Origin of the sequence: Burkholderia sp. RF2-non_BP3 (genome assembly GCF_001522185.1) — a bacterium.
GTDB classification, from domain to species: Bacteria; Pseudomonadota; Gammaproteobacteria; order Burkholderiales; family Burkholderiaceae; genus Burkholderia; species Burkholderia diffusa.
Genome location: NZ_LOSU01000005.1, coordinates 1 through 57671 on the forward strand (window position 1 = coordinate 1; position 57671 = coordinate 57671).

The following is a 57671-nucleotide window of genomic DNA, read 5'->3' on the forward strand; positions in this document are numbered from 1 at the left end:
AACTGCGTGCACTGCAAGACCTGCGACATCAAGGACCCGACGCAGAACATCGTGTGGGTCACGCCGGAAGGCGGCGGCGGGCCGAATTACCCGAACATGTAACCTGCCGGAAAACGCCGCCTTGCGCGGCGTTTTTTTCGTCCCGTCGGCATTCGACGCCGCCCTGCCCGCCATCGGGCGCGCGATTGCCGCACCGAACCGCGCCCCGAACCGGCGGCGCTAGCGCGCCGCAATCCGCCGACGGAAATGCTCCGTGCCGGACACGATCTTGTCGAGCACCGCGTCGAGTGCCCAGAACCGCTCGCGCACGTCGTAGTCGATCGCGCGGCAGCGAATCGATCCGAACGTGCCGATCCGTTGATGGTAGATCTTCGCGAGCGCCGGGTAGCCAAGCGCTTCCGACACCGCCGAGAGCACCAGGAACGTCGACAACTCGTCGGCAAGCGCCGGATCAGAGTCGCCCTGCGTGCGCAGCCACCGATACAGATCGGGATGGAAGTTGGTGAACACGCCGTTGAAACCGGCGGAGCCCGCCTTCATCGCATCCCATGCGATCGCGGCGTTCGCATTCAGGATCTTCATCGGCGAGCCCGCGGCCAGCGCAACGCGCCGCTTCACCGTCTCCAGGTCGCAGCTCACGTCCTTCAACATCACGAAGCGGCCCGTGTCGATGCACGCGCGCAGTTCGTCATCGGACAGCAATCGCCGATAAGGCGCCGGACATTCATACAAGCCAAGCGGCAGATCCGTCGGCAATCGGGCGAGCAACTTGTGAAGATGATCGAGAAACGCGGCGCTGCCCTTGCGCTGTGGATCGAGGCGGTTGGTCACGAGCACGACGCCCTGCGCACCCGATTCCGCCGCGGCACACAGCTCGGCGACCTGCGCGTCCAGATCTTCGCTGACGTGCCCGGACGCGACGACAGGCACACGCCCCGCCACCCGCTCGACCACGAAACGCGCAAGTTCCGCACGTTCCGCGAGACTCAGGAATTGCATCTCGCTCGATTGCGCGACCGCGAACAGCGCATCCGAGCCGTGCGCCAGATACCATTCGATGAGTCGCTCGAGGCCCGCGTAGTCGATCGTGCCGGCATCGTCGAACGGCGTCAGCATCACCGGCACGATCCCTTCGATGGTCGTGCTCGCCTGCTGATGTGATTGCATCTGTTTCTCCTTCCTTCAGTGAATACAGGGGGTAGCCGGCCGCCTCAGGCCGGCAGCGCTCCGCGCGCGGCACTCGCGGACTGCTCGGGAATCGGCTTGCGCACCAGCAGCAGGTAAGCCATCGCGCCGGCGAAGGCGATTGCCGCCGCCGTCAGCAGCGCCGGCACGAACGACCACTTCTGCGCGATGACACCCGTCAGGATCGGCGCGAGCGCACCGCCGATGAAGCCGCCGAAATTCTGGATCGCGCCGAGCGATGCGACACGGCTCGGCGGTGCGGCCGCCGTCGCGAGCGCCCACGAACATGCCGATGCCGCATTGGCGAGAAAGATCACGACCGAAATGCATGCGAGCGCGACCGTATTGCTCTGCACGAGCGCAGCCGGAATCGTGAACGCGACCATCCCGAGCATCGCGACGACCACCGCATTGCGCCGGCTCACGACCGGCGAGCGGCTGCGGCGCGTCACCAGATCCGACAGCCAGCCGGCAACGAGCGAACCGACGAACCCGCACAGGAACGGCACCGATGCCGCAAACCCGGTGCGAATGAGGCTCATGTGACGCTCCATCGTCAGATATCCCGGCAGCCAGGTCAGGTAGACCCAGTTCAGATACACCGAACCGAAGAAGCCGATCAGCATGCCCCAGGTCGTGCCGTGCGAAAACAGGCTGCGCCAGTCGGCGAAGGTCAGCTTGGGGGCCGCGACGGTCGTCTGCGCATCGGCATCGAGATACCCTCGTTCCGCCGCGGTCAATTGCGCACGCGCCGGATCGCGATACGACGCAAACCAGACGACGGCGACCACGAGACCAAGTGCCCCCGTGATGAAGAACGCCCAGCGCCAGTTGAACGACGCGACGAGCACCGACAGCAGCAACGGCGCGAGCGCGGTACCGAGCGGCGATGCCGCGTTGAAGATCCCGGTCGGCGTACCGCGTGCGCGCAACGGAAACCAGTTGCTCACCACCCGCGCCGCCGACGGGAACTGCGGCGCCTCGCCGATGCCGAGCACGATGCGCGCGACGATGAACCAGCCGAAGGTGGACACGAGGCCGCCCGCCATCTGCGCGAACGACCAGACGATCAGCCCGATGCCGAGCAGCCGGCGCGGCCCGATGCGATCGACGAGCCCGCCGACCGGAAACTGGCACAGCGCATAGCTCCACGAGAACGCCGACAGCAGCAACCCCATCTGCGAGAGCGACAGCCCGAGATCGTTCCGGATTGCCGAACTCGCGACGGCCAGCGTGCCGCGATCGAGATAGTTGACGATTCCGCTCGCCATCAGCAGCGCGAGCGCGATACGTTGTCCGCGCCGGATACGTGGCGGCGCAGTCGGAACAGCCTGGTCTTCGTTCATTTCGATTGTCTCCATGTCATAGGCGGGTGTCTGCCCGCGCCTTCCGTCGTCGCGGAATCTATACCGTCATGCGCTCCACTTCCTCGCGTGTCGGAATCGACGTCTGCGCGCCATGGCGCGTGACGCTGATCGCGGCAGCACGCTGGCCGAACGCGATCGCGTCGTCCATCGACGCACCGCTCGCCCGGGCGGCCGCGAATCCGCCGACGAAGGTGTCGCCGGCCGCCGTCGTATCGACGGCGACCACCGCCATGGCCCGATGGCGGCCATTCCCCGCGCTGCCGCGCCAGCAGACGCCGCGCGCGCCCAGCGTGACCAGCACGTTGCCGACGCCTTTCGCGCGCAGCGCCTCGGCGGCGCGCACCGCCGAGGCGTCGTCGCCGACGGCGATGCCGGTCAGCGACTCCGCTTCCGTTTCGTTGACGACGAGGTAGTCGATCCGCGCCAGCAATGCGTCGAACAGCGGCCGTGCAGGCGCCGGATTGAGCAGCACCGGCGTGCGATGCGCGATCGCACTGCCGATCGCGCGCGCGACGGTCTCGATCGGCACCTCGAGCTGGCACACCATCAGCGCCGCACCGGCGATCGCGTCGCGCGCTTCGTCGATCAATTCGGCATCGAGGCGCGCGTTCGCACCGGGCACGACCACGATGCTGTTCGCCCCGTGCGCATCGACCGTGATCGTCGCGACGCCGCTTGCCTCGCCGTCGATCCGGTGCAGGTGCGTCACGTCGATGCGTTCGGCCGCCAGCGCGTCGTGCAGGCGCGCCCCGAACGCGTCGTCGCCGACGCAGCCGATCATCGCGACCGATGCCCCCAGACGGGCCGCTGCCACCGCCTGGTTCGCCCCCTTGCCGCCGTGAACGGTCCGGAACGTCGTGCCGAGCAGCGTTTCGCCCGGCACGGGCAGCCGTGGCGCATGCGTGACGAGGTCGACGTTGATGCTGCCGACGACCGCGATTCGAGGGGACTTTGCGTGGCTCTTCATTAAATGTAACCGCTTACATTCGCGACAAACAAAATAGCCGGAGCGGCCATCGTCGACGAAAATTTCACAATGCGGATGCAATCTGTGTCTGACATAATACGGAGTGGCATCAAGATAGCGCTTACATTCGCACAGGCGTCGCCGGGAATGCAAGCGGGACCACGATGAATCGAGGGTAAACGATGGCGTTTTTGACCACGCGCGGCGTCTGCGACGCAGCCGCGCCCGAGGATGACCGATGAGTATGCCCCCATCCAGCGGCGGCACGGCTCGCGCACGCCGCGGCAGCGGCCGATCGGTGCTCGGGGATGTCGCGAAACTCGCCGGCGTGTCGACCGCGACCGTTTCGCGTGTCTACAACGACCCCGGCAAGGTCTCGGCCGACGTGCAGCAGCGCGTGCGCGACGCGGCACGCGCACTGAACTGGATTCCCAACGCGGCCGGCCGCGCACTCGCCTCCACGCGCACCCACATCACGGGTGCGATCATCCCGACGCTCGACGACCAGGTGTTCGCGTCGCAGGTAGCGGGCATGCAGGCGGTCATGGCCGAGCACGGCATCACGCTGTTCCTGGGCTGCTCGAATTACGACCCGGCCCAGGCGCTCGCGCAGGTGCGCGCGATGCTGTCGCGCGGCGTCGAAGCCGTGTCGCTGGTCGGCGAAGCCTATCCGCCGGAAGTGTTCGAACTGCTCGATCTGCATCGGGTGCCGTATGTCGTCACCTATGCTTACCGCGACGACAGCCCGCACTGCTGCATCGGCTTCGACAACCGTGCGGCATTCGCGCGACTGACCACGCACCTGCTCGACCTCGGGCATCGCGATTTCGCGATCATCATGCAGCCTTCGGCGGACAACGACCGTGTGCAGGCCCGCCTGCGCGGCATCCACGACACGCTCGCCGCGCGCGGGCTCGCGGTCCGTCCGATCCACCAGCATGAGGGCCCGGCCACGATCGCGTTCGGGCGCGCGAGCCTGCGCGCGATCGCCGACAGCGGGGCGACGCGCCCGACGGCCGTGATCTGCGGCAACGACGCACTCGCGCTCGGCGCCCTGCTGGAAGCGCAGGCCATCGGCCTCGACGTGCCGTCGCAATTGTCGATCACCGGCTTCGACGATGTCGCGCTGGCTCGCGAAATCCGGCCTGCGCTGACGACGATGTGGGTCGACACCGATGCGATCGGCCGCAAGGCCGCCCGCGCGTTGCTCGATGCACTCGAGCACGGCGAAACCGGGCCCGGTTACGCGATACTGCCGGAGCTGCGGGTGCGCGAATCGGCCGCGCCGCCGAATTCGGCGGCTCAATGAAAACGGGGCGCCTCAGGCGCCCCGTTTCGCATCGAATCGATCGAGCCGGCGCATGCCGGCCCCGCTGCCTCAGGTCGCGCTGCCCGCGATCTTCGGCGTCGGCGTCTCGACGTCGCCGCACTGCGCGCGATGGCGCAGCGCATGGTCGATCAGCACCAGCGCGAGCATCGACTCGGCGATCGGCGTCGCGCGAATGCCGACGCACGGGTCGTGGCGACCGAAGGTTTCGACCGTCGCCTCTTCGCCGGACTTCGTGATCGAACGGCGCGGCGTGCGGATGCTCGACGTCGGCTTGATCGCGATCGACACGGTGATGTCCTGTCCCGTCGAGATCCCGCCGAGCACGCCGCCCGCATGGTTGCCGACGAAGCCGGCCGGCGTCAGTTCGTCGCCGTGCACCGAGCCGCGCTGCGCGACGCTGTCGAAGCCCGCGCCGATCTCGACGCCCTTCACCGCGTTGATGCTCATCATCGCCTTCGCGATGTCCGCGTCGAGCCGGTCGAATACCGGCTCGCCCCAGCCGACCGGCACGCCGGACGCAACGACGTCGATGCGCGCGCCGATCGAATCGCCGTCCTTGCGCAGCGCGTCCATGTAGGCTTCCAGCTCCGGAACGACCGCCGCGTTCGGCGAAAAGAACGGGTTCTCGCGAACGTGCGACCAGTCGACGAACGGCACGTCGATCTCGCCGAGACCGCTCATGTAGCCGCGCACCTCGACGCCGAAACGCTCGCGCAGCCATTTCTTAGCGACCGCGCCCGCGCCGACGATCGGCGCGGTCAGGCGCGCGGACGATCGGCCGCCGCCGCGGTAGTCGCGGATGCCGTATTTCTGCCAGTAGGTGTAGTCGGCATGGCCGGGTCGGAACGTCTCGACGATGTTGCCGTAGTCCTTGCTGCGCTGGTCGGTGTTGCGGATCAGCAGCGCGATCGGCGTGCCGGTCGTCACGCCTTCGAACACGCCGGACAGGATCTCGACCTCGTCGGCCTCCTGGCGCTGCGTCACGTGCCGCGACGTGCCGGGCTTGCGGCGATCGAGTTCGATCTGGATGTCGGCTTCGGTCAGCCCCATTCCCGGCGGGCAGCCGTCGATCACGCAGCCGATCGCGGGACCGTGCGATTCGCCGAAGGTCGTGACAGTGAAAAGCGTGCCGAGGGTATTGCCGGACATGATGGAACCGCCCAAAGAGAATTGGACAAACCGATGCGCTGCCTGGACCGCTGGCAGGCCGATCGTTTGCCGGTCGAGAAAAAGAAGTAAACCGCTATTATGCCAGCCGTCCCGTGCCCGCGGGCCGCGTGAACCGTTCAGACCACACGGGCCGGCCGCGCGGGCGGCCCGGCGCGATGCCGCCCCGACCCGCCCCTGCTCACTTTCGCGCGCCGCGCAACTCGGTCACCGCGGCTTGCAACGCCTCGGGCGTCGCGACCGAGGCCGGGATCGGCTCGCCGACCGCGAGCGTCAGCCGGCTCATCACGCCGCGCTTGATGGGTCGCGGCATACGCGCATCGGTATGACGAGAGAAATAGCTGCCCCACAGCCCGCGCAACGCCATCGGAATCACGGGCGCCGGCGTACGGCTCAGGATTTCGGTGATGCCGTGGTGGAACGTGTTGATGTCGCCCGTCTTGGTCAGCTTGCCTTCCGGGAAGATGCACACGAGTTCTCCATCCTTCAGCGCGGCCTCGCACGCGTCGTACGCACGTGCCAGCATGTCGGGATCCTCGTGGCGCGGCGCGATCGGAATCGCCTTTGCATGCCGGAACACCCAGCTCGCGAAGCGTGTCTTGAAGATCCGGTGATCCATCACGAACCGGATCGGCCGCGGGCTCGCGGCCGCCAGCACGAGCGCATCGACGTAGCTCACGTGGTTGCATACGAGCACGGCCGCACCCTCTTCCGGGATCCGCTCCGCATGCACGAGGCGAATCCGGTAGAACGTGTGCACCAGCACCCACGCGACGAAGCGCAGCAGGAACTCCGGAACGAGCAGGTAGATGTACGTCGCGACCACGACGTTCAACAGCGCGGTGACGAGGAACAGGCCCGGGATGTCGACGCCGGCCTTGGTCAGCCCCATCGCCATCAGGGCCGACAGGATCATGAACAGCGCATTCAGGATGTTGTTCGCGGCGATGATCCGCGCACGATGGGTCGGCGCGCTGCGACTCTGGATCAGCGCATACAGCGGCACGCTGTAAAAGCCGCCGAACATCGCGAGCAGGAACAGGTCGGCCAGGATGCGCCAGTGGCGCGCGCCGGCCAGGAATTCCCCGACCGACAGCAGATGCCCGGGCGACGGCAGCGCGCGGCTCGCGAAATACAACTCGATCGCGAACACGCTGATGCCGATCGAGCCGAGCGGCACGAGGCCGATCTCGACGCGCCGCTGCGACAGCCGCTCGCACAGCAGCGAGCCGAGGCCGATCCCGACCGAGAACGTCGCGAGCAGGACCGTGACGACGTCGGGGCTCGCGGACAGCACGTCCTTCGCGAAATTGAAGAACGACGTGAGGAACGTCGCACCGACGAACCACAGCCACGAGATGCCGAGCAGGCTCAGGAACACGGTGCGATTCTGTCGCGCGAGCCCGAGGTTGCGCCACGTCTCGCTGAACGGGTTCCAGTTGATCACGAGATCGGGCTGCGGCGCCGGCGTCGGTGGCACGCGCTGCGCGACGAGCCGTCCCGCGAGCGCGATGACGACGACGCTGACGGCCAGCACACGTTCACCGTTGCCTTCGATGCTCGCGGCCGCGCCGCCGATGATCGTGCCGATCAGGATCGCGATGAACGTGCCCATCTCGACGAGGCCGTTGCCGCCGACCAGTTCGTGGTCGCCGAGATGCTGCGGCAGATACGAATACTTGACGGGGCCGAACAGCGTCGAGTGCATCCCCATCATGAACGTGCACAGATACAGCAGCGTCGCGCTGTGCGTGACGAAGCCGGCCGCGCCGACCAGCATCAGCACGATCTCGAAGGTCTTCACGAAGCGCGTGAGCGTCGCCTTGTCGTATTTGTCGGCGATCTGGCCGGAGGTGGCCGAGAACAGCACGAACGGCAGAATGAAGATCGCGGAAATCAGGAACGCGGCCGTCTTCGCGTCGACGCCGGAGAAACGCGCGGTGTGATAGGTGACGAGCGAGGTGAATCCGATCTTGAACACGTTGTCGTTCAGCGCCCCGAGGAACTGGGTCGTGAAGAACGGTGCGAAACGGCGCTGACGCAACAGGTCGAACTGCGACGCGTGGGCGCGCCGTACGCCGCGCGACGCGGAAGAGACTTGCGTGTGATCGCTCATGCGGAATACGCGCGCATCGTCTGGGCGAAGCTGCGCGGGCCTTGTGTTGTTGTCGAAAAAACGGCGGCGCAGGCTGAACCTGCGCCGCCGTGCGCCGAGTGGCAGCGCCCGCGCGTCATGGCACCGGGCGCGACATGTTTCACGGCTTCTGCGCTTCGGCTTCCGATTCGGATTCCGGCCAGTCGCGGATGTATGCCTTCAGCATCCGGTTCTCGAAGCTTTGCGCCTCGACGACCGTCTTCGCGACGTCGTAGAACGAGATGACGCCCATCAGCACCTTCTTGTCGAGCACCGGCATGTAGCGCGCGTGGCGCTCGAGCATCATCCGGCGCACTTCGTTGACGTCGGTTTCCGGCGTGCACGTGAGCGGCTCGTCCATCACCTTGCGCACCTGCACGTCGCCGATCGCGCCGCCGTTCACGTGGAGGCGCAGGATGATCTCGCGGAACGTCAGCATCCCGACGAGATCGCCGTACTCCATCACGACGAGCGAACCGATATCGTGTTCGGCCATCGTATCGACCGCTTCGCGCAGCGGCTTATCGGGCGTCACCGTAAACAGCGTGTTGCCCTTCACTTTCAGAATATCGCTGACGCGCATCGTAGTCCCCTCATGCTTGAATGCAAATCCGCTTTCGATCCTATCGGAAAGCCTGTCAAAAGGAAAGCGCGGGCCCGCGCGGCGCGGCCGCCCCCGCTTGCGGACGCGAGCCGCCCGCCGCACAATGACCCCATCGACAGCGGCCCGAGGAGACGGCCATGGCGCATACGCATACGGACCAATTCGCCAGCTTCGCTGACTTCTACCCGTATTACCTGAACGAACATCAGAACCTCACGTCGCGGCGGCTGCACTTCATCGGCTCGCTCGGCGTGATCGGCTGCGTCGCGATGGCGATCGCGACGGGCCACTGGCCATGGCTGCCGGCGGCGGTCGTGTGCGGCTACGGATTCGCGTGGGTCGGACACTTCTTCTTCGAGAAGAACCGCCCCGCCACGTTCCGGCACCCGATCTACAGCCTGATGGGCGACTGGGTGATGTTCAAGGACATCTGCACCGGGAAGATCCCGCTGTAACGTCCGCCCGGCGGCGCGTCACGCCGTTTTCGGCGGCCGCGCGTGCGGGTCGGGCGCCCCGCCGGGCACAGGCCCCGGCACGGTCTCCGCCGGCGGCACGCCGGTGAGCCGGTGCTCGGCGATCAGCGACGCAAGCGATACGTCGAACCGGTCGTTCGACAGCACCTCGAGCAATGCCGCCCCTTCGACGTGGCTGCGGCGGCGCTGGAGCTGGTAGGTCAGTTCCGTGCGGTCGATCACCAGCACGTCGAACAGCTGAGCCAGCGTCAGGTGCTCCGGATTCGCCAGCAGGATGTAGGTCGGCGCGAGTTCGCCGCTTTCCAGCCGCGCGATCCATTCCCGCTCCTCCATCGTCAGCAGCAGCCGCTGCGCGGTTTCCATGTCGCAGCGCAACATGGTCGCGAGCCGCATCGCCGTATAGCCCGCCTTGCCGACCGCACGCGCCTCGGCCAGTCTCGCCAGCAGTTCGAGCGCGTCGAGCAGGTCGCTGCCCGGATAGTGGATGCGATGGAACTGGCCGACGCGAATCGCCGGCAGCGCGGACGCCACCATCGCGCCGAGCAGCGCGATGAACCAGCTCAGGTACACCCACAACAGGAACACCGGCAGCGCCGCGAACGCGCCATATACGGCCGTATAAGTCGGAATGCGCCGCACGTAATAACCGAAGCCGCGCTTCGCGAGCTCGAACGCGATGGCCGCGAACAGCCCGCCGATCACCGCGTCGCGCCATGCGACCGTGCAGTTCGGCAAGTACACGTACAGCAACGTGAACGCGAGCACGGTCAGCGGCAGCGACACGAATGCGAGCAGCCATTCGACGATCGACGTCGACGGCGCGGCGCCGGTGAACGCCAGCGACTGCGTAAACAGGTACGACGAGATCGACAGGCTCACGCCGAACAGCAAGGGCCCGAGCGTGATCAGCGCCCAGTACGCGAGCACGCGCTGCGCGAACGGCCGCGGCTTACGCACCCGCCAGATCAGGTTGAACGCGGACTCGATCGTCATCATCGTCATCACCGACGTGACGACGAGCGCGATCAGGCCGGCCGTCGTCAGCCCCTTGGCCTTCGACGCGAACTGGTTCAGGTACTTGAAGATCTGGACGTTGAACTGCGCGGGCATCAGGTGATCCGCGAGGAACCCCTGCAGCGAGATCTGGAACGATGCGAACATCGGGAACGCGGTGAACAGCGCGAACGCGACCGTCACGAGCGGCACGAGTGCCAGCATCGTCGTGAACGTGAGGCTGCCCGCCACTTGCGGGATGCGATCCTCGGCGCTGCGCCGGGCCGCGAACTGCGCGAGGCGCTTGAGGGTGTCGAGATCGACGCTCAACTTCGGCAAACGGCTTCTCCTTCTCGATGGCGCGCGCGATGGCGCGCCGCCGCCGCGCTGCGCGACGACTTCAGCCCCTATAATAGCCGCTCGATCCAGCAGGGGCCGACTGCACCGGGCATGCGCGCGGCCGCACGCGGCTCCGTCGCCCATGAAAGACATTCTCGTCCTCTATTACAGCCGTCACGGCGCCACGCGCGATCTCGCGCTCGCGATCGCGAACGGCATCGACAGCGTGCCCGGCATGCAGGCCCGCATCCGCACGGTGCCGCCTGTCTCGACGGTCTGCGAAGCCACCGCCCCGGACATCCCCGACGACGGCCCGCCCTACGCGGAACTCCGCGACCTCGAGGAATGCGCGGGCCTCGCGCTCGGCTCGCCGACCCGCTTCGGCAACATGGCGGCCTCGCTCAAGTATTTCCTCGACGGCACGACCCCGCAATGGCTGTCTGGCGCGCTGACCGGCAAGCCGGCCTGCGTGTTCACGTCGACCGGCAGCCTGCACGGCGGCCAGGAATCGACGCTGCTGTCGATGATGCTGCCGCTGCTGCATCACGGGATGATGATCGTCGGGATCCCGTACACGGAGTCCGCGCTCAGCACGACGCGCACTGGCGGCACGCCTTACGGCGCATCGCACGTGTCGCAGCACGATCGCAGCGCGACCGACGGGCTGTCGGCCGACGAAAAGGCGCTCGCGGCCGCGCTCGGCGTGCGGCTCGCCCGCGCCGCGGCGGCCCTGTCCGCCGCGCAGGCCACCGAAGCCGCATGAACATGCCCGCCCGCCCCGCCGTCGCCGCCCGGCCGCGCTACGCGCTGGCCGCGGCCACGTGCCTCGTCGCGCTGATCGCGCTGTCGCTCGCGTGGGAACTGTGGCTCGCGCCGCTGCGCCCGGGCGGCTCGGCGCTGATGCTCAAGGCCGTGCCGCTCGCGCTCGCGCTGCCCGGCGTGTGGCGGCGTAACATCTATACGATGCAGTGGGCGAGCATGCTGATCCTCGTCTATTTCGCCGAAGGCATCGTGCGCGGCATGTCCGACCGCGGGTTGTCCGCAACGCTCGGCTGGTGCGAGACCGCCCTCGCCGTCGGCTTCTTCGTGGCAGCGCTTGCGTACGTCGCGCCGTTCAAGCGCGCGGCGAAGCGGCAGCGCGCCGCGTCCTGACCCTTACGCGACCGAACGTGATGATTTCTTCCGATGCCTTCGTATCCGCCTGCCGCGACGCGATCGGCGCCACCTACGTGCTGACCGATCCGCACGACACCGAGCCGTTCCTGACCGACTGGCGCCGCCGCTACAAAGGCAGCGCGTGCGCGGTGCTCAAACCGGCCGATACGGCCGAAGTCGCCGCGCTCGTCCGGCTCGCGAACACGCATGGCGTCGCGCTCGTGCCGCAGGGCGGCAACACGGGCCTCGCCGGCGGTGCGACGCCTGACGCGAGCGGCGACCAGGCCGTGCTGAGCCTCGCGCGCCTGAACCGCGTGCGCGCGCTCGATCCGCACAACAACACCATCACGGTCGAAGCCGGCGTGATCCTCGCCGACGTGCAGGCACGCGCCCGCGAAGGCGGCCGGCTGTTCGCGCTGAGCCTCGCCGCCGAAGGCAGCTGCACGATCGGCGGCAACCTGTCGACCAACGCGGGCGGCACCGCGGTGCTGCGCTACGGCAACGCGCGCGAGCTGTGCCTCGGGCTCGAGGTCGTGACGGCGCAGGGCGAGATCTGGGACGGCCTGCGCGGCCTGCGCAAGGACAACACGGGCTACGACCTGCGCGACCTGTTCATCGGCGCCGAGGGCACGCTCGGCATCATCACGGCCGCGGTGATGAAGCTGCATCCGCTGCCGGCCGCGCAGGTCACCGCGCTGGCCGCGCTCGAGTCGCCGCACGCGGCGCTCGACTTCCTCGCGCTCGCGCAGCGCGCGGCCGGCCCGCTGCTGACCGGCTTCGAGCTGATGTCCGATTTCTGCATGCAGCTCGTCGGCAAGCACTATCCGCAACTGCGCTATCCGTTCGACCGCACGCATGCGCAGACGGTGCTGCTCGAACTGTCGGACAACGAGAGCGAAACGCATGCGCGCGCGCTGTTCGAAAAACTGATGGAAGAAGCATTCGAGGCCGGGCTCGTGGTCGACGCGGTGGTCGCGGAAAATCTCGCGCAGTCGCGCGCGTTCTGGGACCTGCGCGAACACATCCCGCTCGCGCAGGCCGACGAGGGACTGAACATCAAGCACGACATCGCGGTGCCGATTTCGTCGATCGCGTGCTTCATCGACGAAACCGACGCGGCGATCCAGCAGGCTGCGCCCGGCGCGCGGATGGTCACGTTCGGCCACCTCGGCGACGGCAACCTGCACTACAACGTGCAGACGCCCGAAGGCGGCGACCCGAAGGCGTTCCTCGCGGAATTCCAGAAACCGATCAATCGCATCGTCTACGACAACGTGCACCGCCACCACGGCACGATCAGCGCGGAGCACGGGATCGGCCAGTTGAAGATCGACGACGCCCAGCGCTACAAGTCGCCGGTCGAAACGGCGCTCATGCGCACGCTGAAGACCGCGCTCGACCCGCGCGGGCTGATGAATCCCGGCAAGGTCCTGCGCTGAAGCCCCCCACCCCGGAGCGATGTCCATGAGAGTTCGCGTCCTGTCCGACCTGCATCTCGAAAGCAACCAGCCCGACACGATCCCGCACGCCGACGCGGATCTCGTCGTGCTGGCCGGCGACATCCATAATCACGCGGAAGGCCTGCGCTGGGCCGCCGAAACATTCGCCCCCGACGTGCCGGTGATCTACGTACCGGGCAACCACGAGTACTACGACGGGGAATTCGGCGCGCTCGAAAACGCGATGCGCGACGCCGCGCAGGCGATCGACAACGTGCATTACCTGAACAACGGCGTGTACGTCGATCCGGCACAGCGCTTTCGTGTGCTGGGGACGACGCTATGGTCCGATTTCTCGCTGTTCGGCGCCGACGAGGCAAGCGTCGCACGCGCGATCGACGCCGGCATGCGTGTGATGCTCGATTTCAAGGGCTTGATCCAGGTGACGTGGCCGCACGATGCGGCACTGCACGCGGCGGAGGCGCCGGAGCGGGATTTCACGCCGGCCGACGCGATCGCGCTGCACCGGCAAGGCCGCGCGTGGCTGGAAGCACGGCTCGCGACGCCGTTCGACGGCCGCACGATCGTCGTCACGCATCATGCGCCGCACCTGCGCTCGCTCGCCGAGCGTTACGCGGAAGACCTGGCGTCGGCGGGATTCGTCACGGACATGGCGGAACTCGTGCGGCCGCCCGTGGACCTGTGGATCCACGGCCACACGCATACTTCATTCGATTACGTGACCGACAGCGGCACGCGCGTGGTGTGCAACCCGCGCGGCTATATTCACCGGCGCACCGGCGAACTGGAAAATCCCGCGTTTGCGTGGGACAGAGTGGTCGAGCTCGGCTGAGCGCCGGGCCATCCGGCCGCGTGATGCGGCCCTTCCCGATCGAAAGGCCGCCCGATCAGCGATCGGCGCGGCGCGATCCGTTCGCCGACGGGCGTACCCGCACCGGCGCCGGCTTCATCCGTGCCTTCATCGCGCGCAGCAGATCGCGCGTCGCCGCGGCGGCGGCAGCCGCACCAAGCAGAACTCCAAGGCCGATCATCAGTTGCGTATCCATTGCGACTCCGGGTATGGGCAGATCCAAATCTCTCTGATTTGAACAGTATCAAACTGTCCGCCGTCCGAGGGTAAAAAAATGTTGCGCGAAGGACAAATCTCGTCAGATCGGGCTCGACCGCGCGCTCATGTCGCAGCCGTGAACTGCGCGAGCGCGGCTTCGTCGGCTTCGAGCGTGGCCGGCAACTCATCGCGCAGAAAATCGACCCAGGTGCGGATTTTCGCGTCGAGATACTGGCGCGACGGATACAGCGCGTAGATGTTCATCACGTGCGACCGGTATTCGGGCATCACGCGCACGATGTGTCCGCTGCGCAGCCCGCCGATCGCCGAATAGAGCGGCAACCCGCCGATCCCCATCCCTTCCCGCACGGCCACCGCGAGCGCCTCGGCGACGTTCACGCGGAACGGCGGCGCCGTGATCGGAATCACCTCGTCGCCGTGCGGCCCCGACAGCGACCACTCGTCGAAGTGAAAGCCCGGCGCGACCATCCCGAGACAGACGTGGTGCTCGAGATCCGCGGGCGTCCGCGGCACGCCGTGCGTGTCGACATAGCCCGGCGACGCGCACACGACGCTGTAGCTCTCGCCGAGCCGCTGCGACACCAGCCCCGAATCGGGCAGGTCGCGGCCGACGACGATCGCGACGTCGTACCCCTCGTCGAGCAGGTCGGGCATCCGCTGCGCGAGCGTCAGTTCGACGTGCACGTCCGGATAGCGCTGCCGATAGCGGGCGATGGCCGGCACCAGGTAGTGCTGCCCGAGGCTCGTGAAGCAATGGACCTTCAGCTTGCCCGACGGGCGCGCGTGCGCGTCGCCCGCTTCGGCTTCGGCCTGTTCGACGTACGCGAGGATTTGCTCGCAGCGCTGCAGGTAGCGCTCGCCTGCCTCGGTCAGCGCGATCCGGCGTGTCGTCCGGTTCAGCAGGCGCGTGCGGAGGTGCGCCTCGAGATCCGACACGGCGCGCGATGCATAGGCGGTAGTCGAATTCATCTGCTGGGCGGCCGCGGTAAAGCTTCCCGCGTCGACCACACGGACGAATACCCGCATGTTTTGTAACGTATCCATCCCATTACCCGTTTGAATCCGGAGGGATTGTTGCACAGGGGCGAACAAATATTATCTCAGGATTCGTAAAAATGACTTGCACCCTTGTCCATTTATTCAGGAATCACTGAAAAATATAATCGCATCCGACTCATCTATATCCGAAAGGGAGAAAATCGTGCGGTCTCCGGCAACAAAAGGGACGCTGGCACTGGCGGTTCTTGCAGTCTCATTAATAATGGCCGGATGCGCGAGCATGGGCGACAACAAGCCGCAGTCCGCGCGCATCGAAGCGAACACACTCGATGCCGGTGCCGCCATCCGCGCGGCGGACCACGATGCGGGCTGGCCCGCGTCCGACTGGTGGCGCGCGTACCGCGACCCGCAACTCGACGCGTGGATCGCCGCCGCGCAGGCCGGCAACCCCACCCTCGCGGCCGCCGAGGCGCGCGTGCGCGAAGCGCAGGCGATGGCGCGCGTGGCCCGTTCGGCGGAACTGCCGCAGATCAACGGCAACCTGTCGCTGATGCGCCAGCACTGGCCCGACAACGTGTACTACGGGCCCGGACCGCTCGCCGACACCGACACGTGGAACAACACCGGCACGCTCGGCCTGTCGTACCACCTCGACCTGTGGGGCAAGGACAAGAACGCGACCGAGCGCGCGCTCGACACCGCGCATGCGACGGCGGCCGACGCACGGGCGGCGAAGCTCGAGCTCGAGGTCAACGTCGTGCGCGCGTATGTCGGCATGTCGATGAACTACGCGCTGCTCGATCTCGCGCACGAAACGTTCGAACGCCAGCGCTCGCTGGCCGATCTCGCGCGCAAGCGCCTGCAGGCCGGCCTCGGCACGCAGCTCGAAGTCAGCCAGGCCGAATCGACGCTGCCCGACTACGAGCGCCAGATCGACAGCTATGAAGAAGCGATCCAGCTCGCGCGCCACCAGCTCGCCGCGCTCGCGGGCAAGGGCCCGGGCGCCGGCGATGCGATCAAGCGGCCGAGCCTGTCGCTCGACGCGCCGGCCGGCTTGCCGTCCGCGATGCCGGCCGACCTGCTCGGCCGCCGCCCGGACGTCGTCGCGGCCCGCTGGACGGTCGACGCGCAGGCACGGGGCATCGATGTCGCGAAGGCCGCGTTCTACCCCAATATCGATCTGCTCGCGACGGTCGGCGGCTTCGGCGTGACCGCGCCGTTCACCGACTTCCTGCGCGCGATGAACGGCGGCTGGACGGCCGGCCCGGCGCTGTCGCTGCCGATCTTCGAAGGCGGCCGCCTGCGCGCGCAACTCGGCGCGGCCGACGCCGGCTACGACCAGGCGGTCGAGCGCTACAACCAGACGGTCGTCGGCGCGCTCAAGGACATCGCCGACCAGGTCGTGCGGATCCGCTCGCTCGATACGCAGAAGAAGGACGCCGCGCGCTCCGTGGCCGCCAACGACCGCAGCTACCAGCTGTCGCGCGAAGGCTTCCGCCGCGGCCTGACCGATTACGTGAACGTGCTGGTCGCGCAACAGCAGTTGCTGCGCGCGCAGGAAACGGCGGCCCGCATCGACGCGGAGCGCCTCGCCGCGCACGCGCAGCTGATGGCCGCGCTCGGCGGCGGCGTCGAGCCGGAAACGGACGTTCAGGCTGGCCATCCGCCGCAAGACGAATCCGCCGCCAGCACCGCCGCGCCGGCCGCCGCATCGGGTGCGAAGCCCGTCGTGGCCGCCGCCCGGCCCGCGCAGGTCGCAACCGCTGGCGCGACCGCCACGCCGGCCGCACGGTAACGCGGAGCGACCGTCATGTCCGCCTCCTCCCCCGCTTCCACACATGCCGCCGGCCCGCTCGCGGCCTGGTCCGCCGCGTTCGGCGACTGGGCCCGCAGCGACGGCGCCGCGTGGCTCTATCTGTTCAAGGCACTGCTTGCCGCGTTCATCGCGACCGGCGTGTCGATGCGGCTCGACCTGCCGGCGCCGAAGACGGCGATGACCACGGTGTTCATCGTGATGCAGCCGCAAAGCGGCGCGGTGCTCGCGAAGAGCTTCTACCGGGTCGCCGGCACGATCTTCGGGCTGATCGCGACGCTCACGTTCGTCGGGCTGTTCCCGCAGCAGCCGCAGCTGTTCCTGCTGGCCGTCGCGCTGTGGGTCGCGCTGTGCACGGCCGGCGCCGCGCGCAACCGCAACTTCCGCAGCTACGGCTTCCTGCTCGCCGGTTACACGACCGCGCTGATCGGCCTGCCGGCATCGCAACACCCCGACGGCGCGTTCATGAGCGCGATGACGCGGGTCGCCGAAATCATGGTCGGGATCGTGTCGGCAGGCGTCGTCAGCGCGCTGGTGTTTCCGCAGTACACCGGCGAGCAGATGCGCACGACGGTGCGCAAGCGCTTCAGCAGCTTCGTCGACTACGTCGCGGCGGCGCTGTCGGGCCAGCTCGACCGCGCGCACATCGAAACCATCCATACGCGCTTCGTCGCGGACGTGGTCGGCTTCGAAGCGGCGCGCAGCATGGCCGTGTTCGAGGATCCGGACACGCGGATGCGCAGCGGCCGCCTCGCGCGTCTGAACAGCGAGTTCATGAGCGTATCGAGCCGCTTTCACGCGCTGCATCAGTTGATGAACCGGTTGCGCGCGGCCGGCGCGCAGGCCGCGATCGATGCGATCGAGCCGTACTTTCGCGAGATCGCGCCGCTTCTGACGCGCAATGGCGAACCGGTGCGCTCGTCGGCCGACGCCGCGCTCGCGGCCGAACAACTGCTCGCGTGGCGCGACGCGCTGCCGCGCCGCATCCGCGCGACGCGCGCCGCGCTCGAGACGCAACCGGATTTTCCGCTGCTCGACTTCGACACGGCCACCGAGCTGCTGTACCGCTTCATCACGGACCTGCACGAATACGCCGCGACCTATGCGTCGCTGTCGACCGCGACGCACGAGCGCGAACGCTGGATCGAGCGCTACGAGCCGCGCACCAACGTGACGGCGATGGTGATCGCGGCGATTCGCACCGCGACCGTGATCCTCGTGCTCGGCTGGTTCTGGATCGAGACCGCGTGGCCGAGCGGCGTCACGATGACGCTGACGGCCGCGGCCACCTGCGCGCTCGCGTCGTCGACACCGCGGCCGACCGCGATGTCCGCGCAGATGGGCATGGGGACCGCGCTGGCCGTCTGCACGGGCTTCCTGCTGACGTTCGGCATCTACCCGCACATCGACGGCTTCCCGCTGCTGTGCGCGGCCCTCGCGCCGCTGCTCGCGATCGGCATCTTCATGACGATGAAGCCGAAGCTCGCGGGCTACGGGATGGGCTACCTGATCTTCTTCAGCTTCCTCGCCGGCCCCGACAACATCACGCACTACGACCCGATGAGCTTCATGAACGATGCGCTCGCGCTGGTGCTGTCGATGCTCGTCTCGGCGATCGCGTTCGCGGTGCTGTTTCCGCCGACCGCGCCGTGGCTCAAGAAGCGGCTGTTCGCCGACCTGCGCCATCAGGTGGTCGCCGCGTGCCACGCACGGCTGGCCGGACTGCGCACGCGCTTCGAGAGCGGCGCGCGCGACCTGATGTACCAGGCGCACACGCTGTCGGCCGACCAGCCCGACGTGCAGCGCGACGCGCTGCGCTGGATGTTCGCGGTGCTGGAGACGGGCAACGCGGCGCTCGACCTGCGCACCGAGCTGGCGACGCTGCCGTCCGACCCGCGCTATGCGCCGACGACGCCGTGGCGACGCGCGATCGAGACGATGCGCACCGCGCTGTCCGCGCTGTTCCGCAAGCCGGACGCGGCGCGCTTCGACGCGACGCTCGATGCGGTCAACGCCGCGATCGACGCGACCCGGCAGACGCTCGATGCGGTCACGCCGTCGCGCGAGGAGCGCCATCGGCTGCAACGCATCCTGAGTCATCTGCATTTCGTACGCACGGCGCTGCTCGATCCGGAATCGCCGCTCGAGCCGCTCAACCGCAACCGCCCCGTGCGTCCCCAACAAGGAGCCTCGTCATGATGCCGCGTGAAATCGCCATTCTCGATGCCTACATGCCCACGGTGGTCCTGATGTTCGTCCTGGGCGCGCTGGCGACCTGGACCGTCGATCGCCTGCTCGCCTACACGGGCCTCTACCGTCTCGTCTGGCACCCGTCGCTGTTCCGCGCGTGCCTTCTCGTCTGCATTTGCGGCGGACTGAGTCTTGCCGTTTACCGTTGATTCCGAACCATCATGATTCTCAGAAAACTCTTCGGCTTCGTCGCGACCGCCGTCATCCTTCTCGTCGCGATCCTGATCGGGCGCTCGCTGTGGGTGCACTACATGGACGATCCCTGGACGCGCGACGGGCGCGTCCGTGCCGAGATCGTCAACGTCGCGCCGGACGTGTCGGGCGCGATCGTCGAACTGCCCGTGCATGACAACCAGCTCGTGAAAAAGGGCGACCTGATCATGCAGATCGACCCGTCGCACTACCAGATCGCGGTCGAGCAGGCGCAGGCGGCCGTCGCCGCCCGCCGCGCGGAACTGCAGATGCGTCGCGACGACGCGGCCCGCCGTGCCGACCTCGACGCGCTCGTCGTGTCGAAGGAAAACCGCGAGAACGCCGCGCACAGCGCATCGAGCGCCGACGCGCAGTACCAGCAGGCGATCGCCGCGCTCGACGCCGCGAAGCTCAATCTCGAACGCACGCGCGTGGTCGCGCCGGTCGACGGCTACATCACGAACCTGCAGACGTTCAAAGGCAACTACGCGGTGGCCGGCCAGGCGAAGCTCGCGATCGTCGACAGCCATTCGTTCTGGGTCTACGGCTACTTCGAGGAAACCAAGCTGCCGCGCGTGAAGGTCGGCGCACCGGCCGAGATGCGGCTGATGAGCGGCGGCGTGATGAAGGGCCACGTCGAGAGCATCTCGCGCGGCATCTACGATCGCGACAACCCGCAAAGCCGCGACCTCGTCGCGGACGTGAACCCGACCTTCAACTGGGTGCGCCTCGCGCAGCGCGTGCCGGTGCGCATCCGCATCGACGAAGTGCCGGCCGACGTGGTGCTGTCGGCGGGCACGACCTGTACGGTCATCATCGATCCGGACAAGCAGAAAAAGTCGTGATGAAACGCTGGCCGGGCGGCGCCCCGCCCGACCGCGTCATTCCCAGAAGAACCGGTAAGGCAGGAACGGCGACGGGCCGAGCCCGTATTCGCCGAGCATGTTGCGCAGTCGCATCGCGAAGCCGACGGCGCCGATCACGACCAGCGCGACGATCACGTGCCGGCGCCGGATCCCTGGCACGTGCTGCAGCGGCACGAACTGACAGCCCATCGCGAACAGCACGAGCCACTGGAAACGCAGCCCCGCATAGCTGATCCGCGCGAGCGCGAAGCTCGCGATCTCGCAAACGAACAGGAACACGAGCGTGCGCGGCATGCGCGCCAGCAGCACCCAGCCGGCGGCGAGCGTCAGCAACGCAAGCACGAGCGGGGCGCCGCCCGACATCTGCGCGGGCGGCGTGAACGCCGCATACAGGCCGACCTTCGCAAGCAGCGCGTCGTGATGCATCGCGAACAGCACGCCGCCGATCGCGACCGCCAGCCCCGCATAGCGCAGCATGCGCAACCGCCCGACCTGCAGCAGCACGACAAGCAGCGCCGCCGACACGTGCATGGCGGTCGCCGCGGCCGCGAACGCGAACGACGCGCCGTGCCGCCTGCGCGCCCATGCGTCCGATGCGAGCTTCGCGACACAGAACGCGACGCCGTAGCGCACGCCGCTCATCGCCATGTCGTAGAAGAACAGCGGAAAGATCAGCGTGGCGAACACGCATGCGTCCTCGGCGCTCCGGCCGAACCCGGCGACGCACGCGACGACGACCAGCAGCGACAGGATCGCCATCGCGATGTGCGGATCGTGCCCGAGCCACGCGAGCGCGCGCACGAGCCAGACGAAACCCGGTTCGAGCGTGCGCGGCACGACCTTCAGGTTGCCGCTCCAGATGCCGGTAATGATGTCGAGGTAGATCGCCGTGTCGGTGCCCGTCCGGCCCCGCAGCACGGCGAACGCGGCGGCTGGCGCGATGCCCGCCGCGAGCCATCGCCATGCGGCCACGCGCGTGCGCGTGCCGATCGCCGCGGACGCGAGCATCCACAGGTATCCCGTCAGGTAAATCGTCATCGTCATTGTTGTGACCCGCTCGGCGTGCGGTCGCACCGGAGTCGGTGCGCATGCGCCGCGGGTTCTGGCCCCCCGCTATGTGGAGGCGCATTGTAAGGGATTGCGCTCGGGCCGACTGCCGGGTTTGTCACCGATCGACAGCAGCCCGCCAGCCTGCGCGTCGCGGGCGGACGGCCCGCGACGGCGTGGGACGATGCGACGCTCAGGCCGCGATGCGAAAGCGTCCGACCAGCGACTTGAGCGCCTGCGCCTGCTCGTCGAGCGCGTTCGCTGCGGCGGCCGCCTGTTCGACGAGCGCCGCGTTCTGCTGCGTGCCGGCATCCATCTGCGTGACGGCGCGGCCGATCTCGTCGATCCCCGCGCTCTGCTCGTCCGACGCCGCGGAGATCTCGCCGATGATGTCGGTCACGCGCTTGACCGCCCGCACCACGTCGTTCATCGTGCGGCCCGCATCGTGCGCGAGCGCCGCGCCGTTCGCGACGCGCTCGACCGACGCGCCGATCAGCCCACGGATCTCCTTCGCCGCGGTCGCCGCGCGCTGCGCGAGCTGCCGCACCTCGCCCGCGACCACCGAAAAACCGCGTCCCTGCTCACCCGCGCGCGCCGCCTCGACCGCCGCGTTCAACGCGAGAATGTTGGTCTGGAACGCGATCCCCTCGATCGTGCCGATGATGTCGCGAATGTTCTTCGCGCTGTCGTCGATCTCGCTCATCGTCGCGACCACGCGCCCGACGACTTCGCCGCCCGCCTCCGCGACCGCCGACGCATTGGCCGCGAGCGCGCTCGCCTGCCGCGCGTTCTCGGCGTTCTGCCGCACCGTCGACGTGAGTTCCTCCATGCTGGCCGCGGTGCGCTCGAGCGCGACGGCCTGCTGCTCGGTGCGGCGCGACAGGTCGAGGTTGCCGGTCGAGATCTCGCCGGACGCGGCCGCGATCGCCTCGGCGCTGACGGCGATCTCGCCGACGGTCGCCGCGAGCCCGGTCTGCATGTCGGACAGCGCACGCACCATGCTGTCGCGGTCGTGCCGGCCGAGCGATATGGGCCGTGCGAGGTCGCCGCGCGCGATGTCGGCGGCGATCGCCTTCGCCTCCGCGGGCTCGCCGCCGAGCTGCGACGCGAGGCGGCGCACGACCCCTTCGGCAATCGCGATCGCCAGCACGATCAGTGCGGCCGTCATCGCCGCGATCATCGCGAACGACGACGAGAAGATCGTTGCGGACGCATCGAGCGTCGCCTTCGACTTCGCGCCGCGCGTCTTCACGAGCATCGCGACGAGCTTCTCGAGCTTGCCGGTCTCGACCAGCAGCGACACGTCCTGCGTGCCGACCTGCCAGTTCATCTGCGACAGGTCCAGCGGCTGCGCCTGCACGAGCGCGACGAAATCGCGCAGATGGCCGCTCCACGTGCCGACCGCCATCGAGAATGCGCGCAGTCGCGCGGAATCGTCCGCATCGGCCGGATCCGCGTAGCGCTGCAGCGTCGCGAGCGCCTGGCCGATCGACGCGAGCCCCGCGCCAACCTCGGCGCCCAGGTCGTCGCGCTCCTTCGCGGTGGTGGCGGTCAGCAGCATCTTCTGCGCGCGGCTCGCGCGCAGCACCTCGGCGCGCACCTCCGCCGCCGCCCGGCTCGCGACGTGCCCCTGCTCGTAGACCGACGCAATCGACGCGTTCAGCCGGCTGATCTGCCACAGCGAAAACACGCCGATCGCGAGCGTGCCGGCCAGCAGGATCGCGAACGCGGCGCGCAACGTCGCCTTGACCGTCCACGGCCGGGATTCGCGCCGGGCTGCGCGCGCACGACGTGCGGCGGGCCGGGCGGCTGCGTCGGATGCGGCGGCGGCCGCAACCGGCCGCGGATGCAATGAAGCTGCTTTCATCGATATATCCCCGTATTGATCATGCCGCCGGAAAGGTCGGTTCCGGCGGCCGGCATTCCCGCGCTGGCCCGCCATGCCGCGCGCCCTGCGCTCGCCCGGCTCGTGGCCGGTGCCGCACTGTGATGTCATTGGTCCTTCTACGGCCGCCATCGGCGCGCCTTGAGTCCGGGCAAACACCGATCCGGTCCCGCGCGGCCCGACGAAAGCCGGACGTGCCGCAGCGTTATACCTGGCCAAAAAACGGCGTCATGACCGAATCGTCACAACAATGTCCGAATCGCGACAAAAGTTGGCCTGACATTCTCGATACGCCACATTAGACTTCTTTGACGCAACAACGATTCGAACGCGCCGATCCCCATCAGAGCGCGTCCCGCCACCTCAACTCGCTCAGCTCACATGGAAACCAGCCTCGATACGGGCGTCGGCGCGACAGCCGCAGCCCAGCCGTCTGCCCCACCCGCTCCGCGTACCGTCTACCCCGTGCTCGGCGCGATCAGCTTCTCGCACATGCTCAACGACATGATCCAGTCGTTGATCCTCGCGATCTATCCAATGCTCAAGAGCCAGTTCGCGCTGTCGTTCGCGCAGATCGGCCTGATCACGCTGACCTACCAGATCACCGCGTCGCTGCTGCAGCCGCTCGTCGGCCTGTACACGGACAAGCGGCCGAAGCCGTATTCGCTGCCGGTCGGGATGGGCTTCACGCTCGCGGGGCTGCTGCTGATGTCGGCCGCGCAGAACTTCCCGACGCTGCTGGCGGCGGCAGCGCTGGTCGGCTGCGGCTCGTCGGTGTTCCATCCGGAATCGTCGCGCGTCGCGCGGATGGCATCGGGCGGCCAGCACGGGCTCGCGCAGTCGCTGTTCCAGGTCGGCGGCAACGCCGGCTCGGCACTCGGGCCGCTGCTCGCCGCGCTGGTGATCATTCCGCACGGCCAGCACAGCATCGCGTGGTTCTCGGCGGCCGCGCTCGTCGCGATGGTCGTCCTCACGCAGATCGGCCACTGGTACAAGAAGCATCCGTCGATGAAGAAAAAGGCCGCGGCGGCCGGCCATCCGACGCTGTCGCAGGGCCGCGTGCTCGCCGCGATCGGCGTGCTGGTGCTGCTGGTCTTCTCGAAGTACTTCTACCTCGCGAGCATCAACAGCTATTTCACGTTCTACCTGATCGACAAGTTCCACCTGTCGGTGCAGGCCGCGCAGATCCACCTGTTCGTGTTTCTCGCGGCAGTCGCGGCCGGCACGCTGATCGGCGGGCCGGTCGGCGACCGGATCGGCCGCAAGTACGTGATCTGGGTGTCGATCCTCGGTGTCGCGCCGTTCACGCTGCTGCTGCCGTACGCGAACCTGTTCTGGACGAGCGTGCTGAGCGTGATCATCGGCGTCGTGCTGGCGTCGGCGTTCGCCGCGATCCTCGTCTACGCGACGGAGCTGATGCCCGGCAAGGTCGGGATGGTCGCGGGCCTGTTCTTCGGCTTCGCGTTCGGCCTGGGCGGCGTGGGTGCCGCCGTGCTCGGCCAGCTCGCGGATGCGACGAGCATCACGTTCGTCTACAAGGTGTGCTCGTTCCTGCCGCTGATCGGCGTGCTGACCGTGTTCCTGCCGAACCTCGAAAGCAGCCTGCGCAAGAAGGCGTGACGAACCGGCCGCAGCATGTGTGCCGCGGCCGGTCGACCGATTCGAAGGGAAAGTACGACGGCGGCTTCAGGCCGCCGTCGTCGCATGCAGCGTCAGGAAACGCTTGAGGATGCCGGACGAATAGTTGCTCGCGATCGCCGACAGGAAGTGCGAGAACGACTGCGTCGCATGATCGTCGGCCGTATCGGAGATCGTGCGCACGATGGCGAACGGCACGTCGTGCTCGGCGCAGACCTGCGCGATCGCCGCGCCTTCCATCTCGACCGCGAGCGCGTCCGGCAGCGCGTCGCGCAGCGCGACGACTTCCCGCTCGCTCGACACGAAGCGGTCGCCGCTGATGATCAGCCCGCCGTGCAACGTCGCACCCGCCAGCCCGAAACGCTCGGCGAACCGCGCGCCCTCTTCGGCGACGAACAGCGTGCATGCGGCCTTCAGACGAGCCGTCAGCGCCGCATCGGTCGCGAACCGCGTGATGCCGAGCAGCGGCACCTCGTAGCGCGGAAACAGCGGCGACGCATCGAGATCGTGCTGCAGCAGCAGATCGGCGACGACGACGTCGCCGACGCGCACCGTGCGCGACACGCCGCCGGCGACGCCGGTGAAGACGATGCCGGACACGCCGAACACGTGAATCAGCGCGCTGACCGTCGCGGCGGCCGCCACCTTGCCGACCCGCGCGAGCGTGACGACGCAGGCCGCCCCGTGCACGGTGCCGACGTGATAATCGCGGCGGCCGAGCGTGATCGTCTTCATCGCGCCTTCGTCACGCATCGCGGCGATCAGGTCGCCGAGTTCCTCGGGCAGCGCGGCCAGAATGCCGAGCGGGCGCGTCGAAACCGTTTCAGCCATGTCGATGCCCATCATTCCACCGCCTGCAGTTTCGCGACCGCCAGCGCGAGCCACTTCTCGCCGTGCCGTTTGAACTTCACCTGCGCCTTCGCATCGGCGCCGTTGCCTTCGAGCGCGGTGACCGTCCCCTCGCCGAACTTGGTATGGAATACCTGCTGGCCGATGCGGAAGCCGGTGTCGGCCGCGCGCTGCTTGTCCGCGAACGCCGGCAGCGGCGCGGAGACCGCCGCGTCGACGACCTGTTCGCGACTGCCGCCGCCCGGCCGCGCGAACCAGTCGCGCCCCCAGCCGGCGTTGTCCGAGCGGCCGCCCCAGCGCGAGCCCGCCTCGACCTTCGGCGTGAGCCACTTCAGCACGTGCTCCGGCAATTCGTCGAAAAAGCGCGAACGCACGTTGTAGCGCGTCTGGCCGTGCAGCATCCGGCTTTGCGCGAACGACAGGTAGAGCCGCTCCTTCGCGCGCGTGATCGCGACGTACATCAGCCGCCGCTCTTCCTCGAGGCCGTCCGATTCGAGCACGCTGTTCTCGTGCGGGAACAGCCCTTCCTCGAGGCCGGTGATGAATACGGCCGAGAATTCGAGACCCTTCGCCGCGTGCACCGTCATCAGTTGCACCGCGTCCTGGCCGGCCTGCGCCTGGTTGTCGCCGGCTTCCAGCGACGCGTGCGACAGGAAGCCCGCGAGCGGCGTCATCGTGTCGGGGTTCTGCGCGGGGTCGCCGAGCGGCGCCGGATCGAGCACGTCGACCGTCGGATCGTCCGCGTCCACGCCGAGCTCCGGCGCCGCGATCGCGCCCGCGCGCAGCGGAATCGAGCGGGCCGGCGCATCGAGCCCGTAACCTTCCTCGCTGACGAACGCGGTGGCCGCGTTCACGAGTTCCTGCAAGTTCTCGAGGCGGTCCTGGCCTTCGCGCTCGCCCTGGTAGAAATCGGCGAGGCCACTCGCGCGCACGACGTATTCGACCGTCTCCGGCAGGCTCATCTGCTGCGTCTCGGCGCGCATCTTCGCGACGAGGTTCGCGAACGCGCCGAGGCTCGTGCCGGCCTTGCCGGTGACGTACGGAATCGCCGCGGCCATCGAGCAGTCGTACAGGCGCGCGGCGTCCGCGAGCTGCTCGATCGAGCGCGCGCCGATCCCGCGCGTCGGGAAATTCACGACGCGCACGAACGCGGTGTCGTCGTTCGGGTTGTCGATCAGGCGCAGGTACGCGAGCGCGTGCTTCACTTCCTGGCGCTCGAAGAAGCGCAGACCGCCATACACGCGATACGGGATGCCCGACGTCATCAGCGTGTGCTCGATCGCACGCGACTGCGCGTTGCTGCGATACAGCACGGCAACCTCGCTGCGCGACATCCCGGTGTTGATCAGCGAGCGGATCTCCTCGACGATCCAGCCGGCTTCCTGCGCATCGGTGCTCGCCTCGTACACGCGCACGGGCTCGCCGTGGCCGGCGTCGGTTCGCAGGTTCTTGCCGAGGCGATGCGAGTTGTTCGAGATCAGCTGGTTCGCCGCGTCGAGGATGTTGCCGTGCGACCGGTAGTTCTGCTCGAGCTTGATCAGGTTGCGCACGCGGAATTCGTCTTCGAAGTCGCGCATGTTGCCGACGTTCGCACCGCGGAACGCGTAGATCGACTGGTCGTCGTCGCCCACCGCGAAGATCGCGTTCTCGCCGCCCGCGAGCATCTTGAGCCACGCGTACTGCAGCTTGTTGGTGTCCTGGAACTCGTCGACGAGAATGTGCTTGAAGCGCGCCTGGTAGTGCGCGCGCAGCGGCGCGTTGTACGCGAGCAGCTCGTAGCAGCGCAGCAGCAGCTCGGGGAAGTCGACGACACCCTCGCGCTGGCATTGCTGGTCGTACGCCTGGTAGAGCTCGACGAACTTGCGGTTGAAGTTGTCGGACGCGTCGACCTTGTCGGGACGCAGCCCCTGCTCCTTCGCGTTGTTGATGAAGTACTGGACGTTCTTCGGCGGATATTTTTCGTCGTCGACATTCGCCGCCTTCATCAGCCGCTTGATCGCCGACAACTGGTCGGCCGTGTCGAGGATCTGGAAGGTCTGCGGCAGGCCGGCGTCGCGCCAGTGCGTGCGCAGCATCCGGTTGCACAGCCCGTGGAACGTGCCGATCCACATGCCGCGCGTGTCGATCGGCATCATCGCCGACAGCCGCGCCATCATTTCGCGCGCGGCCTTGTTCGTGAAGGTGACGGCAAGCACGGTGGCCGGCGACGCGTAGCCCTGCTGGATCAGCCACGCGATGCGCGTGATCAGCACGCGGGTCTTGCCGCTGCCCGCCCCCGCGAGGATCAGCGCCGGTTCGTTCGGCAGCGTGACGGCGGCGTATTGTTCAGGGTTCAGATTGGCGAGCAGATCGGGCATGGAGCGGCAGCGGACGTGCGAGAAAAATGCGGACCCGCCATTATAAGTCGGCCGCGCGATGCCGTTTCCGATCCGTTCCGACGCCTGCCGTCGCCCGCGTTGCGGCGCCCCCGCGACCTGCCCGCCCGGGCAAGCGATGGCTGGCCGATGTGCATCCATTTATAATTGTCAGATTCGGCATCCAATTCACGCATTTTTCGGCAGATTTCCAACCATGAGCGACAGCACGCTTGCGAAGAGTTTCGAGCCCCACACCATCGAGTCCCAATGGGGGCCGGAGTGGGAAAAACGCGGCTATGCCGCACCGGCATTCGATCCGGCACGCCCCGATTTCGCGATCCAGCTGCCGCCGCCGAACGTCACCGGCACGTTGCACATGGGCCACGCGTTCAACCAGACGATCATGGACGGCCTCGCCCGTTACCACCGGATGCTCGGCGAGAACACGCTGTGGGTGCCCGGCACCGACCACGCGGGGATCGCGACCCAGATCGTCGTCGAGCGCCAGCTCGATGCACAGGGCGTATCGCGCCATGACCTCGGCCGCGAGAAGTTCGTCGAGCGCGTGTGGGAGTGGAAGCAGCAGTCCGGTTCGACGATCACCGGCCAGGTGCGCCGTCTCGGCGCGTCGACCGACTGGTCGCGCGAATATTTCACGATGGACGACAAGATGTCGGCCGCCGTGCGCGACGTGTTCGTCACGCTCTACGAACAGGGCCTGATCTACCGCGGCAAGCGCCTCGTGAACTGGGATCCGGTGCTGCTCACCGCGGTGTCGGATCTCGAGGTCGCGAGCGAAGAGGAAAACGGCCACCTGTGGCACATCCGCTATCCGCTCGTCGACGGTTCGGGGTCGCTGACCGTCGCGACCACGCGCCCGGAAACGATGCTCGGCGACGTCGCGCTGATGGTCCACCCGGAAGACGAGCGCTACGCGCACCTGATCGGCAAGCTCGTCACGCTGCCGCTGACGGGCCGCGAGATTCCGGTGATCGCCGACGACTACGTCGACCGCGAGTTCGGCACGGGCGTCGTGAAGGTCACGCCCGCGCACGACTTCAACGACTACCAGGTCGGCCTGCGCCACAACCTCGCGCCGATCGAGATCCTGACGCTCGACGCAAAGATCAACGACAACGGCCCCGAGCAGTATCGCGGCCTCGACCGCTTCGACGCCCGCAAGGCGATCGTCGCCGATCTCGATGCGGAGGGTTTCCTCGACTCCGTCAAGCCGCACAAGCTGATGGTGCCGCGCGGCGACCGCACCGGCGTCGTGATCGAGCCGATGCTGACCGACCAGTGGTTCGTCGCGATGACGAAGCCGGCACCGGAAGGCACGTTCAACCCGGGCAAGTCGATCACCGAAACGTCGCTCGACGTCGTGCGCAACGGCCAGATCAAGTTCGTGCCGGAAAACTGGACGACCACCTACTATCAATGGCTCGAGAACATCCAGGACTGGTGCATCTCGCGCCAGCTGTGGTGGGGGCACCAGATTCCCGCATGGTATGGCGAAAACGGCGAGGTGTTCGTCGCGCGCAACGAGGAAGAAGCGCGCGCGCAGGCCGCCGCGAAGGGCTATGCCGGCGCGCTGAAGCGCGACGAGGACGTGCTCGACACGTGGTTCTCGTCGGCGCTCGTGCCGTTCTCGTCGCTCGGCTGGCCGAACGACACGCCTGAACTGCAGCACTTCCTGCCGTCGTCGGTGCTCGTCACCGGCTTCGACATCATCTTCTTCTGGGTCGCCCGGATGGTGATGATGACGACGCACTTCACCGGCAAGGTGCCGTTCCACACCGTCTACGTGCACGGCCTCGTGCGCGACGCGGAAGGCCAGAAGATGTCGAAGAGCAAGGGCAACACGCTCGACCCGATCGACATCGTCGACGGCATCGACCTCGAAACGCTGGTCGCGAAGCGCACGACGGGCCTGATGAACCCGAAACAGGCCGCCACCATCGAGAAGAAGACGCGCAAGGAGTTCCCGGACGGCATCGCCGCGTTCGGCACCGACGCGCTGCGCTTCACGATGGCGTCGATGGCGACGCTCGGCCGTAACGTGAACTTCGACCTCGCGCGCTGCGAAGGCTATCGCAACTTCTGCAACAAGCTGTGGAACGCGACGCGCTTCGTGCTGATGAACTGCGAGGGCCACGACTGCGGCGCCGACAAGCCGGAAGTGTGCGGCGCGGGCGACTGCGGCCCCGGCGGCTACCTCGACTTCTCGGCGGCCGACCGCTGGATCGTGTCGCTCCTGCAGCGCACCGAGGCCGACATCGCGAAGGGCTTCGCCGATTACCGCTTCGACAACATCGCCACCAGCATCTACAAGTTCGTTTGGGACGAGTACTGCGACTGGTACCTCGAACTTGCGAAGGTGCAGATCCAGAACGGCACGCCGGAACAGCAGCGCGCGACGCGCCGCACGCTGCTGCGCGTGCTGGAAACGGTGCTGCGCCTCGCGCACCCGATCATCCCGTTCATCACCGAAGCGCTCTGGCAGAAGGTCGCGCCGCTCGCCGGCCGTTATCCGCAAGGCAAGGCCGAAGGCGAAGCGTCGCTGATGACGCAGGCGTATCCGGTCGCGAACCTGCAGAAGATCGACGAGGCGTCGGAGCAATGGGCGGCCGACCTGAAGGCGATCGTCGACGCGTGCCGCAACCTGCGCGGCGAGATGAACCTGTCGCCGGCGACCAAGGTGCCGCTGCTCGCGGCCGGCGACGCCGAGCGCCTGCGCTCGTTCGCGCCGTACGTCCAGGCCCTCGCCCGCCTGTCGGAAGTGCAGATCCTGGCCGACGAAGCGACGCTCGACCAGGCAGCGCACGGCGCGCCGATCGCGATCGTGGGCCCGAACAAGCTGGTACTGAAAGTGGAAATCGACGTCGCGGCCGAACGCGAGCGCCTGTCGAAGGAAATCGCGCGCCTGACAGGCGAAATCGCGAAGTGCAACGCGAAGCTCGGCAACGAGGCGTTCGTCGCGAAAGCGCCGCCGGCCGTGGTCGAACAGGAGCAGAAGCGTGTCGCCGAATTCCAGAGCACGCTGGAAAAACTGCGCGCTCAGCTCGATCGGTTGCCTGCGTAACAAACGGTAAGGTCGTTTGCGTTCACTATAATCGGAACGTGAACATAAGACTGTCTGACAAGTCGATTACAGGAATAAAGGTTCGATCATGTTGAAAGTCACCAAGGCGGTATTCCCCGTTGCCGGTCTCGGCACGCGGTTCCTCCCGGCCACGAAGGCGAGCCCGAAGGAAATGCTGCCCGTCGTCGACAAGCCGCTGATCCAGTACGCCGTCGAGGAAGCGATCGCCGCGGGCATCACGGAAATGATCTTCGTGACCGGGCGCAGCAAGCGCGCGATCGAGGACCACTTCGACAAGTCGTACGAAGTCGAGGCCGAACTCGAGGCGCGTGGCAAGGAGAAACTGCTCGAGCTCGTGCGCAGCATCAAGCCGAGCCACGTCGACTGCTTCTACGTGCGCCAGCCGGAAGCGCTCGGCCTTGGCCATGCGGTGCTGTGCGCGGAGAAGCTCGTCGCCGACAACCCGTTCGCGGTGATCCTCGCCGACGACCTGCTCGACGGCAACCCGCCCGTGATGAAGCAGATGGTCGACGTGTTCGACCACTATCACAGCTCGGTGATCGGCGTGGAGGAGATCCCGCCGTCGGAGACGAAGTCGTACGGCATCGTCGATGGCAAGGAGTGGGAAGAATCGATCGTCAAGATGTCGGCGATCGTCGAGAAGCCGGCGCCGGAAGTCGCGCCGTCGAACCTCGGCGTGGTCGGCCGCTACATCCTGAAGCCGCGGATCTTCGAACATCTGCGCGCACTGAAGCCGGGCGCGGGTGGTGAGCTGCAGCTCACCGACGCGATCCAGGCGCTGCTCGCCGACGAACAGGTGCTGGCCTACAAGTACCAGGGCACGCGCTACGACTGCGGCAGCAAGCTCGGCTACCTGAAGGCGACGGTCGAGTTCGCGCTGCGCCACCCGGAAGTCGGCGCCGAGTTCGACGCGTATCTGCGCACGCGCGGCAACGGGCAACCGTCTGCCTGAGCGCGGCACGGGCCGGCCTCGCCTGCGCGGCGGGCCCGCCCCCACCTCACGGCCGGCGCGTCAGCGCGCGGCGGCCGACTTCACCGAGACGACGCCCGGCATCGCGCCCGCGTCGTCTTTTTTCGTCTTCACGAGCCAGCCGTCGCCCTGCTCGAACGGCAGCTTCGCGAGCGCGCTCTTCACGAGCGTCGGCGCGGCCTGCTGCGTGCCCGCATCGCGGTCGCGCATCGACGCCGACACGCGATAGACGTCGGCACCCGACTTCGCGTCGACGAAACGCAGCGTCAGCACGTGGCGATACACGCTGCCCGCGAACGGGAGCGCGAACGGCGCCGGCCCGTCGACGGTCACGCACGCGCTGCTCGCCGCGCCGCACTGGTCGGCCGTCGCCGCGACCGACGCCGGCTGCGTCGCGTACGCGATCGACAGCCGGTAGCGCGCGGCCTGGCCAGGCTGCGCATCGAAGCCGCGGTGCGCGAGCTCGTCGCGCACGAGCGTCTCGATCTGCCGGTATTCGGCATCGTCGGCCTGAGCGGCCGTGCGAACGAGCTCGTAGTCGTGCGAACCGGACTCGAACGCGTTCGGCTGCCCGAGCGCGCTCACGCCGGTCGTGACGCCGGCGCAACCCGTCAACAGCGTCACCGCGAGCGCGGTCGCTGCCCATTCCTTTCTCATGACTTCCCCCAAATGCCTGCCGTCGTGCCCGGCCCTGTCAGGCGGACGGCTCGTCGATCGCGGGCAGCGACACCGTCACCGCGGTGCCGACACCCACTTCGCTGTCGACCGTCACGCTGCCGCCGTGGCGCGTGACGACCGTCTTCACGAATGCCATGCCGAGCCCCGAGCCCGAGATTTCGGGCCGCTCGCCCGCATGGAATCGCTTGAAACGCTCGAACAGATGCCGCTGATCTTCCGGCGAGATGCCGTACCCCTGATCGCGAATCGTACAGAACATCCGCTTCGATGCATGCTCGACCGTCAGCGTACACGTGATCACCGTGTCGGACGGACTGTATTTGACCGCATTGTTCAGCAGGTTGACGAACGCACGCGTGATCAGCGAGCGGTCGGCACGCGCCCAGCACATGTCGGTGCCGACGTCGGTCTCGATGCGGATGCGCTTCGCCTGCGCCTGCGGCCACACTTCGTCGCTCGCGTCGATCAGCACGTCGACGAGGCTGGTCGGTTCGAGCTGGTACGCCTGCGACTCCGCGCGCGCCAGCTGCACGAACTCGTCGGCGAGCGACAGCGCACGGTGCGCATACCGCTCGATCCGCGCGAGCAGCCCGCGCATCGCGTCGGTTTCGACGCGATCGCGCTCGATCTCGACAAGCGCGAGGATCGACGACTGCGGCGAGCGCATGTCGTGCGACAGCAGGTGCAGCGCCTCCTCGCGCTGCCGCTCGGCCGCGTGCAGCTCGGTTACGTCGACGAGGCCGGCGATCCAGCCCGTCACATGGCCCTGCGCATTCGTACACGGGGCGTAGCGTAACAGATGGTCGAGCCCGTCGCGATCGCGCACCTCGATGCCGCGCGCCATCGCTTCGTCTTCGGCCCCGAGCGTCGGGTCGAGCGCGGCCGGCCAGTGTTCGCGGATCGTCACGTCGTGTTCGGCGTTGCCGTCGACGGTCTTCATGAAGGTCAACTCGCCGAGCGCGGCGCGCAGCGGCCGCCCTTCCGGCAGCGGCAGCGCGAGGCGCGCCCCGTAGCGCTTCGCCGCATGGTTCGCGATCAGCACGGTCCCGGCCAGGTCGGTGACGAAGATCGGCTCCGGCATGCTGTCGAGGCTGTCCCACACGAAGCGCTTCATGTCCTGCACGCGTTGCGCGGCCTGCGCCATCAGCGCTATCTGCCGTTCGAGCACGTCGCCGCCGACGCTGCGCGTGCGCGGCGCCTCGGGCAGCAGGTGCGGCTCGTCGGCCAGCCGCTGCAGCTCACGGCGCAGGTGCGACATCGTCATTTCCAGGCGCCGCCAGTTCCAGATCGGGTAGACGGCGATCAGCCCGAAGATCGCCGGCGCGGGCGACAGCCACACGCGCGCCTCGAACAGCAGCGCCAGGCTCGCGACGACGGACAGCGCTGCCAGGCTCAGCGTCAACAGCAGCGCGCGCCACGGCGACAGCATCAGGAAACCGCCCAGCAGCACGGCGAGCGGCAGCAGCGATGCGGCGAAGAGCCAGTCGCGAGGCGCGGGCAGGATCGCGCTGCCGGTGGCCAGCATGTCGAGGACGTTCGCATGAATGTACACGCCGGCGAGCGGGCCGAAGTCCCCCGACACCGGGGTCGCGAAGCGGTCGAAGAGGCCCGATGCGGTCACGCCGACGACGACGATCTTGCCGCGCAGCGCGTCGGGTTTCACGCGCCCTTCGAGCACGTCGTCGAACGACACCGTCGGATAAGCGGGCGTGTTGCGGCTGAACGGGATCAGGTAGCGGCCCTCGCCGTTCGCGTCGCGCGACAGGTCGTGCGCATTCGCGCCGGGCACACCGCCGACCGGATGCAGCCGGCCGGCCTGGATCGCACGATAGACGGGCACCATCAGTTGCGGCCAGCGCACGCGTCCGTCGCTTTCGAACAGCGCGACGCTGCGCACGATGCCGTCGGGATCGACTTCGAGATTGATGTGGCCGAGCCCCATCGTGCGTGCCGAGAGCTCCGCCACCGGCGGATCGACGGTGCGCGAGCCATCCGCCTGCTCGGGGCTCAGCAAGACGGGCAGGAAGGTCGGCACACGGGTCATTGCGTCCGCGAACGCGCGATCCTCCGGCGACGGCTCGGTAAACAGCACGTCGTAGACGACCGCGGCCGGCTGCGCACGCGCCAGCGTGTCGAGCAGCCGCGCGTGCACGCTGCGCGGCCACGGCCAACGGCCGAGTGCGGACACGCTCTGGTTGTCGATGTCGACGACGACGACATCGGGCGACAACGGCAGGCTGCGCAGCATCAGCAGCCGATCGTAGATGAGCCCGTCGACGCTCGACGAGAACCGGCCGAACGCGCATGCGAGGATCACCGCGATCCCGAGGCAGCCGATCGCGATCCACTCGATGAGGAAGCGGCGGCCGAGGCGCCGCCGCGGGGAAACGGAGTCGGTTTTCATGCGCCGCGGGTCAGCGCGACAACGTGAACGCGCTGACCGGACTCGTCTTCTGATAGAACTTGCCGCCTTCGAACTCCTCGACCGTCACCGCCCAGTAGTAGTCGCCGGGCGGCAGGTGCGCGACCGTGATCCGGTGCGCCTGCAGGCCCATCTGGTCGACGACCGGCGCGCTCAGGTCCTTCGAGCGCGACAACACGAATCGATAACGCGCATCCTTGCTCGCGCCATTCGGCGACCAGCGGAACTCATAGCCGTTCGGGCCGGGCGACGCGGTCGCGTCGAGCCCCATCAGGCGCCGCTCGAACGCGTAAATGTGCGGCATGCCCTCGAGGCCGTTGTCGTCGATCGCGGCAATCCGGACGAAATACGTACCGTTCGGCACCTCGCGGAACACCGCGCGCGACGAGACGGTGCGCGTTTCGCTGAACAGCTCCAGCATGCCCGCGTCGCGCGCGAGTTGCAGGTGATAGGCGTGCGCATGCTCGAGCGGCGCGATGTCGAACGTGAGGTCGGGCTCGTCCTGCACCTTGTCGGGATGCGTGAGCGCGGGCGCCGGCAGCAGCTGCACCGGTGCGCCGACCGCGCCGGACGACGTCGCGACGCTGCCGAAGTTCGCATGCACGAGCGTCGGATCGGCCGATTGCTGCTTGCCCGCGACGCCGACGGTGCCGTCGAGCACCTCGACGCGCGTCGCCGCGTTGCCGGCGGCGTCGTAGTTCACGCGGAAGCGCGTGCCGCGCACACCGGCCACGACCGACGGCGAGCGGATCTGGAAGCGGTCGTCGCGTTTCTTCAGGTGCGTGACCTCGCTGTCGACCGAGCCGCGCGTGAGTTCGAATACGCGATCGAGCGCGCCGGTCAGCACGGTGCGGCGCAAGGTCTTCAGGTCGAGCTGACTGTCGGGCGGCAGGCTCATGTGCGTGCCGTCGGCCAGTTCGAGCGTCAGGAAGCCGTTCGCGCCGGTGCGCACGCGGTCGCCCTCGGTGAGCGTCGCATCGCTCGCGAGCGGCGCGTACGCGTTGCCGGACGCGCGCTCGGCCGTGCCCTGCACCGCGACGACGCGCGCGGTCAGCTTTTCCTTGCGCAGACGCGCGACGGGCAGCTTCAGCGCGATGCCCGGCTGCAGGCGCTTCGGCGCGGGCACGCCGTTGATCTGCTGCAGCAGCTGCCAGTCGTCCGGGCCCTGCAGGTAGCGCGCGGCGACGTCGTACAACGTGTCGCCGGCCTGCGTGCGGTAGACGACCGTCTTGCCCACGGCAGCAGGCGGCTGCGCGACGGCCTGCTGTGCCACGAACGCGAACGCGACCGCGCACGCCGCATGCAGTGCCACCGTGCGCAAGCGCGCCGTGCGCTGCGTGATTCGCTGGGTCACTCCGGTTCTCCCTGGCCGACCCGCTCGAGCCGGTAGCCGTAGCCGTAGATCGGCGCGAGGCGATAGCCGTTTTCCGGCCGCAGGCCGAGCTTCGTGCGCAGCATCGAGATGTGCGTGTCCATCGTGCGCGACGGAATGTCGGTCGCCTGCTTCCATACGAGATCGAGAATATGCGCGCGCGACAGCGGTCGATCGAGGTGCTGGAACAGCAGCAGCGCGAGTTCGAATTCCTTCTGCGTGAGGCTCACGGCCTTGTCGCCGACGTACGCCTGCTTCAGGTTCACGTCGAAGCGGAACTGGTCGAACTCGCGAACGGTCGCCTCAGCGTTGACCGGATACGCGCGGCGCAGCAGCGAGCCGATGCGCGCGCGCAGGATCGGGCCCGACACGGGCTTGACCACGTAATCGTCGGCGCCGGCGTTGAGGATCTGCGTGATCCCCGCCTCGTCGTCGCGGCTCGTCATGAAGATGATCGGCAGGCTGTGCTCGGTCTGGTTCGCGCGCACCCACTTGAGCACTTCCTCGCCGGACATGTCCGGCACGTTCCAGTCGAGCACGAGCAGATCGAACGTCTCGCGCTGCAGACGCTTCTTCAGGGCCTTGCCTTCCTTGAACGCATAGCATGTGTGGCCAGCGGCCGTCAGCGTTTGACTGACGAAATCCGTCTGGGCCGGATCGTCATCCAGTACAGCAATTCTCATAGCACCCCGCAAATCGAAAACGATTCGTCCAGTTCAGCTCCCCGCGCTCACCCCGCGCAGCATGCGCGCGGCCTTCGACACCGGCCGGCGAGCCGTCGTTTGCCGAGCGCGCGACCTGCGCGGCACGGCCGCCCCGGGAAAATATCTCAAAAACGGGGCACGGACGAACCGGCGATTTCATCATAGTAGTATGAAATTCGCCAAGAAATTGCGCGGACTACGGTCCTTTATTCGAATAATCCTTCCCGTCGCGCGATTGCGCGCCTAGTCGGAGCCCGCCTTGCCGGCCTTCGGCTCGGCCAGATCGTCGGTCGACAGTCGCCGCAGCCGCGCGACCGGGAACGCCTCCGGCTGCCCCAGCATCCGCTCCAGCTGGCCGCGCACGCGCTCCCACGCCGGCGCCGCGTAGTCGGGCTGGCTCGCCGCCCACGTCTGCGCGAGATCGAACACGCGCTCGATCGTTGCGCCGCAATACGTGAGGCCCGCGCCATCGTCCTGCGCGGCGCCGCGCAGCCGTTCGTCGAGCGATTCGGCCAGCCACGGCATCTCGGCCGCCGCCGAATCGGCATATGCCTCCAGCGCGGCACGCGCGTGGCGATCCCGTTGCGGGTCGAGCTCGATCCGGCTCAACCCCGCCGCGCGTGCGGGCGCGATGCATTCCGCTGCGGACGGACTTCGAATGGTCCCTGGTCTGAAGGACATGTCCTCTCCCCGTTTGTACGACGGTAGCGTCAGGCATGGCCCCCGTGCCAACCTCGTATGACGTACCGTGGCCGGCGCATCCATCCGAGACGGACGACCGGCCGGGTCAGTATACGCAGCCGACCGTGCGACGAGGTTTAAGAATTGTCAGAGGTGTCAGAGGCGCGGCCGGACCGCAACGGGCGCTGCCCGTGCGGTTGCCGCAAGCGGCGCGTGATGCGGGCCGTCAGCGGCGGCGCATCAGGAACACGAACGTCTTGTCCTGGGTCGTCACTTCGACGATCTCGTTGCCCGTCTGCTTCGCGAACGCGGCGAAATCGCGCTGCGAGCCCGGATCGGTCGCGAGCACCTTGAGGATCTGCCCGCTCTCCATATCGGCGAGCGCTTTCTTGGCGCGCAGGATCGGCAACGGGCAATTGAGCCCGCGCGCATCCACTTCCTTGTGAATCTGCATCGGCTGTCGACCTTCGAATGACGCGCCACACGGGCGCGGGAGGAAGCGGCGATTTTACCGCAGCGCGGCCACCCCTGCCCGCGCGGCCGGAGCCCGGCCATACGACGCGGCGCACCCGCCCTCGCCCGTCAGGCGCCCGTGAAACCGCCCGCGAGCCGCTCGCGCAGGTGCCTCACGAGCGCGCGCACCGCGCTCGGCACGACCGGGCTGTACGGCCGGATCGCGAAGATGTGGTCGCCGAACGCGCCCGACGGTCGCCAGCCGTCGAGCAGCGCGACGAGCCGGCCGGCGTCGAGATCGCGCCGCGCGCTGAAATCCGGCAGCAGCGCGATGCCGAGCCCGCCGAGCGCGGCCTCGCGCATCGCCTCGCTGTTGTTCGCCGCGAAGCTGCCGCGCACGGGCACGCTCACGCGCTGGCGCCGGCGGCCGTCCGGCTCGAAGCTCCACGCCGCCGGTTCGTTGTCGCGCAGATAGCACAGGCAGCTGTGGTCGACGAGCTCGCGCGGGTGGCGCGGCGTGCCGCGCGCGTCGAGGTAGTCCCGGCTCGCGACCAGCAACGAACGCGTGTCGCACAGCTTCCACGCGACGTGGGTTTGCGGCGCCGTCGTCGTATGGCGGATCGCGAGGTCGAAACCCTCCTGCGTCAGCGAATGCAGCCGGTCGGACAGATCGAGTTCGATATGCACGCCCGGATGCTGCCGCAGGAAATCGGGCAAGTGCGGCACGACCTGCTGACGCCCGAGCGCGACGGGCGCCGTCACGCGCAGCAGCCCGCGCGGCTCGCCGGCCAGGTCCTTCACGCGCGCGAAGTGCTGGCCGATCGATTCGAACGCGTCGCGGGTGCTGTCGACCAGCGTCTGCCCCGCGTCGGTGAGCCGCACGCTGCGCGTCGTGCGCCGCACCAGCGGCACGCCGGCCGCCTTCTCGAGATCGGCGATGCGCTGGCTCATCGCGGCCTTGCTGATGCCGAGCCGCTGCGCGGCGGCGGTGAAACTGCCTGCCGCCGCCAGCACCGTCAGCGAATGGATGTGCGGCCAGAGCGCCTGGACATTTTGCTGATTCATTCGCCGATTATTCAAAATTCTGAACAGTGAATCAAGCTGCGCGGCCTTCTCCCGCCCCGCCGCTTTGCCTAGACTAGGTTCCGTCCACCCCCATCCCAGGAGACACGATGAACCCGGTTCCCGCCTATACGTCCGACGCCGACGTCGGCCACTATGTCGACGGCGCGCCCGTTGCCGGCCGCAGCGGCCGCTTCCAGGACGTCCTCAATCCGGCGCTCGGCCGCGCGGTGCGCCGCGTCGCGCTCGCCGGCGACGACGAGGTGCAGCAGGCCGTCGCATCCGCCCACGCCGCATTCCCGGCCTGGGCCGCCACGCCGCCGATCCGCCGCGCACGCGTGCTGCACCGCTTCCTGCAGCTGATGAACGAACACCGCGACGCGCTCGCGGCGATCATCACGGCCGAGCACGGCAAGGTGTTCTCCGACGCGCAGGGCGAGGTCGCGCGCGGCATCGACATCATCGAATTCGCATGCGGCGTGCCGCAGCTGCTGAAGGGCGACTTCACCGATCAGGTCAGCACCGGCATCGACAACTGGACGATGCGCCAGCCGCTCGGCGTCGTCGCCGGGATCACGCCGTTCAACTTTCCGTGCATGGTGCCGTGCTGGATGTTCCCGGTCGCGCTCGCGACGGGCAACACGTTCGTGCTGAAGCCGAGCGAACGCGACCCGTCGGCGGCGCTGTTCATGGCCGACCTGCTCACGCAGGCCGGCCTGCCCGCCGGCGTGTTCAACGTCGTGCAGGGCGACAAGGGCGCGGTCGACGCGCTGCTCGACCATCCGGACGTGCAGGCCGTCAGCTTCGTCGGCTCGACGCCGATCGCGGCTTACGTGCAGCAGCGCGCGGTGCAGTCGGGCAAGCGCGTGCAGGCGCTCGGCGGCGCGAAGAACCACCTCGTCGTGATGCCCGACGCGAACATCGAGCAGGCGGTCGACGCGCTGATCGGCGCCGCGTACGGCTCGGCGGGCGAACGCTGCATGGCGATCAGCGTCGCGGTGCTGGTCGGCGACGTGGCCGACAAGATCGTGCCGGCGGTCGCCGAGCGCGCGCGCAAGCTGGTGATCGGCGACGGGATGTCGCCGGAAGTCGAGATGGGTCCGATCGTCACCGGCGAAGCGCTCAAGCGTATCGAAGGCTATATCGAGCAAGGCGTCAGCGAAGGCGCGCAGCTCGTGGTCGACGGGCGCGGGCTGCGCGTGCCGGGCCGCGAGGCGGGCTTCTTCACCGGCGGCACACTGTTCGATCATGTGACGCCCGACATGCGCATCTACAAGGAGGAAATCTTCGGGCCCGTGCTCGGCTGCGTGCGCGTGAAGGACTTCGGCGAAGCGGTCGACCTGATCAACGCGCACGAGTTCGGCAACGGCGTGTCGTGCTTCACGAGCGACGGCGGCATCGCACGCGAATTCGCGCGGCGCATCCAGGTCGGCATGGTCGGCATCAACGTGCCGATCCCGGTGCCGATGGCATGGCACGGCTTCGGCGGCTGGAAGAAGAGCCTGTTCGGCGACATGCATGCATACGGCGAGGAAGGCGTGCGCTTCTACACGCGCCAGAAGTCGGTGATGCAGCGCTGGGCGTCGAGCATCGGCAAGGGCGCGGAATTCGCGATGCCGACCGCGAAGTAAGCGCGATGCGCATGCCGCCCGCCGGATGTGCCCGCGGGCGGCACGCATGCGCAAGGTCGGCGTCAGCCGGCCTTCGTGTCGTGGCCGCCGTCGGCGGTCGGCAGGTACGACAGCTCGAGCCGATAGGCGAGCGCCACGAACAGGCTCTGCGCGAGGCCCATCGTCGCGGTCAGCGCACGGAACCCGAACGTCGCGCTGTCCTGCACCATCAGCGTCACCTCGGCCTCCCGCGCCAGCGGGCTCATCCGGCTGTCGGTGATCGCGATCAGGCGCGCGCCGCGCTGCACGGCCTGCTGCGCGACCTGCACCGTCTCGTCCGCATACGGCATGAACGAGATCACGATCATCACGTCGCCCTCGCGCACCGACCGGATCTGCCCGAGATGCATGCTGCCGAGCGCGCTGAACAGGCCGATGCGCTTGTCGGTGTGCTGCAGCGCGTAGTCGAGATAGACGGCGATCGGAAACGCGCGGCGCGAGCCGGCGATCCAGATCGCCTGCGTGTCGGCGAGCAGGTCGACGGCCTGCGCGAGCGCCTGCGGGTCGAGCGTCTGCCGCAACTGTTGCATCCCGGCAATGCTGCCCTTGATGAATTCGTCGGCAATCTGCTCGGGTTGCAGGCTCGACGAGCCCGATTCGATCACGTCGCGCAATCGCAGGTTGTACGCGCGGCCCGGCGCGATCTGCTGGGCCAGGCCCTCGCGGAACAATCGCTGCATCTCGGAGAAGCCGGAAAAGCCGAAATGCTTCGCGAACCGCACGACGGCCGACGGCTGGACCCCGCACGCCTCCGCGAGCGACTGGATGCCTTCCAGGCCAAGCTGGTCCCGATGCGTTTCCACGTGACGCGCGATCACCTTCAAGCGATTGCTGAGGCCGTCGTACTCCTGCGTCAGATGCTGCAGGAACTGCTCGACGGTGGCGGGAGGTTTCTCGGATGAACTCATCGGATAGCGCGAAGTTGACGGCCCCGATGCGCGCGCGATACCGACGCACGCCGCCCGGGACTCACCTGTACACATGCATGAAGGGCGAATTTAATCACGTTTGCGGCACGGACCGCGCCGCACGCTCGCTCCCACGCGCTCGATCATCACCTGCACACGCTCCACGGCGGTAATGGAAACGATTTTCCAACGCGCTCGCCGTGCCGTAAAGATTAGGGCGTCTACCGACGCGGACGCCGACACCCGCCGCCGCTGGCCGATGACGCGCATCGGCCGTCCATGGCTCAACGATAGTCGACCCACACGCCGCCCGCATCGGCGGACCGCACGCAGTTCTCGACCCAGCGCACGCCTTCGACGCCCGCGTGGACGTCCGGAAAGCGGATCTGCTTCAATGCCTGCGCGTCGCCGCGGTCGGCCGCGTCCATCGCGAGCGCGAAACGCGCATACAGGTTCGACCACGCTTCGAACAGCCCTTCCGGATGCCCGGCGCCGATGCGATCCTCGCGCAAGGCGTGCGGATGCAGATAGCCCATTCCGCGATCGAGCACCTGCGCGGGTTGCCCCTGGATTTCGTAGCGCAACTGGTTCGGATGTTCGTCCCACCATTCGACGCTCGCCTTCGAGCCGATCACGCGCACCTTCTGCCCGTGCATCGAGCCCGCGTTCACCGCGCTCGACCAGACGTAGCCGATCGCGCCCGTGTCGTATTCCATGATCGTGAACGCGTTGTCCTCGAGCGGCGCGCGGCTCTTCACGAAGCTTTGCCGCGAGCACATCAGACGGCGGATCTTCAGCTCGGGCGCCATCACTTCCGAGATGTACAGCGGATGCGTGCCGATGTCGCCGAGCACGTAGCTCGGGCCCGCGAATTTCGGGTCGACGCGCCAGCGGGCGGCCGCGCTCGCGGCCTCGACGCCCTCGCTGTGGAAGCCGTGCGCGAACTGCATCTGCACGATGCGGATCTCGCCGAGATCGCCGCGCGCGATCATTTCGCGCGCCTGCTCGATCATCTGGTGACCTGAATAACCGTACGCGACGCCGACGATGCGGTTCTTCTCGACGGACAGCCGCTGCAGCGTCTCGGCCTCCTCGGTCGTGAAGCAGAGCGGCTTCTCGCAAACCACATGAAGCCCCGCGTTCAGCGCCGCGCGGCAAATTTCGAAGTGCGTATTGTTCGGCGTCGCGATGGACACCGCGCGAATGCCGTCGGCGCGCTTCGCCTCGACCTCGAACATCGTCCGGTAGTCGGAATAGCAGCGCTCGGCGTCGACGCCGAGCTTCACGCCGAACTGCCGGCCGCGCTCGGCATCGATGTCGAATGCGCCGGCGACCAGCCGGAAGCTGCCGTCGCGCAACGCGGCCGACCGGTGGCTGTAGCCGATCTGGCTGCCGAGCCCGCCGCCGACCATGCCCCAGGGAATCGAATGTCCGAGCAGAATCTGTCCGTCGATCATGATTGTCGTGTTCCTGTCCGTGTTCAGTGTTCAGAATGTCTGGGCCGACGGCCGATTACGCGAATCCGGCCGACGCGAGGAACGCGCGGCTCGCCGCGACGTCGCGCAGGCTCGTGCCGGCATTGCGCGGATCGCGCTCCTGTTCGATCGTGATGTAGCCCGCATAGCCGATGTCGTCGAGCGCGCGACGGATCGCGCGGTAGTCGAGCACGCCGTTGCCGATCGGGCACATCACGCCGCGCGCGCACGCCGCGAAGAACGCGATGTGTTCGCCCATCACCGCGTGGTACACGGCCGCGTCAATATCCTTGAAATGCACGTAGTCGAGCCGCGCCGCGTGACGGCGCAGCCACGTCTCGGGATCCATCCCCGAGTAGTACAGGTGCCCGGTGTCGAGACAGAGGCCCGCCGTATCGGCAGCGATGTCGGCGACGATCCGGTCGATCTCGTCCGCGAACTCGATGTAGCCGCCCGCATGCGGATGGATCACCGCGCGCACGCCGAATTCGTCGCGCGCGATCGTCGCGATCTCGCGAATGTGGTCGACCATGCGCGCCCAGCGCTCGTCGGACAGGCGCGGCGCACGATCGGCATGGCCGGCCGCGTAGTCGCGTTCGTCGTGCCCCCAGTCCATCACGACCAGGTACGGCGCCGCATGGCGCTGACCCGGCTGCGTCGGCAGCTTCGGCAAGCGCGAGATGAGCGCGCAAATCTCGCGCGTCTGGCGCAGCAGGTTCGGCAGGTTCTCCGGCGACACCAGGTCGTCGAAGATCGTGCCGGCGGTGATACTCAAGCGCTGCCGTTCGAGCTCGGCGCTCACCACGTCGAGCTCGAGCGGGATGTAGCCGTACGGGCCGAGCTCGATGCCCGAATAGCCCGCCTCCGCAGCTTCGGCGAGCACGCGCCGCCACGGCGGCAGGTGCGGGTTCTTCACATCGTCGACGCCCCAGCAGCAGGGCGCGCAGCCAATCTTCATCGTCATGTCGGTCGGTTCATCAGGAAAGCGGCGCGCGGCCGCGAGCGTGGCCGCATGAACACGCGGCCCGGTATCAGCGTGTTCAGCCTGTTCAGCCGCGATAAAACGCCGGACGTTCGGCCATCGCGATCGGCTCGACCGCCCCGCTCTGCTGCGCGCGCACGCACGCATCGGCCGCGACCGCCGCCGCATAGCCGTCCCATGCGGACGGGCCGGTCAGCGCCCCGTGTCGCACGCCGTCGACGAACGCCTGCAGCTCGACGTCGTACGACGCGATGAAGCGCTCTTTCCAGTCGGTCATGATCTCGACCGACTGCCGCGCCGCATGCTTGAGCCCGACCGCGGGCGGATCGGGCAGCTTCGCGATGCCGTTCTCGCCGACCACCTCGCACTGGATGTCATAGCCGTACTGGCAGTTGACGAAGATCTCGACGTCGATGCGCACGCCGCTCGCGGTTTCGAGCAGCACGATCTGCGGATCGGCGAGATGCGCGCTCGCATGACGCGTCTTCTTCGGGTAGACGACCTGCGCGCTCGTGTAGTCCTCGCCGAGCAGCCAGCGCAGCACGTCGAGTTCGTGGATCAGCGTGTCGGTGATCGCCATGTCGGTCGTATAGCGCTCGCCGACCGACTGGTTGCGGTGCGCGCAATGCAGCATCAGCGGCGCGCCGATCTCGCCGCCGTCGATCACGCGCTTCAGCGCGCGATAGCCTTCGTCGTACGGCCGCATGAAGCCGACCTGCACGAGCCGCTTGCCGTGCGCGACCTCGGCCTCGACGATGCGCATGCAGCCGTCGGCCGTCACCGCGAGCGGCTTCTCGCAGAACACCGGCTTGCCGTGCGCGATCGCGTCGAGCACGAACGCTTCGTGCGTCGGCCCCCACGACGTGACGAGCACGGCCTGCACGTCGGCGGCCGCGACCACCTCGTGGCCGTCGCCGTAGATTTCCGCGTCGAGCCCGTACTTCGTCACCGCGTCGCGCGCCTGCTGCGGATCGATGTCGTTGACGGCCACCACGCGCGCGCCGGACAGCGTGCGTGTGAGCCTGCGGATATGGTCCTGGCCGATCGCGCCGCAGCCGATCACGCCGATTTGCAAGGTCATCCGGATATCTCCAGTCTGTCGTTCATCAACGGCACGGCCCGCGCCGCGCCGGTCAGCAATGGTTCCAGGCGGGTCAGCGCGCGGTCGCCCGATCGAAATGGCGCTCGACGTAGCGCTGGATCGTGTCGCGCATGTAGCGCGACGACGCTTCGGCGCGGTCCTCCCACGCGAACACGCACGACGACATCACGCCGTCGAAGCCGACGCTGCCGAGTGCGCGGAAAAACACGTCCCAGTCGATCTCGCCCTGCCCGATGTCGAGATGCTGGTGCACGCGGATCTGGTTCGAGCCCGGCGGGTTCACGATGTAGCGTAGCTGGCTGCTCTTGCGGTGATCGAAGGTGTCGGCCACGCGCACGTGCGCGAGGATCGGCGCGGCGGCCGCGATCATCGCCGCCATGTCGTCGCCGTAGTAGAACGTGTGCGGCGCGATGTACGACAGTTTCAGCGACGGCGAGCCGATGTTCGTGACGATGTCGATCGCCGGCTGCAGCTGCTCGATCCAGTCCTCCGGATGCGGCTCGACCGACAGCACGATGCGTTCGCGCTCGAGGATCGGCAGCAGTTCGTCCATCGAACGGAACCACGCGGCTTCGCACAGCTCCTTCGGGTTCGCGCCCGGCCGTTCGCCGACCGAGCGCTCCGGCGACGCGCCGCGCCCGAATTCGGACACCATCAGCGGGCATTCCATCTCGAGCGCGACCTCGATCGCCTTCTTCCAGCAGCGCACGGCCCACTGCCGCTCGTCGTCGAACGGGCTGGCCCAGCGATACATCGGCTGCAGCGACGCGAGGCCCACGCCGCTTGCGCGCAACGCGTGCCGGAACGCGGCCATGCGCTCGCGCGTCGCGCGCGGCATCACCCACCAGTCGAGAAAGTCGCTGCGCGGCGACAGCTCGATCTGGTCGTAGCCGAGCTCGGCGACGGCATGCGGCAGCCGGTCGAGCGGCAGGTGGCGAATCATGTAGGGATCCAGAGCGATCTTCATCTTCTTCCCGGAAGGTTGAGCATTCGGACGTGGCGAATCAGCGCCGCGACTTCTTGTTGCGATACTGGTCGGCGATCACGGCCGCGACGATGATCGCGCCCTTGACCATTTCCTGGTAATACGCGTCGATCCGGATGAACGTGAAGCCCGACGTCATCACGCCGAGGATCAGCACGCCGATCACGGTGCCCGTCACGCGCCCGAGACCGCCCGACAGCGACGTGCCGCCGATCACGACGGCCGCGATCGCGTCGAGCTCGTACATCACGCCCATGCCCGACTGGCCGGAGATCGCACGCGCGGCCGTCACGGTGCCCGCGATTCCGCTCAGCAAGCCCGCGATCGCATAGACGAACACCAGGTGGCGCGTCACGTTGATGCCCGACACGACGGCCGCGTGGCGGTTCGCGCCGATCGCGTACGTGTACTTGCCGAAGCGCGTGTAGCGCAGCACGACGTGGAAGATCGCCGCCACCACGACGAAGATGATCACCGGGTTCGCGCCCGCGCCGATCGCCGCGAACTGATCGGTCAGCATCGACACCGGCATCCCGTTGGTGAACCACTTCGCGAAGCCGCGCGCGGCAACCATCGTGCCGAGCGTCGCGATGAACGGCGGGATCCCCGTCAGCGCGATCAGCGAGCCGTTCAGGAGTCCGACCAGCAGGCCGACGCACACGCCGGCCAGCACCGGCCAGATGACCGGCAGGTCGGTCAGGTGCGGGAACACCGCGCGCGGAAAATCGGATACCTGTGCGAGGCTGGCCGACACGACGGCCGCCGCGGCGACGACCGACCCCGACGACAGGTCGATCCCGCTGGTGATGATCACGAGGTTCACGCCGACCGCGATGATGCCGATCACGGCCATCTGCAACACGATGATCTCGAGCCGCTCCGCGTTGAACAGGAAGCTCTGCCCGACGACGAGCCAGCCGATCACCTCGAAGAACAGGCTGATGCCCACCAGCACGAGGAAGATGCTCAGTTCGGGCGGCCACTTCGCGTGCCGCGTCTTGATCGTCATGGACTGTGCGTCCGCGACCGGGTTCAGGTTGCCCATTTCAGTTGTCTCCATGCTTGTTGCGGCTCAGCGCGAGGCCAGGTCCATGATGCGGACCTGGTCGGCGTCCTTGCGCTCGACGATGCCGGTCATCCGGCCTTCGTGCATCACCATCACGCGGTCGCTCATGCCGAGCACTTCCGGCATTTCCGACGAGATCATCAGAACCGCGACGCCCTTGGCGGCGAGCGCGCTGACGAGCCGGTGGATCTCGGCCTTCGCGCCGACGTCGATCCCGCGCGTCGGCTCGTCGAGGATCAGGATGCGCGGTTGCGTCAGCAACCATCTGCCGATCAGCACCTTCTGCTGGTTGCCGCCCGACAGGTTCTGGATTTCCTCGTGCAGCCCCGGCGTCTTCACGCGCAGCATCCGGCTCATTTCCTCGCAATCGCGCTTCAACTGCGCCTGCCGCACGAAATTGAACTTCACGTAGCGGTTGCTGAGCACTGCCGCTTCCATGTTCGCGAGCAGGTCGAGATTCAGGAAGCAGCCGGTGTCCTTGCGGTCCTCGGTGAGGAACGCCATCCCGTGCTTCATCGCCTGCGCGGGCGTGGAAATTCGCACCGGCTTGCCGTCGATCCGGATCTCGCCCGAGGTCGCCGGCACGACGCCGAACAGCGCCTCCGCGACGTTCGAGCGCCCCGAGCCGACGAGGCCCGCGACGCCGAGGATCTCGCCCGCGCGCAGCTCGAAGCTGACGTCGCGGAACACGCCGTCGACGCCGAGGTTCTTCACGGCCAGCACGACGTCGCCGATCGGCACCTCCTCCTTCGGGAACATCTGCGTGATCTCGCGTCCGACCATCATCCGGATGATGTCGTCGCGCGTGACGTCGGTCGACGCATGCGTGCCGATGTACTTGCCGTCGCGGAACACCGAGAACTCGTCGGCGATCTCGAACAGCTCGTTCATCTTGTGCGTGATGTAGACGATGCCCTTGCCCTGCTCGCGCAGCTGCCGAATGATCCGGAACAGGTGCGTGACCTCCTTGTCGGTCAGCGCGGAGGTCGGCTCGTCCATGATCAGCACGTCCGAGTCGAACGACACCGCCTTCGCGATCTCGACCATCTGGCGGCTCGCAACCGTCAGCGTGCGCACGTCGGCTTCGGGGTCGATGTCGATCGACAGCCGCTCGAACAGCGCGGCGGTGCGGCGGCGCAGCTCGGCGTGATCGATCAGGCCGAAGCGGTTCTTCGGTTCGCGGCGGATCCAGATGTTCTCCGCGACCGTCATGTACGGCATCAGGTTGAGTTCCTGATGGATCATCGCGATCCCGCGATCGAGCGCGTCGAGCGGACCGCTCAGCACGACCGGCTCGCCGTTGATCAGGATCTCGCCCTGGTCGGGCGTGTAGACGCCGGCGATGATCTTCATCAGCGTCGACTTGCCGGCGCCGTTCTCGCCCATCAGCGCATGCACGGTGCCGCGGCGCACGCGGAACTGCACGCCGTCGAGCGCGACGACGCCGGGAAACGACTTGCCGACGCCGCGCACCTCGAGCAGGCAATCGTCGACGGGCGCACCGGACGAGCCCGACGCGGCGAACGAGGCGGCCGGCGCGCTTTCGCTGGCCATCGAGCGCGCCATCCTGGCTGTAAACATGGACGTTCCTCGAAAGTCACACGCGAACCCGGACGCGCCGGGCTCGCGCAGTTCAGCGGAAAAACCGGTCAGTGCTTCGCGTACTGGTTCATGTTCTCCGGCGTGACCAGCTCGAACGGCACGTTCACGTAGCGGTCGACCGGCTGCTTCTTCGCGAGCTTCAGCGCGGTCGCGACGGCCTGCGCCCCCTGCCCGGCCGCGTTCTGGTACACGGACACCTTCAGGTCGCCGCTCTTCATCGCCGCGAGCCCGTCCGGCGTCGCGTCGATGCCCGCGACGACCGTCTTCGGCGTCAGCTTGCGCGCGGCCTTCAGCGCGTTGATCGCGCCGATCGCCATTTCGTCGTTGTTCGACACGATCGCGTCGAACTTCGTCCCCGAGCTCAGCCAGTTCATCGTGATGTCCTGGCCCTGCGTGCGGCTCCACTTGCCTTCGCGCTTGTCGACGATCTTCATGCCGGAACAGTCCTTGGTCGCGATCACCTCCTCGATGTCCTTGGTGCGCGCGCGCGCCGACTCGTTGGACAGCTCGCCCATCAGCACGAGGATGTCGCCCTTGCCGCCGAGCAGCTTGCACACCTGGCGCGCCTGCAGCGTGCCCGACTGCTTCTCGTCGGACGCGACCACCGCGACGCCGGCCGGCAGCTTGTCGAAATCGACCGGCTTGCGGTTCACGTAGACGAGCGGAATCTTCGCGGCGGTCACCATCTTCGTGATCTTCGGCGTCGCGTCGGTGTCGACCGCATTCACGATGATCGCGTCGACCTTCTGCGCGATCATGTTCTGGACCTGGCTCAACTGCTTGCCGACGTCGTTGCCGCCGTCCTCGATCTGTACGGTCGCGCCGTCCTTCTTCGCCGCGTCGCCGATGCTGTTGCGCAGGATCGTCAGGAACGTGTCGTCGAACGATGCCATCGTCACGCCGATCTTCTCGGCATGCGCGAGCGGCATGGCCAGGATCGCGGCGGCCGCGGCGGCCATCAGCTTGGTCTTCATGATCACTCTGTCTCCTCATCTCCGGGGGGCGGAAAACGGCGCGTTGCGCGCCGCCGGGCCGAGTCCGATAACGGACTGAAGCATCCGGATGAAACTGTAGATCACTTCGTCGAAAATTTGGAAATTTATTTCTACGTGATTTCACCTAGGGAACTGGATTTCCAAAAAGTCTAGACTCCGTTCCGTAGCCCGAGTCGTTGCGGCACGCGCATTCGCGTCGCGTCGCGACATGCGACGAAGATCCGTCGCTGGATCGGTCCCCAATCCGCCGGCAAGGTCGAACGCCGGCCGCGAGCGTGATACGTGATATGAGCCCGTTGAACTTTCCGACTGACCGCCCCATCGATCTCGCCTGCCTCGGCCGCGTCGCCGTGGACCTTTACGCGCAACAGTACGGCAGCCGCCTGGAAGACGCGCGCAGCTTCCAGATGTATCTCGGCGGCTCGTCGGGCAACGTCGCGTTCGGCGTCGCCCGGCTCGGGCTGAAGACCGCGATGATCTCGCGCGTCGGCGACGAGCAGATGGGCCGCTTCGTGCGCGAGACGCTCGAGCGCGAAGGCTGCGACACGAGCCAGCTGCAGACGGATCCGGAACGGCTGACCGCGCTGGTGCTGCTCGGTCTGAAGGATCGCGACACGTTCCCGCTGCTGTTCGTGCGCGAGAACTGCGCGGACATGGCCGTGCGCGCCGACGCAATCCGCGAGGACTTCATCGCCGGTTGCCGCGCGCTCGCGATCACCGGCACCCATCTGTCGACGCCGGGCACCCGCGAGGCATCGCTGACCGCGCTCGGCTACGCGCGCCGCCACGGTGTCGTGCGCATTCTCGACATCGACTACCGGCCGGTGCTGTGGGGGCTGACCGCGCGCGGCGCGGGCGAGAACCGCTACGTGCCGGACGCGCAGGTCACGCGCCAGTTGCAGCAGGTGCTCGGCGAGTTCGACCTGCTGGTCGGCACCGAGGAGGAATTCCTGATCGCGGGCGGCGTGCCGCACGACCTGATCGCATCGCTGCAGGCCGTGCGTCGCGCAAGCGGCGCGGCGCTGGTGGTCAAGCGCGGTGCGCTCGGCTGCTGCGTGATCGAGGGCGACATCCCCGCGCGCATCGAGGATGCGCCAACCTTCCACGGCGAACGCGTCGACGTGCTGAACGTGCTCGGCGCGGGCGACGCGTTTCTGTCCGGCCTGCTGTCCGGGCTGCTGCGCGGGCGCGACTGGGCCGAATCGACGCGCATCGCGAACGCGTGCGGAGCGATCGTCGTGTCGCGCCACGCGTGTTCCGCCGCGATGCCGACGCCGGCCGAACTCGCGCACTGGTTCGGCGGCAGCCGCAATCCGCGGGTGGACGCCGATCGCACGCTCGCGCACCTGCATCGCGTGACGGTGCCGCGCCGCGAATGGGACGACCTGTGCGTGATGGCGTTCGACCATCGCAGCCAGTTCTACGAACTCGCGGTCCAGGCCGGCGCGGACGAGGCGCGGATCAAGACGCTGAAGCGCCTGCTCGTGCGCGCGGCCGAACAGGTCGAACGCGATCGCCATATCGAAGGCCATGTCGGCGTGCTGATCGACGGCGGCGCGTACGGCAGCGACGCGCTCGCGTCGGCCACCGGCCGCGGCTGGTGGGTCGGCCGGCCGGTCGAACTGCCCGGCTCGCGGCCGCTGTGTTTCGACGACACGCGCTCGGTCGGCTCGTCGCTCACGCACTGGCCGACCGAGCAGGTCGTGAAGTGCCTCGTCCACTACCACCCCGACGACGACGTCGACCTGCGCGTCGCGCAGGAGCAGCGCGTGCTGGAGCTGTGGGAAGCCACGCGCGCGAGCGGCAACGAGCTGCTGCTGGAAATCATTCCGCCGCGCGCCGTCACGCCGGCCGGCACCGAGGACGACGCGGTGCTGCGCACGGTCGCGCGCTTCTACAACCTCGGCGTGATGCCCGAGTGGTGGAAGCTCGCGCCGATGAGCGCCGACGGCTGGGCACGGCTCGAAACGCTCGTGGCCGAGCGCGATCCGTACTGCCGCGGCGCGGTGATCCTCGGGCTGAACCAGCCGCTGCAGTATCTCGTCGACAGCTTCCGCTCGGCGACCAATCCGATCGTCAAGGGCTTCATGGTCGGCCGCACGCTGTGGGCCGACGCGTCGCTGCACTGGCTCGCCGGCCGGATCGACGATCAGGCGCTGATCGACGAAGTGGCCGGCAATTTCGCGCAGCTGGTCGACGCCTGGCTCGGCCGCCGTGCCGCCGCGCGCGCCGCGGCGGCAGCCTGATGCAGATGTCCGTGATGACCACCCGACTCCCCCTGATCGACAGACGATGACCACCACCGTGAGACTGACCGTCAGCCAGGCGCTCGTGCGCTACCTGGCCGCCCTGCGCGCCGAAGTCGTCCAGCCGGACGGCCGCACCGAAATCCTGCCGTACTGCGGCGGCGTGTTCGCGATCTTCGGGCACGGCAACGTGGCCGGGCTCGGCGAGGCGCTGCACGCCGAAAAGGACCGGCTGCCGACGTTCCGCGCGCACAACGAGCAAGGCATGGCGAATGCGGCCGTCGCGTTCGCGAAAGCGAATTTCCGCCAGCGGATGATGGCCGCGACGTCGAGCATCGGCCCCGGCGCGACCAACATGCTGACCTCCGCCGCGCTCGCGCACGTCGGGCGGCTGCCGCTGTTGCTGCTGCCCGGCGACGTGTTCGTGTCGCGGTTGCCCGATCCGGTGCTGCAGCAGGTCGAGGATTTCGAACAGGGCGACGTCAGCGCGAACGACTGCTTCCGGCCGGTGACGCGCTACTTCGACCGGATCGCGTCGCCGGAGCAGCTGCTCGTCGCGCTGCCGCGCGCGATCCAGGTGATGACCGACCCCGCGCAGTGCGGGCCCGTGTGCCTCGCGCTGCCGCAGGACGTGCAGACCTTCGCGTACGACTGGCCGGAAGATTTCTTCGCGCCGCCGGTGATCCGGATGCGCCGGCCACCCGCCGACGCGCTCGAACTCGCGGACGCGCTGGACGTGCTGAAGGCCGCGAAGAAGCCGCTGATCGTCGCCGGCGGCGGCGTGCTGTACAGCCAGGCATGGGACGCGTTGCGCACGTTCGCCGACACGCACGGCGTGCCGGTCGCCGAATCGCAGGCCGGCAAGGGCAGCCTCGCGTGGGACCACCCGCTGAACCTCGGCTCGATCGGCGTGACGGGCTCGCCCGCCGCGAACCGCGCGGCCGCGCAGGCCGACGTGGTATTCGCGGTCGGCACGCGCCTGCAGGACTTCACGACCGGCTCGCACGCGCTGTTCGGCAACGCGACGCTGCTGAGCCTGAACGTACAGCCGTTCGATGCGGGCAAGAAACGCGGCCGGCAATTGATCGCCGACGCGCGCACCGGCCTCGGCCAGTTGTCGGCCGCGCTCGCGGGCTGGCAGGCGGAGGCGGCGTGGACCGCCGCGAACCGCGACCAGGCCGCCGCGTGGAACGCGCGCGTGACCGAGCTGACCACGCGCGTGCCGAAGGACACGCTGCCGTACGACGCGGAAGTGATCGGCGCGGTGCGCGACTCCGCGGCCGACGCGGAGCGCGACAGCGCGCGCGACGATCTCGTCGTGTGCGCGGCCGGCACGCTGCCGGCCGAGCTGCACAAGCTGTGGCGCAGCGGCGTGCCGGGCAACTATCACATGGACTACGCGTACTCGTGCATGGGCTACGAGGTCGCGGGCGGCCTCGGCGCGAAGCTCGCGCGGCCCGAGCGCGAAGTGATCGTGATCGTCGGCGACGGCTCGTACATGATGCTCAATGCTGAACTCGCGACGTCCGTGATGCTCGGCCGCAAGATCATCGTCGTGATCCTCGACAACCGCGGCTACGGCTGCATCGAGCGGCTGCAGCTGAACTGCGGCGGTGCGAGCTTCAACAACATGCTCGACGACTGCGTGCCCGAAGGCGGCGAACGCTCGACGATCGACTTCGCGATGCATGCGCGCGCGATGGGCGCCGAAGCCGTGCACGTGCGCGACGTCGGCGAACTGCGCAGCGAAATGACGCGTGCGCGCGCGGCGAAGACGAGCCAGGTCATCGTGATCGACACGACGCACGAGCGCACGACCGCGGACGGCGGCGCATGGTGGGAAGTCGCGGTGCCGCAGGTGTCCGCGCGCGCCGGCGTCGGCGATGCGCATCGCGCGTATCTCTACGCGAAGACCCGGCAGCGGCGCTGACACGCTCCCCGTTTCAATCCTCCGCCCCGCGACGACAACAATCGAACCAAGGAAGCAAGTCATGAGCTGGAACGTTCGCATCGGTATCAATCCCCTGTCGTGGATGAACGACGACCTGCCGTCGCTCGGCGGCGAGACGCCGCTCGAGACGGCGCTGAAGGAAGGCGCCGAAATCGGCTATGCGGGCTTCGAGCTCGGCAACAAGTTTCCGAAAACGGGCCCCGAGCTGAAGGCGAAGCTCGCCGAATTCGGGCTCGTATGCGTGTCGGGCTGGTATTCGGGCTTCCTCGCGGAAGTCGAACCCGGCATGAGCGATGCCGATGCGCTCGCCGCCGAAATCGAGCGCTGCCGCGCGCACATGACGAAGCTGCAGTTCAACGACGTGAAGGTCGTGGTGTACGGCGAATGCGCGGGCACGATCCAGGGCAGCATCGACACGCCGGTCGCGAAGCGTCCGCGTTTCGTCGACGACGAAGCCTGGCGACGCTACGCGGCACGCCTCGACGCATTCGGCGCGCACCTGCTCGAGACCTACGGGATCAAGCTCGCCTACCATCACCACATGGGCGCATACGTCGAATCGCCCGCCGACGTCGACCGGCTGATGGCGCTGACCGATCCGGCGAAGGTGTTCCTGCTGTTCGACACGGGCCACGCGTATTTCGGCGGCGCGGCCGATCCGGTCGCACTGCTGAAGAAACACGTGTCGCGCGTCGTGCACGTGCACTGCAAGGACGTGCGGCCGCAGGTCGTCACGCAGGCGCGCAACGGCGGCTGGAGCTTCCTGAACGGCGTGATCAACGGCACCTTCACGGTGCCGGGCGACGGCGCGCTCGATTACGAAGCGACGCTGCGCACGCTGAAGGACGCCGGCTACGAAGGCTGGCTCGTGGTCGAAGCCGAGCAGGACCCGGCCGTCGCGCCGAGCTATCAATATGCGAAGAAGGGCTACGAATCGCTGCGCGCGATCGTCGACCGGTTGAGCGCTTAAGCCCCGTCACCCCGCTGTCACCCCATTGTGGAGCCCCGTTCCATGACGATTTCACCCCTGCTGGTCAAGGCATCCGCCGACCGCGAAATCTGCAACGTGACGCCCGAGTCGGCCGGCTGGAAACACGTCGGCTTTCGCGCGCTGCGCCTGAAGACCGGCGACACCGAAACGCTCGATACCGGCGCGCGCGAACTGTGCGTCGTCGTGCTCACGGGCACGCTGCGCGCGCAAGTCGACGGCGAGACCTACGATGCGCTCGGCAAGCGCGACAGCGTGTTCGAGGAAGTGTCGCCGGACGCGCTGTACGTGCCGGGCGGCAAGACCGTCACGCTGGTCGCGACACGCGATGCGGAAGTCGCGCTGTGCACCGCGCCTTACGCGAGCGGCGACAAGCGCGTGCAGCGCCTCGACGGCGAACGGATGCGGCGCGCGGTGCGCGGGCAAGGCACCAACACGCGCTACGTGTGCGACATCCTGATGGGCGACAACCCGGCCGCCGATCGGCTGCTCGTCGTCGAAGTGATCACGCCCGCGAGCCACTCGAGCAGCTATCCGCCGCACAAGCACGATCGCGACGCGGCGCCGGACGAAACGTCGCTCGAGGAAACCTATTACCACCGGATCGATCCGCCGCAGGGTTTTGCGTTTCAGCGCGTATACACGGACGATCGCAGCCTCGACGAGACGTGCGCGGTCGAGAACCACGACGTGGTGATGGTGCCGCGCGGCTATCACCCGGTGGTCGCGCCGCATGGCTACAACCTGTATTACCTGAACGTGATGGCCGGGCCGAGCCGCGCGTGGGCATTCAGGAACGACCCCGCGCACGAATGGATGCTCGACGCGGCACCCAGGCGCTGACGCGTTGATGCGCTGAACGATCGACGGCTCGCGCACGACACGCAGGACGAGAACGCGTGCCCGAGCCGGATTTGCGACGACACGGAGCTGCCATGGCGCCCCCCTTCCCCCGCTTCGCACCCGCGCCCTTCGGCGACACCGCGTCGGCTCCGACGCTGTCGCACTTCGATGCCGACGTCGCGCGCCGGCTCGGCGACATCGCCGTCAATCTCGCCGCGCGCCGCGGGCTGCCGATCGCGGTCGGCATCGTCGGCGAAGCCGCGCCGCTGTTCTACTGCGCGCTCGACGGCAGCCGCGCGAACGACAGCGACGCGATCCGCCGACGACAGAACACGGTGTTCCGTTTCGGCGTCAGTTCGCTCGAGGTCGGCGCGCGCTTTCGCCGCGCCGGCTGGTCGTTGCAGTCGCAGGGATTGTCGGAGGTCGACTATGCGCTCGACGGCGGCGGCGTGCCGTTGCGGCTTGCCGGCGGCGGCATCGTCGGCGCGATGACGATCGTGGGGCTCGACGACGCATGCGATCACGCACTCGTCGTCGAAAGCCTGCGCTGGCATGTCGGCGCGAACGCGCTCGCGATGAGCGCGTAGCCGCGCGCGCCGACTCGCGCGGTTAGTGCAGCCCGCCACTCGCGACGAGGCGCTCGCCGGTCAGCCAGCGGGAGTCGTCCGATGCGAGGAACACGGCGACCGACGCGATGTCGTCCGGCTCGCCGAGGCGGCCGAGCGGCGTTTCGCTGAGCACCTGCTTCTCGAGATCCGAACCGATGATGCCCGCGCTGTGCGTGCCTTCGGTCACGATCATGCCCGGGTTGATCGCGTTCACGCGGATCTTGCGCGGGCCAAGCTCGAGTGCGAGCACGCCGGTGATCGCGTCGACGGCGCCCTTCGTGCCGCTGTATACGGCGCTCGCGGGCGGCGTGATGCTCGTCACCACCGAGCTGATGTTGATGATGCTCGCGCCTTCGCCGAGATGCTTGACGGCGGCCTGCGTGGTCAGCAGCACGCCGAACACGTTCGTGTCGAATTGCCGGCGGTAGTGCTCTTCGGTGATCGCCTCGATCGGCGCGAATTCGTACACGCCGGAATTGTTGACCAGCACGTCGAGACGGCCATAGGTCTCGATCGCGGTGTCGACGATGCGCTGGGCGTCCGCTGCCTTCGACACGTCGCCGCCGACCGCGACCGCGCGGCCGCCCGCCTCGACGATCGCGCTCACGACCGCGTCGGCACCGGCCTTGCTGCTCGCGTAGTTGACCACGACCGCCGCGCCTTCGG

General features: G+C 67.9%; 49 protein-coding genes (1 of these 49 running past the window's edge). 20 read left to right on the forward strand and 29 right to left on the reverse strand.

The window, feature by feature from the left end; genetic code table 11:
* Positions 1-102, forward strand: a 102-nt coding sequence (locus WS45_RS32830; protein ID WP_146610023.1) for a 4Fe-4S dicluster domain-containing protein, incomplete at its 5' end; no start/stop codon positions are given.
* Between the two features lie 117 nt (positions 103-219).
* Here WS45_RS32830 and WS45_RS01300 read toward each other — a convergent pair.
* From WS45_RS01300 to rbsK, 3 genes are read right to left on the reverse strand one after another with little or no spacing between them, the layout of a single operon-like run.
* Entirely contained in the window at positions 220-1167 is a 948-nt protein-coding gene (locus WS45_RS01300) for a dihydrodipicolinate synthase family protein (RefSeq protein WP_059697753.1), read from the reverse strand.
* 44 nt (positions 1168-1211) lie between these two features.
* Positions 1212-2531 (reverse strand): MFS transporter, encoded by a 1320-nt coding sequence (locus WS45_RS01305; protein ID WP_059524173.1) that lies wholly within the window; start codon positions 2529-2531, stop codon positions 1212-1214.
* A 58-nt stretch (positions 2532-2589) separates the two neighbouring features.
* Positions 2590-3519 carry a ribokinase gene (gene rbsK, locus WS45_RS01310; RefSeq protein ID WP_059524171.1) on the reverse strand — a complete coding sequence of 310 codons (930 nt, stop codon included), beginning with the start codon at positions 3517-3519 and terminating at the stop codon, positions 2590-2592.
* Between the two features lie 238 nt (positions 3520-3757).
* Here rbsK and WS45_RS01315 point away from each other — a divergent pair, with 238 nt between their 5' ends.
* Positions 3758-4828 (forward strand): LacI family DNA-binding transcriptional regulator, encoded by a 1071-nt coding sequence (locus WS45_RS01315; protein ID WP_059697755.1) that lies wholly within the window; start codon positions 3758-3760, stop codon positions 4826-4828.
* Between the two features lie 69 nt (positions 4829-4897).
* Here the strand turns inward: WS45_RS01315 and aroC are convergent, their stop codons facing one another.
* The 3 genes from aroC to WS45_RS01330 form a co-directional block, all read right to left on the reverse strand.
* Positions 4898-5998, reverse strand: a complete 1101-nt coding sequence (aroC, locus tag WS45_RS01320) for a chorismate synthase (protein WP_059524168.1) — start codon at positions 5996-5998, stop codon at positions 4898-4900.
* A gap of 199 nt (positions 5999-6197) precedes the next feature.
* Positions 6198-8132, reverse strand: coding sequence for an MFS transporter (locus WS45_RS01325; RefSeq protein ID WP_059697757.1), 1935 nt, complete (start codon positions 8130-8132; stop codon positions 6198-6200).
* Positions 8133-8271: 139 nt separating this feature from the next.
* The gene (locus WS45_RS01330) at positions 8272-8733 is read right to left on the reverse strand and encodes a CBS domain-containing protein (RefSeq protein WP_059524164.1); all 462 of its coding nucleotides are present in this window, start codon (positions 8731-8733) and stop codon (positions 8272-8274) included.
* 158 nt (positions 8734-8891) lie between these two features.
* Here WS45_RS01330 and WS45_RS01335 point away from each other — a divergent pair, with 158 nt between their 5' ends.
* The gene (locus WS45_RS01335) at positions 8892-9209 is read left to right on the forward strand and encodes an Mpo1-like protein (RefSeq protein WP_059524162.1); all 318 of its coding nucleotides are present in this window, start codon (positions 8892-8894) and stop codon (positions 9207-9209) included.
* Positions 9210-9227: 18 nt separating this feature from the next.
* Here the strand turns inward: WS45_RS01335 and WS45_RS01340 are convergent, their stop codons facing one another.
* On the reverse strand, positions 9228-10559 hold the full coding sequence (locus WS45_RS01340; protein WP_059697758.1) for a YihY family inner membrane protein: 1332 nt from the start codon (positions 10557-10559) through the stop codon (positions 9228-9230).
* Positions 10560-10701: 142 nt separating this feature from the next.
* On the opposite strand from WS45_RS01340, the gene wrbA reads away from it, so the two are divergent.
* Genes wrbA through WS45_RS01360 form a run of 4 tightly spaced genes read left to right on the forward strand, consistent with a single transcriptional unit; the run spans position 10702 to position 14006 of the window.
* Positions 10702-11322, forward strand: a complete 621-nt coding sequence (gene wrbA / locus WS45_RS01345) for an NAD(P)H:quinone oxidoreductase (RefSeq protein ID WP_059697760.1) — start codon at positions 10702-10704, stop codon at positions 11320-11322.
* Positions 11319-11711 carry a DUF2069 domain-containing protein gene (locus WS45_RS01350; protein ID WP_059697762.1) on the forward strand — a complete coding sequence of 131 codons (393 nt, stop codon included), beginning with the start codon at positions 11319-11321 and terminating at the stop codon, positions 11709-11711. The genes wrbA and WS45_RS01350 overlap by 4 nt, the downstream gene beginning before the upstream one ends.
* A gap of 20 nt (positions 11712-11731) precedes the next feature.
* On the forward strand, positions 11732-13153 hold the full coding sequence (locus WS45_RS01355; protein WP_059697764.1) for an FAD-binding oxidoreductase: 1422 nt from the start codon (positions 11732-11734) through the stop codon (positions 13151-13153).
* A 25-nt stretch (positions 13154-13178) separates the two neighbouring features.
* On the forward strand, positions 13179-14006 hold the full coding sequence (locus WS45_RS01360) for a metallophosphoesterase (protein WP_059697766.1): 828 nt from the start codon (positions 13179-13181) through the stop codon (positions 14004-14006).
* A 55-nt stretch (positions 14007-14061) separates the two neighbouring features.
* Here WS45_RS01360 and WS45_RS35555 read toward each other — a convergent pair whose 3' ends face one another.
* Both WS45_RS35555 and WS45_RS01365 read right to left on the reverse strand, forming a co-directional pair.
* Positions 14062-14220 (reverse strand): hypothetical protein, encoded by a 159-nt coding sequence (locus WS45_RS35555; protein ID WP_175908214.1) that lies wholly within the window; start codon positions 14218-14220, stop codon positions 14062-14064.
* 125 nt (positions 14221-14345) lie between these two features.
* Positions 14346-15287 carry a LysR family transcriptional regulator gene (locus WS45_RS01365; protein WP_059690906.1) on the reverse strand — a complete coding sequence of 314 codons (942 nt, stop codon included), beginning with the start codon at positions 15285-15287 and terminating at the stop codon, positions 14346-14348.
* Between the two features lie 157 nt (positions 15288-15444).
* On the opposite strand from WS45_RS01365, the gene WS45_RS01370 reads away from it, so the two are divergent.
* From WS45_RS01370 to WS45_RS01385, 4 genes are read left to right on the forward strand one after another with little or no spacing between them, the layout of a single operon-like run.
* Positions 15445-17037 carry an efflux transporter outer membrane subunit gene (locus tag WS45_RS01370; protein ID WP_082721804.1) on the forward strand — a complete coding sequence of 531 codons (1593 nt, stop codon included), beginning with the start codon at positions 15445-15447 and terminating at the stop codon, positions 17035-17037.
* Between the two features lie 15 nt (positions 17038-17052).
* Positions 17053-19254: an FUSC family protein gene (locus WS45_RS01375; protein ID WP_059697770.1), complete on the forward strand. Its 2202-nt coding sequence runs from the start codon at positions 17053-17055 to the stop codon at positions 19252-19254.
* On the forward strand, positions 19251-19454 hold the full coding sequence (locus tag WS45_RS01380; protein WP_059697772.1) for a DUF1656 domain-containing protein: 204 nt from the start codon (positions 19251-19253) through the stop codon (positions 19452-19454). Before WS45_RS01375 ends, WS45_RS01380 begins: the two co-directional genes overlap by 4 nt.
* Before the next feature lie 12 nt (positions 19455-19466).
* Complete coding sequence (locus tag WS45_RS01385; RefSeq protein WP_047900486.1) at positions 19467-20342, forward strand: efflux RND transporter periplasmic adaptor subunit; 876 nt, start codon at positions 19467-19469, stop codon at positions 20340-20342.
* Positions 20343-20378: 36 nt separating this feature from the next.
* Here the strand turns inward: WS45_RS01385 and WS45_RS01390 are convergent, their stop codons facing one another.
* Both WS45_RS01390 and WS45_RS01395 read right to left on the reverse strand, forming a co-directional pair.
* The gene (locus tag WS45_RS01390; protein ID WP_059697773.1) at positions 20379-21407 is read right to left on the reverse strand and encodes an EpsG family protein; all 1029 of its coding nucleotides are present in this window, start codon (positions 21405-21407) and stop codon (positions 20379-20381) included.
* A gap of 196 nt (positions 21408-21603) precedes the next feature.
* Positions 21604-23277 (reverse strand): methyl-accepting chemotaxis protein, encoded by a 1674-nt coding sequence (locus tag WS45_RS01395; protein ID WP_059697776.1) that lies wholly within the window; start codon positions 23275-23277, stop codon positions 21604-21606.
* A 399-nt stretch (positions 23278-23676) separates the two neighbouring features.
* On the opposite strand from WS45_RS01395, the gene WS45_RS01400 reads away from it, so the two are divergent.
* Positions 23677-24915 (forward strand): MFS transporter, encoded by a 1239-nt coding sequence (locus WS45_RS01400; RefSeq protein WP_059697778.1) that lies wholly within the window; start codon positions 23677-23679, stop codon positions 24913-24915.
* 66 nt (positions 24916-24981) lie between these two features.
* Here WS45_RS01400 and WS45_RS01405 read toward each other — a convergent pair whose 3' ends face one another.
* Positions 24982-25779 (reverse strand): 5'-methylthioadenosine/adenosylhomocysteine nucleosidase, encoded by a 798-nt coding sequence (locus WS45_RS01405; RefSeq protein ID WP_059690901.1) that lies wholly within the window; start codon positions 25777-25779, stop codon positions 24982-24984.
* The gene (locus tag WS45_RS01410) at positions 25776-28139 is read right to left on the reverse strand and encodes a UvrD-helicase domain-containing protein (RefSeq protein ID WP_059524132.1); all 2364 of its coding nucleotides are present in this window, start codon (positions 28137-28139) and stop codon (positions 25776-25778) included. The genes WS45_RS01405 and WS45_RS01410 overlap by 4 nt, the downstream gene beginning before the upstream one ends.
* A gap of 214 nt (positions 28140-28353) precedes the next feature.
* Here WS45_RS01410 and WS45_RS01415 point away from each other — a divergent pair, with 214 nt between their 5' ends.
* Complete coding sequence (locus WS45_RS01415; RefSeq protein WP_059524130.1) at positions 28354-31221, forward strand: valine--tRNA ligase; 2868 nt, start codon at positions 28354-28356, stop codon at positions 31219-31221.
* 88 nt (positions 31222-31309) lie between these two features.
* The gene (gene galU, locus WS45_RS01420) at positions 31310-32194 is read left to right on the forward strand and encodes a UTP--glucose-1-phosphate uridylyltransferase GalU (protein ID WP_059697780.1); all 885 of its coding nucleotides are present in this window, start codon (positions 31310-31312) and stop codon (positions 32192-32194) included.
* A gap of 60 nt (positions 32195-32254) precedes the next feature.
* On the opposite strand, the gene WS45_RS01425 is transcribed toward galU, so the two are convergent.
* The 7 genes from WS45_RS01425 to WS45_RS01455 form a co-directional block, all read right to left on the reverse strand.
* Positions 32255-32869, reverse strand: a complete 615-nt coding sequence (locus WS45_RS01425) for a DUF4136 domain-containing protein (RefSeq protein WP_059524125.1) — start codon at positions 32867-32869, stop codon at positions 32255-32257.
* 37 nt (positions 32870-32906) lie between these two features.
* Complete coding sequence (locus WS45_RS01430; RefSeq protein WP_059697782.1) at positions 32907-35294, reverse strand: CHASE2 domain-containing protein; 2388 nt, start codon at positions 35292-35294, stop codon at positions 32907-32909.
* A gap of 10 nt (positions 35295-35304) precedes the next feature.
* Positions 35305-36666, reverse strand: a complete 1362-nt coding sequence (locus WS45_RS01435; RefSeq protein WP_059697784.1) for a FecR family protein — start codon at positions 36664-36666, stop codon at positions 35305-35307.
* Complete coding sequence (locus tag WS45_RS01440; RefSeq protein ID WP_006402120.1) at positions 36663-37367, reverse strand: response regulator transcription factor; 705 nt, start codon at positions 37365-37367, stop codon at positions 36663-36665. The genes WS45_RS01435 and WS45_RS01440 overlap by 4 nt, the downstream gene beginning before the upstream one ends.
* 264 nt (positions 37368-37631) lie before the next feature.
* Positions 37632-38069, reverse strand: a complete 438-nt coding sequence (locus tag WS45_RS01445) for a hypothetical protein (RefSeq protein ID WP_059697786.1) — start codon at positions 38067-38069, stop codon at positions 37632-37634.
* 226 nt (positions 38070-38295) lie between these two features.
* Positions 38296-38523 carry a sulfurtransferase TusA family protein gene (locus WS45_RS01450; RefSeq protein WP_006753156.1) on the reverse strand — a complete coding sequence of 76 codons (228 nt, stop codon included), beginning with the start codon at positions 38521-38523 and terminating at the stop codon, positions 38296-38298.
* A gap of 128 nt (positions 38524-38651) precedes the next feature.
* Entirely contained in the window at positions 38652-39587 is a 936-nt protein-coding gene (locus WS45_RS01455; RefSeq protein WP_059697788.1) for a LysR family transcriptional regulator, read from the reverse strand.
* A gap of 107 nt (positions 39588-39694) precedes the next feature.
* Between WS45_RS01455 and WS45_RS01460 the strand changes: the two genes are divergently transcribed.
* Entirely contained in the window at positions 39695-41215 is a 1521-nt protein-coding gene (locus WS45_RS01460; RefSeq protein WP_059697791.1) for a CoA-acylating methylmalonate-semialdehyde dehydrogenase, read from the forward strand.
* Between the two features lie 62 nt (positions 41216-41277).
* Here WS45_RS01460 and WS45_RS01465 read toward each other — a convergent pair whose 3' ends face one another.
* From WS45_RS01465 to WS45_RS01500, 8 genes are all read right to left on the reverse strand, one after another.
* A complete protein-coding gene (locus tag WS45_RS01465; RefSeq protein ID WP_059524114.1) occupies positions 41278-42162 on the reverse strand; it encodes a MurR/RpiR family transcriptional regulator in 885 nt (294 codons plus the stop codon).
* A gap of 284 nt (positions 42163-42446) precedes the next feature.
* Positions 42447-43619 (reverse strand): Gfo/Idh/MocA family protein, encoded by a 1173-nt coding sequence (locus WS45_RS01470; protein ID WP_059690895.1) that lies wholly within the window; start codon positions 43617-43619, stop codon positions 42447-42449.
* A gap of 55 nt (positions 43620-43674) precedes the next feature.
* The gene (locus WS45_RS01475; protein WP_059690894.1) at positions 43675-44601 is read right to left on the reverse strand and encodes a TIM barrel protein; all 927 of its coding nucleotides are present in this window, start codon (positions 44599-44601) and stop codon (positions 43675-43677) included.
* 85 nt (positions 44602-44686) lie between these two features.
* Positions 44687-45700, reverse strand: coding sequence for a Gfo/Idh/MocA family oxidoreductase (locus WS45_RS01480; protein WP_059690893.1), 1014 nt, complete (start codon positions 45698-45700; stop codon positions 44687-44689).
* A gap of 73 nt (positions 45701-45773) precedes the next feature.
* Complete coding sequence (locus tag WS45_RS01485) at positions 45774-46688, reverse strand: sugar phosphate isomerase/epimerase family protein (protein ID WP_059524104.1); 915 nt, start codon at positions 46686-46688, stop codon at positions 45774-45776.
* A 37-nt stretch (positions 46689-46725) separates the two neighbouring features.
* Positions 46726-47751, reverse strand: coding sequence for an ABC transporter permease (locus WS45_RS01490; RefSeq protein ID WP_040143986.1), 1026 nt, complete (start codon positions 47749-47751; stop codon positions 46726-46728).
* Between the two features lie 27 nt (positions 47752-47778).
* The gene (locus WS45_RS01495) at positions 47779-49353 is read right to left on the reverse strand and encodes a sugar ABC transporter ATP-binding protein (RefSeq protein ID WP_059697793.1); all 1575 of its coding nucleotides are present in this window, start codon (positions 49351-49353) and stop codon (positions 47779-47781) included.
* Between the two features lie 68 nt (positions 49354-49421).
* A complete protein-coding gene (locus tag WS45_RS01500) occupies positions 49422-50348 on the reverse strand; it encodes a sugar ABC transporter substrate-binding protein (RefSeq protein ID WP_059524100.1) in 927 nt (308 codons plus the stop codon).
* 308 nt (positions 50349-50656) lie between these two features.
* On the opposite strand from WS45_RS01500, the gene WS45_RS01505 reads away from it, so the two are divergent.
* From WS45_RS01505 to WS45_RS01525, 5 genes are all read left to right on the forward strand, one after another.
* Positions 50657-52615, forward strand: coding sequence for a bifunctional 5-dehydro-2-deoxygluconokinase/5-dehydro-2-deoxyphosphogluconate aldolase (locus tag WS45_RS01505; protein ID WP_059697795.1), 1959 nt, complete (start codon positions 50657-50659; stop codon positions 52613-52615).
* A gap of 46 nt (positions 52616-52661) precedes the next feature.
* Positions 52662-54545, forward strand: coding sequence for a 3D-(3,5/4)-trihydroxycyclohexane-1,2-dione acylhydrolase (decyclizing) (gene iolD, locus WS45_RS01510; RefSeq protein WP_059697796.1), 1884 nt, complete (start codon positions 52662-52664; stop codon positions 54543-54545).
* Positions 54546-54606: 61 nt separating this feature from the next.
* Positions 54607-55536 (forward strand): myo-inosose-2 dehydratase, encoded by a 930-nt coding sequence (gene iolE / locus WS45_RS01515; protein ID WP_059467705.1) that lies wholly within the window; start codon positions 54607-54609, stop codon positions 55534-55536.
* Positions 55537-55578: 42 nt separating this feature from the next.
* Positions 55579-56397 (forward strand): 5-deoxy-glucuronate isomerase, encoded by an 819-nt coding sequence (gene iolB / locus WS45_RS01520; RefSeq protein WP_059697798.1) that lies wholly within the window; start codon positions 55579-55581, stop codon positions 56395-56397.
* A gap of 92 nt (positions 56398-56489) precedes the next feature.
* Positions 56490-56984, forward strand: a complete 495-nt coding sequence (locus WS45_RS01525; RefSeq protein WP_059697800.1) for a heme-degrading domain-containing protein — start codon at positions 56490-56492, stop codon at positions 56982-56984.
* 22 nt (positions 56985-57006) lie between these two features.
* Here the strand turns inward: WS45_RS01525 and WS45_RS01530 are convergent, their stop codons facing one another.
* Positions 57007-57671: the 3' portion of a glucose 1-dehydrogenase gene (locus tag WS45_RS01530; RefSeq protein WP_059524088.1), read on the reverse strand. Its footprint extends 82 nt past the window's final position; the window shows 665 of its 747 coding nt (coding positions 83-747); its start codon lies off the right edge, out of view — the gene reads right to left on this strand; the stop codon is at positions 57007-57009.

Excerpts from the sequence above, each read along its gene's own strand:
- iolE (WP_059467705.1), top strand. The coding sequence starts at position 54,607 with ATGAGCTGGAACGTTCGCATCGGTATCAATCCCCTGTCGTGGATGAAC.
- WS45_RS01505 (WP_059697795.1), top strand. The coding sequence starts at position 50,657 with ATGAGCCCGTTGAACTTTCCGACTGACCGCCCCATCGATCTCGCCTGC.
- WS45_RS01455 (WP_059697788.1), bottom strand. The coding sequence starts at position 39,587 with ATGAATCAGCAAAATGTCCAGGCGCTCTGGCCGCACATCCATTCGCTG.
- WS45_RS01325 (WP_059697757.1), bottom strand. The coding sequence starts at position 8,132 with ATGAGCGATCACACGCAAGTCTCTTCCGCGTCGCGCGGCGTACGGCGC.
- WS45_RS01380 (WP_059697772.1), top strand. The coding sequence starts at position 19,251 with ATGATGCCGCGTGAAATCGCCATTCTCGATGCCTACATGCCCACGGTG.
- iolD (WP_059697796.1), top strand. The coding sequence starts at position 52,662 with ATGACCACCACCGTGAGACTGACCGTCAGCCAGGCGCTCGTGCGCTAC.
- WS45_RS01385 (WP_047900486.1), top strand. The coding sequence starts at position 19,467 with ATGATTCTCAGAAAACTCTTCGGCTTCGTCGCGACCGCCGTCATCCTT.
- WS45_RS01525 (WP_059697800.1), top strand. The coding sequence starts at position 56,490 with ATGGCGCCCCCCTTCCCCCGCTTCGCACCCGCGCCCTTCGGCGACACC.
- WS45_RS01500 (WP_059524100.1), bottom strand. The coding sequence starts at position 50,348 with ATGAAGACCAAGCTGATGGCCGCCGCGGCCGCCGCGATCCTGGCCATG.
- WS45_RS01490 (WP_040143986.1), bottom strand. The coding sequence starts at position 47,751 with ATGGGCAACCTGAACCCGGTCGCGGACGCACAGTCCATGACGATCAAG.
- WS45_RS01460 (WP_059697791.1), top strand. The coding sequence starts at position 39,695 with ATGAACCCGGTTCCCGCCTATACGTCCGACGCCGACGTCGGCCACTAT.
- WS45_RS01355 (WP_059697764.1), top strand. The coding sequence starts at position 11,732 with ATGATTTCTTCCGATGCCTTCGTATCCGCCTGCCGCGACGCGATCGGC.
- WS45_RS01465 (WP_059524114.1), bottom strand. The coding sequence starts at position 42,162 with ATGAGTTCATCCGAGAAACCTCCCGCCACCGTCGAGCAGTTCCTGCAG.
- WS45_RS01485 (WP_059524104.1), bottom strand. The coding sequence starts at position 46,688 with ATGAAGATCGCTCTGGATCCCTACATGATTCGCCACCTGCCGCTCGAC.
- WS45_RS01405 (WP_059690901.1), bottom strand. The coding sequence starts at position 25,779 with ATGATGGGCATCGACATGGCTGAAACGGTTTCGACGCGCCCGCTCGGC.
- WS45_RS01450 (WP_006753156.1), bottom strand. The coding sequence starts at position 38,523 with ATGCAGATTCACAAGGAAGTGGATGCGCGCGGGCTCAATTGCCCGTTG.
- WS45_RS01495 (WP_059697793.1), bottom strand. The coding sequence starts at position 49,353 with ATGTTTACAGCCAGGATGGCGCGCTCGATGGCCAGCGAAAGCGCGCCG.
- WS45_RS35555 (WP_175908214.1), bottom strand. The coding sequence starts at position 14,220 with ATGGATACGCAACTGATGATCGGCCTTGGAGTTCTGCTTGGTGCGGCT.
- WS45_RS01410 (WP_059524132.1), bottom strand. The coding sequence starts at position 28,139 with ATGCCCGATCTGCTCGCCAATCTGAACCCTGAACAATACGCCGCCGTC.
- WS45_RS01470 (WP_059690895.1), bottom strand. The coding sequence starts at position 43,619 with ATGATCGACGGACAGATTCTGCTCGGACATTCGATTCCCTGGGGCATG.
- WS45_RS01440 (WP_006402120.1), bottom strand. The coding sequence starts at position 37,367 with ATGAGAATTGCTGTACTGGATGACGATCCGGCCCAGACGGATTTCGTC.
- WS45_RS01480 (WP_059690893.1), bottom strand. The coding sequence starts at position 45,700 with ATGACCTTGCAAATCGGCGTGATCGGCTGCGGCGCGATCGGCCAGGAC.
- WS45_RS01445 (WP_059697786.1), bottom strand. The coding sequence starts at position 38,069 with ATGTCCTTCAGACCAGGGACCATTCGAAGTCCGTCCGCAGCGGAATGC.
- iolB (WP_059697798.1), top strand. The coding sequence starts at position 55,579 with ATGACGATTTCACCCCTGCTGGTCAAGGCATCCGCCGACCGCGAAATC.
- WS45_RS01415 (WP_059524130.1), top strand. The coding sequence starts at position 28,354 with ATGAGCGACAGCACGCTTGCGAAGAGTTTCGAGCCCCACACCATCGAG.
- galU (WP_059697780.1), top strand. The coding sequence starts at position 31,310 with ATGTTGAAAGTCACCAAGGCGGTATTCCCCGTTGCCGGTCTCGGCACG.
- WS45_RS01305 (WP_059524173.1), bottom strand. The coding sequence starts at position 2,531 with ATGAACGAAGACCAGGCTGTTCCGACTGCGCCGCCACGTATCCGGCGC.
- WS45_RS01390 (WP_059697773.1), bottom strand. The coding sequence starts at position 21,407 with ATGACGATGACGATTTACCTGACGGGATACCTGTGGATGCTCGCGTCC.
- WS45_RS01375 (WP_059697770.1), top strand. The coding sequence starts at position 17,053 with ATGTCCGCCTCCTCCCCCGCTTCCACACATGCCGCCGGCCCGCTCGCG.
- WS45_RS01430 (WP_059697782.1), bottom strand. The coding sequence starts at position 35,294 with ATGAAAACCGACTCCGTTTCCCCGCGGCGGCGCCTCGGCCGCCGCTTC.
- WS45_RS01365 (WP_059690906.1), bottom strand. The coding sequence starts at position 15,287 with ATGGATACGTTACAAAACATGCGGGTATTCGTCCGTGTGGTCGACGCG.
- aroC (WP_059524168.1), bottom strand. The coding sequence starts at position 5,998 with ATGTCCGGCAATACCCTCGGCACGCTTTTCACTGTCACGACCTTCGGC.
- WS45_RS01475 (WP_059690894.1), bottom strand. The coding sequence starts at position 44,601 with ATGACGATGAAGATTGGCTGCGCGCCCTGCTGCTGGGGCGTCGACGAT.
- WS45_RS01330 (WP_059524164.1), bottom strand. The coding sequence starts at position 8,733 with ATGCGCGTCAGCGATATTCTGAAAGTGAAGGGCAACACGCTGTTTACG.
- WS45_RS01395 (WP_059697776.1), bottom strand. The coding sequence starts at position 23,277 with ATGAAAGCAGCTTCATTGCATCCGCGGCCGGTTGCGGCCGCCGCCGCA.
- WS45_RS01335 (WP_059524162.1), top strand. The coding sequence starts at position 8,892 with ATGGCGCATACGCATACGGACCAATTCGCCAGCTTCGCTGACTTCTAC.
- rbsK (WP_059524171.1), bottom strand. The coding sequence starts at position 3,519 with ATGAAGAGCCACGCAAAGTCCCCTCGAATCGCGGTCGTCGGCAGCATC.
- WS45_RS01360 (WP_059697766.1), top strand. The coding sequence starts at position 13,179 with ATGAGAGTTCGCGTCCTGTCCGACCTGCATCTCGAAAGCAACCAGCCC.
- wrbA (WP_059697760.1), top strand. The coding sequence starts at position 10,702 with ATGAAAGACATTCTCGTCCTCTATTACAGCCGTCACGGCGCCACGCGC.
- WS45_RS01315 (WP_059697755.1), top strand. The coding sequence starts at position 3,758 with ATGAGTATGCCCCCATCCAGCGGCGGCACGGCTCGCGCACGCCGCGGC.
- WS45_RS01425 (WP_059524125.1), bottom strand. The coding sequence starts at position 32,869 with ATGAGAAAGGAATGGGCAGCGACCGCGCTCGCGGTGACGCTGTTGACG.
- WS45_RS01350 (WP_059697762.1), top strand. The coding sequence starts at position 11,319 with ATGAACATGCCCGCCCGCCCCGCCGTCGCCGCCCGGCCGCGCTACGCG.
- WS45_RS01300 (WP_059697753.1), bottom strand. The coding sequence starts at position 1,167 with ATGCAATCACATCAGCAGGCGAGCACGACCATCGAAGGGATCGTGCCG.
- WS45_RS01400 (WP_059697778.1), top strand. The coding sequence starts at position 23,677 with ATGGAAACCAGCCTCGATACGGGCGTCGGCGCGACAGCCGCAGCCCAG.